General features: G+C 39.5%; 51 protein-coding genes (2 of these 51 running past the window's edge). 22 read left to right on the plus strand and 29 right to left on the minus strand.

Annotation, left to right across the window (positions count from 1 at the left end):
• A protein-coding gene (locus PUND_RS07070) for a sugar porter family MFS transporter (protein ID WP_010388211.1) crosses the window boundary here: on the minus strand, positions 1-452 show its 5' portion. It extends 973 nt beyond the left edge of the window; only the first 452 of its 1425 coding nucleotides appear in the window; it begins with the start codon at positions 450-452; the stop codon falls past the left edge of the window.
• A gap of 194 nt (positions 453-646) precedes the next feature.
• On the opposite strand from PUND_RS07070, the gene PUND_RS07075 reads away from it, so the two are divergent.
• Positions 647-2803, plus strand: a complete 2157-nt coding sequence (locus tag PUND_RS07075; RefSeq protein ID WP_010388214.1) for an exonuclease domain-containing protein — start codon at positions 647-649, stop codon at positions 2801-2803.
• A 237-nt stretch (positions 2804-3040) separates the two neighbouring features.
• Positions 3041-3568, plus strand: a complete 528-nt coding sequence (locus tag PUND_RS07080; RefSeq protein ID WP_010388217.1) for an SEL1-like repeat protein — start codon at positions 3041-3043, stop codon at positions 3566-3568.
• Positions 3569-3570: 2 nt separating this feature from the next.
• Here PUND_RS07080 and PUND_RS07085 read toward each other — a convergent pair whose 3' ends face one another.
• From PUND_RS07085 to dinG, 6 genes are read right to left on the minus strand one after another with little or no spacing between them, the layout of a single operon-like run.
• Positions 3571-3723, minus strand: coding sequence for a YbaM family protein (locus PUND_RS07085; protein WP_010388219.1), 153 nt, complete (start codon positions 3721-3723; stop codon positions 3571-3573).
• The gene (locus PUND_RS07090; RefSeq protein WP_010388221.1) at positions 3716-3988 is read right to left on the minus strand and encodes a late competence development ComFB family protein; all 273 of its coding nucleotides are present in this window, start codon (positions 3986-3988) and stop codon (positions 3716-3718) included. Before PUND_RS07090 ends, PUND_RS07085 begins: the two co-directional genes overlap by 8 nt.
• A 50-nt stretch (positions 3989-4038) precedes the next feature.
• Complete coding sequence (locus PUND_RS07095; RefSeq protein WP_010388223.1) at positions 4039-4926, minus strand: histone deacetylase family protein; 888 nt, start codon at positions 4924-4926, stop codon at positions 4039-4041.
• Positions 4926-5534: a primosomal replication protein gene (locus PUND_RS07100; RefSeq protein WP_010388225.1), complete on the minus strand. Its 609-nt coding sequence runs from the start codon at positions 5532-5534 to the stop codon at positions 4926-4928. The genes PUND_RS07095 and PUND_RS07100 overlap by 1 nt, the downstream gene beginning before the upstream one ends.
• A 1-nt stretch (position 5535) precedes the next feature.
• Positions 5536-6312 carry a TSUP family transporter gene (locus PUND_RS07105; RefSeq protein WP_010388226.1) on the minus strand — a complete coding sequence of 259 codons (777 nt, stop codon included), beginning with the start codon at positions 6310-6312 and terminating at the stop codon, positions 5536-5538.
• The gene (gene dinG, locus PUND_RS07110) at positions 6312-8387 is read right to left on the minus strand and encodes an ATP-dependent DNA helicase DinG (RefSeq protein WP_010388228.1); all 2076 of its coding nucleotides are present in this window, start codon (positions 8385-8387) and stop codon (positions 6312-6314) included. The genes PUND_RS07105 and dinG overlap by 1 nt, the downstream gene beginning before the upstream one ends.
• 60 nt (positions 8388-8447) lie before the next feature.
• Here dinG and PUND_RS07115 point away from each other — a divergent pair, with 60 nt between their 5' ends.
• The 4 genes from PUND_RS07115 to radD all read left to right on the plus strand — a co-directional run bounded on the left by PUND_RS07115 (position 8448) and on the right by radD (position 19153).
• The gene (locus PUND_RS07115; RefSeq protein WP_010388229.1) at positions 8448-10796 is read left to right on the plus strand and encodes a DNA polymerase II; all 2349 of its coding nucleotides are present in this window, start codon (positions 8448-8450) and stop codon (positions 10794-10796) included.
• Between the two features lie 307 nt (positions 10797-11103).
• Positions 11104-13971, plus strand: a complete 2868-nt coding sequence (locus PUND_RS07120) for a TonB-dependent receptor domain-containing protein (RefSeq protein WP_010388230.1) — start codon at positions 11104-11106, stop codon at positions 13969-13971.
• 371 nt (positions 13972-14342) lie between these two features.
• Complete coding sequence (locus tag PUND_RS07125) at positions 14343-17234, plus strand: TonB-dependent receptor plug domain-containing protein (RefSeq protein ID WP_010388231.1); 2892 nt, start codon at positions 14343-14345, stop codon at positions 17232-17234.
• 167 nt (positions 17235-17401) lie between these two features.
• A complete protein-coding gene (gene radD / locus PUND_RS07130; RefSeq protein ID WP_010388232.1) occupies positions 17402-19153 on the plus strand; it encodes a DNA repair helicase RadD in 1752 nt (583 codons plus the stop codon).
• Between the two features lie 36 nt (positions 19154-19189).
• Here radD and PUND_RS07135 read toward each other — a convergent pair whose 3' ends face one another.
• On the minus strand, positions 19190-19522 hold the full coding sequence (locus PUND_RS07135) for a ribonuclease E inhibitor RraB (protein ID WP_010388233.1): 333 nt from the start codon (positions 19520-19522) through the stop codon (positions 19190-19192).
• A gap of 229 nt (positions 19523-19751) precedes the next feature.
• Here PUND_RS07135 and PUND_RS07140 point away from each other — a divergent pair, with 229 nt between their 5' ends.
• The 3 genes from PUND_RS07140 to PUND_RS07150 are packed head-to-tail and all read left to right on the plus strand — an operon-like array spanning position 19752 to position 26067.
• A complete protein-coding gene (locus tag PUND_RS07140; protein ID WP_010388234.1) occupies positions 19752-21476 on the plus strand; it encodes an autotransporter assembly complex protein TamA in 1725 nt (574 codons plus the stop codon).
• Positions 21476-25147, plus strand: a complete 3672-nt coding sequence (gene tamB / locus PUND_RS07145; protein ID WP_010388237.1) for an autotransporter assembly complex protein TamB — start codon at positions 21476-21478, stop codon at positions 25145-25147. Before PUND_RS07140 ends, tamB begins: the two co-directional genes overlap by 1 nt.
• A gap of 38 nt (positions 25148-25185) precedes the next feature.
• Positions 25186-26067 carry a peptidylprolyl isomerase gene (locus PUND_RS07150; protein WP_010388239.1) on the plus strand — a complete coding sequence of 294 codons (882 nt, stop codon included), beginning with the start codon at positions 25186-25188 and terminating at the stop codon, positions 26065-26067.
• A gap of 33 nt (positions 26068-26100) precedes the next feature.
• On the opposite strand, the gene queF is transcribed toward PUND_RS07150, so the two are convergent.
• On the minus strand, positions 26101-26946 hold the full coding sequence (queF, locus tag PUND_RS07155) for an NADPH-dependent 7-cyano-7-deazaguanine reductase QueF (RefSeq protein WP_010388241.1): 846 nt from the start codon (positions 26944-26946) through the stop codon (positions 26101-26103).
• A 59-nt stretch (positions 26947-27005) separates the two neighbouring features.
• On the opposite strand from queF, the gene syd reads away from it, so the two are divergent.
• A complete protein-coding gene (syd, locus tag PUND_RS07160) occupies positions 27006-27545 on the plus strand; it encodes a SecY-interacting protein (RefSeq protein ID WP_010388242.1) in 540 nt (179 codons plus the stop codon).
• A gap of 55 nt (positions 27546-27600) precedes the next feature.
• On the opposite strand, the gene PUND_RS07165 is transcribed toward syd, so the two are convergent.
• The 3 genes from PUND_RS07165 to PUND_RS07175 form a co-directional block, all read right to left on the minus strand.
• A complete protein-coding gene (locus PUND_RS07165) occupies positions 27601-28374 on the minus strand; it encodes a Zn-ribbon-containing protein (RefSeq protein ID WP_010388244.1) in 774 nt (257 codons plus the stop codon).
• Between the two features lie 13 nt (positions 28375-28387).
• A complete protein-coding gene (locus PUND_RS07170) occupies positions 28388-28657 on the minus strand; it encodes a hypothetical protein (protein WP_010388245.1) in 270 nt (89 codons plus the stop codon).
• 104 nt (positions 28658-28761) lie between these two features.
• A complete protein-coding gene (locus PUND_RS07175; RefSeq protein ID WP_010388246.1) occupies positions 28762-28995 on the minus strand; it encodes a DUF2789 domain-containing protein in 234 nt (77 codons plus the stop codon).
• Positions 28996-29283: 288 nt separating this feature from the next.
• Here PUND_RS07175 and PUND_RS07180 point away from each other — a divergent pair, with 288 nt between their 5' ends.
• Positions 29284-29934: a GNAT family N-acetyltransferase gene (locus tag PUND_RS07180; RefSeq protein WP_008109415.1), complete on the plus strand. Its 651-nt coding sequence runs from the start codon at positions 29284-29286 to the stop codon at positions 29932-29934.
• A gap of 604 nt (positions 29935-30538) precedes the next feature.
• On the opposite strand, the gene PUND_RS07185 is transcribed toward PUND_RS07180, so the two are convergent.
• Together PUND_RS07185 and PUND_RS07190 are read right to left on the minus strand one after the other, a co-directional pair.
• Entirely contained in the window at positions 30539-30838 is a 300-nt protein-coding gene (locus PUND_RS07185) for a DUF3301 domain-containing protein (protein ID WP_008109417.1), read from the minus strand.
• Positions 30839-31867 carry a DUF3549 family protein gene (locus tag PUND_RS07190; protein ID WP_010388256.1) on the minus strand — a complete coding sequence of 343 codons (1029 nt, stop codon included), beginning with the start codon at positions 31865-31867 and terminating at the stop codon, positions 30839-30841.
• Positions 31868-31970: 103 nt separating this feature from the next.
• On the opposite strand from PUND_RS07190, the gene PUND_RS07195 reads away from it, so the two are divergent.
• From PUND_RS07195 to PUND_RS07215, 5 genes are all read left to right on the plus strand, one after another.
• Positions 31971-32291 carry a YqcC family protein gene (locus tag PUND_RS07195; RefSeq protein ID WP_010388258.1) on the plus strand — a complete coding sequence of 107 codons (321 nt, stop codon included), beginning with the start codon at positions 31971-31973 and terminating at the stop codon, positions 32289-32291.
• A complete protein-coding gene (truC, locus tag PUND_RS07200; RefSeq protein WP_010388260.1) occupies positions 32284-33048 on the plus strand; it encodes a tRNA pseudouridine(65) synthase TruC in 765 nt (254 codons plus the stop codon). Before PUND_RS07195 ends, truC begins: the two co-directional genes overlap by 8 nt.
• On the plus strand, positions 33048-33497 hold the full coding sequence (locus tag PUND_RS07205; protein ID WP_010388263.1) for a flavodoxin: 450 nt from the start codon (positions 33048-33050) through the stop codon (positions 33495-33497). Before truC ends, PUND_RS07205 begins: the two co-directional genes overlap by 1 nt.
• 15 nt (positions 33498-33512) lie before the next feature.
• Positions 33513-34388, plus strand: a complete 876-nt coding sequence (locus PUND_RS07210; RefSeq protein WP_010388266.1) for a nucleotidyltransferase family protein — start codon at positions 33513-33515, stop codon at positions 34386-34388.
• 109 nt (positions 34389-34497) lie between these two features.
• Complete coding sequence (locus PUND_RS07215) at positions 34498-35571, plus strand: phosphotransferase enzyme family protein (protein WP_010388268.1); 1074 nt, start codon at positions 34498-34500, stop codon at positions 35569-35571.
• A gap of 111 nt (positions 35572-35682) precedes the next feature.
• On the opposite strand, the gene PUND_RS07220 is transcribed toward PUND_RS07215, so the two are convergent.
• Positions 35683-35922 carry an RNA recognition motif domain-containing protein gene (locus PUND_RS07220; protein WP_008109433.1) on the minus strand — a complete coding sequence of 80 codons (240 nt, stop codon included), beginning with the start codon at positions 35920-35922 and terminating at the stop codon, positions 35683-35685.
• 297 nt (positions 35923-36219) lie between these two features.
• Here PUND_RS07220 and PUND_RS07225 point away from each other — a divergent pair, with 297 nt between their 5' ends.
• Complete coding sequence (locus PUND_RS07225; protein ID WP_010388273.1) at positions 36220-39204, plus strand: ligand-binding sensor domain-containing diguanylate cyclase; 2985 nt, start codon at positions 36220-36222, stop codon at positions 39202-39204.
• A 274-nt stretch (positions 39205-39478) separates the two neighbouring features.
• On the opposite strand, the gene lipA is transcribed toward PUND_RS07225, so the two are convergent.
• The 13 genes from lipA to leuS all read right to left on the minus strand — a co-directional run bounded on the left by lipA (position 39479) and on the right by leuS (position 52222).
• Positions 39479-40444: a lipoyl synthase gene (lipA, locus tag PUND_RS07230; RefSeq protein WP_010388275.1), complete on the minus strand. Its 966-nt coding sequence runs from the start codon at positions 40442-40444 to the stop codon at positions 39479-39481.
• Positions 40441-41094, minus strand: coding sequence for a lipoyl(octanoyl) transferase LipB (gene lipB, locus PUND_RS07235; protein ID WP_010388277.1), 654 nt, complete (start codon positions 41092-41094; stop codon positions 40441-40443). The genes lipA and lipB overlap by 4 nt, the downstream gene beginning before the upstream one ends.
• A gap of 19 nt (positions 41095-41113) precedes the next feature.
• Positions 41114-41392, minus strand: coding sequence for a DUF493 family protein YbeD (ybeD, locus tag PUND_RS07240; RefSeq protein ID WP_008109437.1), 279 nt, complete (start codon positions 41390-41392; stop codon positions 41114-41116).
• 209 nt (positions 41393-41601) lie between these two features.
• Positions 41602-42762 carry a serine hydrolase gene (locus tag PUND_RS07245; protein WP_010388279.1) on the minus strand — a complete coding sequence of 387 codons (1161 nt, stop codon included), beginning with the start codon at positions 42760-42762 and terminating at the stop codon, positions 41602-41604.
• 54 nt (positions 42763-42816) lie between these two features.
• Positions 42817-43578, minus strand: coding sequence for a septal ring lytic transglycosylase RlpA family protein (locus tag PUND_RS07250; RefSeq protein ID WP_010388281.1), 762 nt, complete (start codon positions 43576-43578; stop codon positions 42817-42819).
• Complete coding sequence (rodA, locus tag PUND_RS07255) at positions 43578-44684, minus strand: rod shape-determining protein RodA (protein ID WP_010388283.1); 1107 nt, start codon at positions 44682-44684, stop codon at positions 43578-43580. Before rodA ends, PUND_RS07250 begins: the two co-directional genes overlap by 1 nt.
• A complete protein-coding gene (gene mrdA, locus PUND_RS07260; protein WP_010388286.1) occupies positions 44681-46561 on the minus strand; it encodes a penicillin-binding protein 2 in 1881 nt (626 codons plus the stop codon). Before mrdA ends, rodA begins: the two co-directional genes overlap by 4 nt.
• 9 nt (positions 46562-46570) lie before the next feature.
• Positions 46571-47041, minus strand: coding sequence for a 23S rRNA (pseudouridine(1915)-N(3))-methyltransferase RlmH (rlmH, locus tag PUND_RS07265; RefSeq protein WP_002958522.1), 471 nt, complete (start codon positions 47039-47041; stop codon positions 46571-46573).
• A gap of 37 nt (positions 47042-47078) precedes the next feature.
• Complete coding sequence (gene rsfS, locus PUND_RS07270; protein WP_010388304.1) at positions 47079-47396, minus strand: ribosome silencing factor; 318 nt, start codon at positions 47394-47396, stop codon at positions 47079-47081.
• Between the two features lie 62 nt (positions 47397-47458).
• Positions 47459-48088, minus strand: a complete 630-nt coding sequence (nadD, locus tag PUND_RS07275) for a nicotinate-nucleotide adenylyltransferase (protein ID WP_010388305.1) — start codon at positions 48086-48088, stop codon at positions 47459-47461.
• A 12-nt stretch (positions 48089-48100) separates the two neighbouring features.
• On the minus strand, positions 48101-49141 hold the full coding sequence (holA, locus tag PUND_RS07280) for a DNA polymerase III subunit delta (protein ID WP_010388308.1): 1041 nt from the start codon (positions 49139-49141) through the stop codon (positions 48101-48103).
• Complete coding sequence (locus PUND_RS07285) at positions 49141-49632, minus strand: LPS-assembly lipoprotein LptE (RefSeq protein WP_010388311.1); 492 nt, start codon at positions 49630-49632, stop codon at positions 49141-49143. Before PUND_RS07285 ends, holA begins: the two co-directional genes overlap by 1 nt.
• Position 49633: 1 nt before the next feature.
• The gene (gene leuS / locus PUND_RS07290) at positions 49634-52222 is read right to left on the minus strand and encodes a leucine--tRNA ligase (protein ID WP_010388314.1); all 2589 of its coding nucleotides are present in this window, start codon (positions 52220-52222) and stop codon (positions 49634-49636) included.
• A 185-nt stretch (positions 52223-52407) separates the two neighbouring features.
• Here leuS and PUND_RS07295 point away from each other — a divergent pair, with 185 nt between their 5' ends.
• The 4 genes from PUND_RS07295 (at position 52408) to PUND_RS07310 (ending at position 56497) form a co-directional block, all read left to right on the plus strand.
• Entirely contained in the window at positions 52408-52866 is a 459-nt protein-coding gene (locus PUND_RS07295) for a zinc ribbon-containing protein (protein WP_010388317.1), read from the plus strand.
• A gap of 76 nt (positions 52867-52942) precedes the next feature.
• Entirely contained in the window at positions 52943-55372 is a 2430-nt protein-coding gene (locus tag PUND_RS07300) for a Lon protease family protein (RefSeq protein WP_041709705.1), read from the plus strand.
• On the plus strand, positions 55369-55845 hold the full coding sequence (locus tag PUND_RS07305; RefSeq protein ID WP_010388321.1) for a BamJ family beta-barrel-assembly machinery protein: 477 nt from the start codon (positions 55369-55371) through the stop codon (positions 55843-55845). Before PUND_RS07300 ends, PUND_RS07305 begins: the two co-directional genes overlap by 4 nt.
• Positions 55846-55984: 139 nt before the next feature.
• Complete coding sequence (locus PUND_RS07310; RefSeq protein WP_010388322.1) at positions 55985-56497, plus strand: hypothetical protein; 513 nt, start codon at positions 55985-55987, stop codon at positions 56495-56497.
• A gap of 22 nt (positions 56498-56519) precedes the next feature.
• On the opposite strand, the gene PUND_RS07315 is transcribed toward PUND_RS07310, so the two are convergent.
• Complete coding sequence (locus PUND_RS07315; RefSeq protein WP_010388323.1) at positions 56520-57044, minus strand: CIA30 family protein; 525 nt, start codon at positions 57042-57044, stop codon at positions 56520-56522.
• Positions 57045-57229: 185 nt separating this feature from the next.
• Here PUND_RS07315 and PUND_RS07320 point away from each other — a divergent pair, with 185 nt between their 5' ends.
• A protein-coding gene (locus PUND_RS07320; protein WP_010388325.1) for an RDD family protein crosses the window boundary here: on the plus strand, positions 57230-57671 show its start. It continues 569 nt past the right edge of the window; 442 of the gene's 1011 nt are visible here — the first part of the coding sequence; the start codon lies at positions 57230-57232; its stop codon lies off the right edge, out of view.

Below are 57671 nucleotides of genomic sequence, written 5' to 3' on the forward strand. Positions count from 1 at the left end.
GTAGCTAAGCGACCACGTAGACTCGCAGGAGCAACTTCTGCTATATAAGCAGGCGCTAAAACCGAGGCTGCACCTATACCTAACCCACCAAACAAGCGGTAAAAAATAAACTCAGCAGAACTATCTGCAATGCCAGAGCCAAAAGCGCTGACTGCAAATATAATGGCAGTGACAATCATAATAGCGCGACGGCCAAACTTGTCAGCTAATGGGCCAGCGGCGAATGCCCCTAATGCACAGCCTAATAATACAGATGCAACATTAAAACCAGTTGCAACACTGCTTGAATTAAATGTATTACCCAATGCCGATACGGTGCCATTTATAACGCCTGAATCAAAACCAAATAAAAAGCCACCAATAGCGGCAACGGCCGATATAAAAATAACATAAAAAAGCGAGCACTTAGTCTGTGCGCTATGCTCACCTTTAGTTGCATGCTGTGTCGTCATGTTGTTCAATCCTAATTTTTATTATGTGTAATGTAGTTAAAGTGCCACTAATAATTTGCGGGCAACCTTAGCACAGAGTAATCACGCTAAAAAAGATATTTCAATAGTAATACGTATGCATAAAAAAATTTTATTGGGTTGATAAAAATAATGAGATGCTGGATACTGTTTTTATATACAGTGTGGGCGGTTTTATGAAAAAAGAGTTACCAGCGAAATATTATTTGGCACATTTTAGAGAGCTATTAACTTTTGTGAGCGAGAAATGCATGCATTTACTCGAGCAAAAGCATATTTCATTTATTAGTAAAATAAACACGCTCGACGAGCAGAGCCAGTGTATGTTGGCGCGCATTTATTCTCGTAAGCCTTATTTAGTTCAAACCCAATCATTAAACTACAAAGAAATTAGCTCGCCATACCAAGCACTTTTTAAATTAAAAGCGGCAAAGTTAATTGTAGAACCCTCTGATAAAGATCATAAGCAACTACTAAGTCACCTAACAAAACCGGCCTTAATAGAGCTGCTAGAAAAGCAAGAACAAACGCCATTATTTAAAAAAAGCGCTGCTAAAAGTAACTTAGTTGAAATAGCTATTTCATTCTTTGAATCTAAGCCAGAGTGTCTTGCACACTTATATAATCAGTACGTGATAAATAATAGAGAAGAGTATTACGAGTATTTTGAATTTTTATACATTGGCAGGCTCAGTGCAGGCGATATTAATCATCAAAATCGATTTGTACTAAGAGATTTAGGCGTAACACCTGTTAGGCAAGAGCATAATGAAAGCTTATCGCGCTTTGATTCAATAAAAGAAGCGCAGTCTAACTATGCATTAAACCGTTTGCGACTAACGCTTAAAAATACAAAAGATGACAATGAAAGAGAGGAACTAGCAAAGCAGCTAATAAATAAAGTAGCAGTAGGGGTTATTGCACAAGAGTTAAAAAACAAGTTACTGGTTATACTTTTTAAGCAACTAAAAACAACTAACCCAACACTTGCGTTTGATTTACTTAACGCCTGCGAAGACGATGCACAAGCCCTCGAGATTCAAATAAGGGAGCAATATCGACAGGGCAATAAGCAATGGGTAAAAGCGCAGCTTGAGCAAATTATAGAAAATCCGCTTAGTGATGAGTTACTGTATTTCGCAGATGACTTTTTAATGCGTAAATTTAACAAGCAAACCCGTTCGCGGCTCAGTGAAATGTTAGCCAGTACACGCTGCATTATAGAAGTTGATGAACTTTACCGAGGCGATGTTGAGTTAGGTGTAAGCGATCACTACACTCGTCAAGGTAAACAGGTTTTTTATACTGAGAATACCTTGTGGCAAAGCTTATTTACACTGGTTTTTTGGCAAGAGCTGTTTATTGAAACTCCGACGCCTCCTTGTAATGAATTTGATATTTTCCCGCAAGCGTTAAAAACAGACTCCTTTTACTTAAATCAATCCTCACAAATAGAAGCGCGGCTGGCTGCGTGTAATAGTACCCCCAAATTGCTGCGTTTAGTGTGTAACCATGCCGCGAAGTATTATGAGCAACCAAATGGCTTATTTAGGTGGCACCCAGATGTTTTAAAGCCAGTAGAGATGCTTATATTAAATAGCCCAATAACGGCTTTACTTCAGCATTTAAAAAATATGGCAAAGAACTACCGACAATTAAAAGATGGTTACCCCGATTTAATGGTTGTTGATAACAGCGCTGTTCATTTTGAAGAGGTTAAAGCGCCAGGCGATAAGCTTAAAAGAAACCAGTTAGTGAGTATCGATAATTTAAAAAGCTGTGGCTTTATCGTAAATATTGCAGCGGTAAACTGGTATGTAGATCCTAAGCGAATTTATAGTGTGGTAGATATTGAAACGACGGGGGGACTAAAAGGGGGGAACCGAATTACCGAAATTGGTATTGTTAAAATACAGCAAGGCAACATCATTGATACATGGACTACGCTGATAAACCCAGAGCGGCCTATCCCTCGTTTTATTACTAAACTAACCGGTATTAACGACGCCATGGTAAGTGATGCGCCTATATTTAGCGACATTGTTTCGACTTTATTAGATAAGCTTTCGGGTAGTATTTTTGTCGCTCACAATGTTAATTTTGATTATGGCTTTATTAAAAAAGAGCTTGAGGAGCTGGGAATCAACTTTAAAATGCCAAAACTATGTACCGTTGTTGAATCACGTAAAGCATTTAAGGGATTAAAGTCGTATTCGCTCGGTAATTTATCGACACACTTTAATTTAGACTTAACTAACCATCACCGTGCATTAGACGATGCCAAAGCGGCCGCGCAGTTATTATTACTGGTTCAGCAAACGGACAGTCAGTGATAAATTTGAGCCAGTTAAATGTATTGTACTTAAAGTAGCTTGGGTATAAACACAGGGTATTAAAAAATTAGGTTTATCTATTTTTAAATGGGCGGTTAAAACTGCGCTTATAAAAATAATCGCTGTAAGCTTTGCAATCCCATGATAGTATTAAATTTATGTTAACAACTTTTAAGGCGGGTGTTTTAAAAGTGGTGTATGTTTCTGGGCAAAAACAATAATAAATTAAGGATAATAATGAATCATCGACAATTGAGTGCCACTTTGCTGGTATTGATGGCTTTAATAACTGGCTGTAATTCGTCACCAATAAGTCTTTACAGCGATAATACTATGAAGAAAAAAGAATATAATGGTGTTAAGGCATACAGAAAAGGGGAGTTTGAAGAGGCTTTTAACTATTTAGAAGAGCCAGCTGCATTGGGTTATAAAAGTGCACAATACACCCTAGCGTTTATGTTTTTAAAAGGACAATATTTAGAGCAATCAACTAAGCTTGGTATGGGGTGGTTGGGGGTTGCTGCAGAAGCTGGCGTTGAAAATTGGTCACAACAATATGATACTTTTTATGCCGCTGCGACAACAGAAGAGAAGCAAGAAATAGATGCAATTGTTGCCGTTTATATTGAACAATTTGGTGTTAAAGCTCAAAACATGACCTGCCGTAGGTCAACATCACCTAGGCGCACATTCGGCGAAATTAAAATTGATTGTAATAAACACGATGGTGTTGTCACTGTCCATGAAATACAAACAATAGAGTAAAGCTAGTTACTAACTAGCTTTTTCTCAAAGTCACTTTTTACGATATCGAGCGCTTTTAATACTTCTTCTGGCTCTACATCGTGTTGCTCTAAAATCATAATTAAATCAACAGCCAGTTTCACGTGTGTAGGAGCTTCTTCTAGCGGGTTACTCATGGAGCTCTTTCTTTTTAGCTATTTGATCAATCGCAAAATTAATGGCAACTTCTACGCGTTGCTGCATATCTAAACGATCCGTTTGAGTTAAATAAAACGCCATATCTACATCGTAACGAATATAGCGGGGGGGTAATTGATTGAGTACGGTGCAGCAAAAGTCAGCCATTACATCGTCGCTGTAACGTTCATTAAGTTTACGTTTTTCTATTTCTTCTAAAACGAGTTTTTCGTAAAAATTGTGTATGTCGTCATCTAATCGCATATTCCTGTCACTCTTTTTTATTGTCTGTAATGAGTCTATACCAAGGATTGTTATAAATCGAGAGCCGCTTTAAATAGTTGCTTATGGACACTAACTAAATTGTTGATGTTACGTTGATAACCGCCACCTAAAGCACACATCAGCGGTATGTTTCGCTGCTTACAAAAGTTAAGAACAGCAAAGTCGCGTTTATACACACCAGCTAGAGAAACATCAAATAAGCCGAGTTCGTCTTTGGTATAAATATCGGCGCCCGCATTATATAAAATAATATAGGGCTGGTGGAGACGAACACATAACTCAAGAGCTTGGTCTAGTGTTGTTAAATACTCTGCATCTGTGGTGTTTGCAGGTAAGCCAAAGTCATAGTTTGAGTACTGTTTTTGCCGAGGAAAGTTTTGTTCACAGTGAATTGAGCAACTAATTATCTGCTCGTGCTGTTGGGTTATTTGCGCGGTACCGTCACCTTGGTGTACGTCACAATCAAATATTAATACAGTGTCGGCTTGCTCTGTTGAAATAAGATGCGCTGCCGCAATGGCTAAATCATTAAAAATACAAAAGCCACTGCCGTAATTGCTGTAAGCATGGTGATAGCCGCCACTTAAATTAGCCGCTAAACCACTTTCAAGTGCTGTTTCAGCGGCTTGAATACTGGCACCAACAGAGTAAAGAGTTCGCTCAACAAGTTTATAAGAGTGAGGAAATCCCATTTTTTTAACCGCTTTGTCAGTCAACGACCCGTTTAAAAAGTCAGCAATATAATCTGAGCTATGGCATAAGCTTAACTGCGCTTTAGTTGCTGGCGAAGGCGATATAAACCGCGTATAGCCTAAACGTTCAACTTCATGCTTGAGCTGTTGATACTTTTTAATTGGAAATCGATGGCGCTCAGGGAGCGTTAAAGCAGAGTAGAGAGGGTGATAAAAAAGCTGCATTAGCGTAGCTGTTGTTTTTCTACTTGTTGAATTTTGTCTTCGGTGGCAGAAATTGCTTTTCTACAACGGCCGAGTCGTGCATGAGTAGTTAAAATTTCTTGGTTAAGCTTTTGTGCTTGCGCAGGCGATGCTTTTTCCATTTGCAGTTTACGCTCTTCAATCATCAGTACTAGGCGACGTTCAAATTCATGGTTTTGTTTAAGTTCGTTATATAACTCGTGGGATGATTGCATGATTTTTTGCACCGCTTGTTTATAAACAGGCTGTTTAGCACGAGGCTTATAATGACTTTTATTTTCTTTCACCCAAATAGGGGTCGATTTAATAACATTAAATACCGCTTGTACCTGACTGCCAATACGCTCAAGTGCATAGGTGTAAGCATGGCGGTGTTCGCTCGGTGGTAGGCTAGCTATTTCATCTTCTATTTCTACTACGTAGTCGGCTAAGTTCATACTTTTGGTGCTAAACACGGCTCTGTCAAATAGGCTCGGCTGTGCCTGCATATAACGGTTTTTAGAAAAGAGCTTTGCTTTGTCAAATTGCTCTGCCTGTTGCTTAAGCGTGGCAACTTGTTGGCGTAGTTTGTCTAAAGCAGCAGATTGCATATTAAAAGTATGCCTCGTAAATTAGTTTTAATGCTAAAAGTATAACCATAGTATTAAATACTGGACGAATAAATTTACTGCCAAAACGAATCGCTGAATGTGCGCCAAACCATGCACCAAGCATGATAAAGAAGCCCATTGTAATTCCCAGTAAAAAGTTAACATGGCCAAGTGCAACAAAGGTGATCAGCGAGATAAAGTTAGAAACAAAATTCATTGAACGCGCCAAACCACAATTAAGTAGCAAACTCATTTTATAAAGCATACCGTTTGAGGCAGTCCAAAAAGTTCCCGTTCCAGGCCCCGCCAAACCATCAAAAAAGCCTAGGCTTAACCCTTGTAGCCACTGTTTTAGTTTTATGGTTGGGGTTAACTTAGGCAGGTCGTCACTTTGTGTGGTACTTAAATTACCAAACAAGCTGTAGCAAGCCACTAAAATAATAATAATGGGTAAGAGCTTATTTAAAAATTCAATGCTTAAATGATCAACAATGAGTGTGCCTAACAAAGCACCTATGGCGGTGGCGATTATAGAAGCAAACCAAAATCGTGGGTTAAATAATTGTTTTTTATAATAGGTAATACTGGCAGTTAACGAGCCAAAACTGGCGGCCAATTTATTAGTGCCGAGCGTCAAATGAGGAGGTAATCCCGCCGTTAACAGTGCCGGTACAGTGAGTAAACCACCACCGCCAGCAATAGCATCAATAAAGCCCGCTAAAAGTGCAACGCCACATAAAATAGCCCAAGTTGTTGGGTCGAGTGCAAGTTCAAACATCAGTAATCTATTTGTCTTTTAAAAGGTGGTAAGGTGTCGAGCATGGCTTTGCCATATCGTTTGGTGATTAAGCGTCTATCTAAAATAGTTATTGTGCCAATATCACTTTCTTTGCGCAGCAGTCTACCACAGCTTTGTACCAATTTCTTTGCTGCGTCTGGCACGGTTATCGATAAAAACGGATTACCGCCTTTACTTTGCACAAACTCCGCTTGTGCTTCTTCGATAGGCGAGGTGGGCACCGCAAATGGAATTTTTGTAATAATTAGGTTTTCTAAATATTTACCAGGTAAATCAAGTCCTTCAGAAAGGCTTTGGGTGCCAAATAAAATACTGCCTTTGCCTTCATCAATATTTTTAGTGTGTAATTTGAGTAAAGCTTCTCGTGACATTTCACCTTGTACTAATAAGTTAAATCCTTTTGTTCTAAGGAATTTACTTACATGGTCCATTTGCCAGTAAGAGGCAAATAACACTAAGTTGGCTTTTTTAGTGTTTAGATACTCGGGTAGTGTTTTAGCAATATGATCGCTAAATTCTTTATCTGTTGGCTCTATGCTTGACGTCGGAATTCGCAGAGTGGCTTGTTTTGGGTAGTCAAACGGGGAGGGGACTTTAATAAACTTTACCCCTTCTTCTTTAGCAAGGCCACTTTCATAGGCAAAATGATCAAATGAGCCTAGTGCGCTCAAGGTAGCAGAACATAGCACGGCTCCAGCACATTCGCTCCACAGCTTATCTTTTAAATAGTAACCGACCTCAATGGGGCAGTCGCTAAGCAAGTGATCATGATGGCTTTTATATTCAAGTCGTTTTATCCAACGCGCATGCGGCGTGCCTTCGCCTTTAGTAGCGTAACTAAACCATAATTTATTAAGTTGTTCTAACCGGTTTATGTATTGCCCACTTTCAGCCAGAATGGGGTCGGCAACATAAGGTTTAATATCACCGTCGCTTACATCTTGTGTGAGGGTATCGTGCATTTTATTCAAACAGCGTAAAGCATCAAGCGTGGCTTCGCTAATGTCTTTTGCCTTCGCATGTAGCGATTTAGGAATTTCACCATGTTCAAAGCGATAGGTATCGTCTTTTGAATATTCAAAATCGGCGTTGTCGAGAATATCGCGGACTACTTTTAAATCTTTGTTTGCATCGTTAACGCTATCGCATAATTTAAAGTTTTGCCCAATACCTTTTTGCCCCACTAACACTTTGGCCATTTTGCCACTAAATTTAGTGAGTTTGTCGAGCCAATCTATCGTGCCTTTTATTGTAGCTGCAGCAGATGAAAAGTCGCGGGTAATATGCGCAAGGTGATGCGCTTCATCGATTACATAAATGGTATTGTCGGGTTCGGGTAAAATTTTTCCGCCCCCTAAATCTAAATCGGCTAATAGTAACGAATGGTTTATAACTAATACATCCATTTGCATTAACTGCTGGCGGGCGAGTTGAAAAGGACATGTTTGGTGTGCTTTCATTTGGCGTTGGCAGGCATGTTTATCGCAAGCAATTAGTCCCCATACTCTATCAGGAATGGTATCAGCCCAGCTGTCTCTATCACCTTGCCATTTTTTATTGATATAGGCATCGTAAAGTTGCTTTAAGCATTTAGTTTCCATATCACTTAGTGGCGATGTAAGGGTAGGCATAAACTCCATTTGAGTTTGGCTATCGCTGTTCAGCGCATTATGAAGTTTGTGTGCACAAATATATCGTTGGCGGCCTTTTACTAAATCAAATTTAAAATCGAGCCCTGAGTGCTTTTTAAAAAACGGTAGCTCTTTAGCGATTAACTGCTCTTGCAAAGCGACCGTAGCTGTAGAAATAACCAGTTTCTTTTTTTGTGCTAATGCCAGCGGCAGAGCGCCTAGGCAGTATGCTAATGACTTGCCGGTACCGGTGCCTGCTTCAATAACACAAATACGTTGTTTTTTATGGTATTCACCGGCTAATGTTTTGGCGATTTCAGCAACTAAATAGTTTTGACTACTACGAGGGCGGTAATCGGTTAGGTTATTTGCAACATGCTGGTGTACTTGTCTAATTGTTTTTTTAAGTGAGCTCGATAGCATGTGATGATTAACCTAAAATATGTATATAATTACAGTGTATATATTAAGTGGGATCGAACATTGACACAAGCAATCTATCAGGGCTTTATTTTATCAAGGCAACAATACGGGGCTAAAAATGCACAAGGTATTACTTTGTGTTACTGGCTAAGCTCTGATCAGGGCCCGATAAAAGTGACGATTGAAAACCAGCAAGCGGTATTCTTCATCCCATTAGCACAGCAGCAGGCAGCGAATACCTTGTTGACTAAGGCGAGTGTTAACGTCCAGTTTAATAATGTTGAGCTTTGTCACTTTAGTGGTAGCGAGTGTGTTGCCTGTTACTTTAACGATATAAAAAGCCTATACACTGCAAGAGCTCTTTTAGATCAAGTAATGCCAATTTACGAAGCCGATGTGCGCCACAGTGATCGCTTTTTAATGGAGCGCTTTATTAAAGGAGGTGTATGGGTAACCGGTAACACCAAAGCTCAAAACGGCTTTATTGAAATTAGTGATGCAAAGCTAAAAGCAAACACCGAGTATACGCCAACGCTTAAGTCTGTTTCTTTGGATATAGAATGCAATGGCGACGGGGTGTTATTTAGTGTTGCACTGGTGGGAAATGGTTTAGATTGTGTATTGATGATAGGTGAGCAGCAGCTGCAGAGCGACTCGACATTTGAAATAGACTGGTGCTATGACGAAATTAACCTACTCACCAAGCTGCAGCAGTACATTATAAATAATGACCCCGATGTTATTGTTGGTTGGAATGTTATTGATTTTGATTTTAGTTTATTGCAAGAACGCGCTGAGGCGTTAGGGCTTACCCTGAGTTTTGGCCGAGATAATCAACCTCTATATATTAATAAGGGTCATTACACCCGATTAACACTCCCAGGACGATGCGTCATTGATGGCATTGATACTTTAAAAAATGCAACTTATCGATTTGATAGCTTTTCGTTAGCTAATGTTGCAGAGCGTGTGCTTAACGAGTCTAAATTAATAAAAGCTGATAACCGATTATCTGAAATTGTACGCCAATTTAATGAAGACAAGCTCGCTCTTGCTGCCTACAACCGCCAAGATTGTATTTTAGTTAATCAAATTTTCGAAAAACTAAAGCTGTTTGAATTTGCCATAGTCAGAACTCAAATTACCGGCCTCGAACTTGAGCGCATGGGTGGCTCCGTTGCCGCATTTACAAACTTATATTTACCGCTGTTACATCGCAGTGGTTATGTTGCTCCCAACTTAGGCGATCATGGGCTATCTTTTGAAAGCCCTGGTGGCTATGTGATGGAGTCGACTCCAGGGCTGTATAAAAACGTTTTGGTACTTGATTTTAAAAGCTTATATCCTTCAATTATGCGTACGTTTTGTATTGACCCGCTAGGTTTAATTGCAGGGCTAAATAAGCCAGAGCAAGCAGTTGAAGGATTCAATCAGGCATTATTTTCAAGAACGCAGCACCACCTGCCTAAATTAATTGAGCACCTGACACAAACTCGCCAAGAAGCCAAAGACACTAATCAACCCATGCTCTCGCAAGCGATCAAAATTATTATGAATAGTTTATATGGTGTACTCGGCTCTAAAGGCTGTCGGTTTTACGACCCGCGCTTGTCGAGCTCTATCACTTTACGTGGCCATGAGATAATGCAAACAACCCGTAAATGGATAGAAGCGCAAGGCTTTGAGGTGATATATGGTGATACCGACTCTACGTTTGTAAAACTTAGTGAAGATACAAGTCCTGAGCAATGCAACGAAATTGGCTGCCAACTTGTTCGACATATCAACAAAAAGTGGCAGGTCGATTTAAGGCAGCGTTATGACTTGCAAAGCTATTTGGAAATTGAATTTGAAACCCATTACAGTCCGTTTTTTATGCCAACTATACGAGGTAAAAAAACAGGTTCTAAAAAACGTTATGTTGGTCAAGTAACCAAAAATAATGAAAAAAAATTAGTCTTTAAAGGTATGGAAACCGTTCGCAGTGATTGGACTGAGTTTGCGCAGGAGTTTCAAACACAGTTGTTTGAAACACTTTTCTCTAGTCACTTCGAAATACAGCAACTGCACGATATTATAAATAGCTACACTCAAAAACTTTATAATGGTGAGTTTGACCGTAAATTAGTATATAGAAAGCGTTTAGGGCAGCACCTTAACGATTATATTAAAAATATCCCACCTCACGTTCAAGCAGTTAAAAAACACAAAGCGAGCCATCCTGAGTTTGAAATAAAACGCGGGCAAGTAATCGAATATGTTTACGCAGTATCCGGCGCTGAGCTTTATACCGGTAAAAACACTCTGAACTACCCGCTGTACATCCAAAGACAACTCGACCCTGTTGCGCAAATGATATTAAGCGCATTAAACACACCAACTGAATCTACTCAAGCTTCGTTGTTTTAGTATAAAAATAGGAAAGCTTTAATTGAATAGTAATCAACGATAAATTTATTGCGATTTATGAAATAGTTATTTTTGTGGGGTTTAGGTGTGAATTTAATTAGTGTCTTTATATATAAAATCACCACCATGTTAATTTTTTATCGGTAAGTGTGTCTTATTTATTTCATCTGGTTTATTTATTGTTAATTATATGTTGACCGCTCCTCGTTGTAAGCATTATCATAAGGCTATGATCATCAAATTAACGCAACTTGTGTTGGTGATTTGTTAAATATAAAAAACATAATGGTATTCTAGGGAGAATCAAATGTTAAATAATAAAGTTTCAAAAGCAGTTCGCTTAGCGATTGCTTTTGGTGCAGTATCAACAGCTGCATTTTCTGCAAGCACAACAGCTGCAGAGGAAGGTCTTGAAAAAGTTGAACGTATTCAAGTTACAGGTTCTCGTATTAAGCGTACAGACCTAGAAACTTCTAGTCCAGTCACTGTAATGACTGCTGAAGAGATTAAATTAAGCGGTTTCACTCGTGTGGAAGATATCTTGAATCAGTTGCCACAAATTGAAGCTGCTGAAAGTTCATTTTTAGCCAATGGCGCCACAGGTACTGCGACTGTAGATCTACGTGGTTTAGGTTCAAATAGAACATTAGTACTAATTAACGGCCGAAGAATGCAAGCGGGTAGTATTACCTCTCAGGTTGCAGATATAAACCAAATCCCTTCATCGTTGATTAAGCGAGTAGATGTTCTTACTGGTGGTGCTGCGGCTATATATGGTGCTGATGCTGTTGCTGGTGTTGTTAACTTTGTGATGGACGACCAGTTTGAAGGTATTTCACTCAACGTAGGTACTTCAGGTTATCAACATAATAATGATAACAAATACATCCAAGGCTTGATGGATGAAAAAGACTTCAACTATGATACAGGTAGCACTGGTATCGATGGCAAATCTTACAGCATAGATTTCACTGTTGGTGGTGCATTTGATGGAAGCAAAGGCCATGCCGTTGGTTATGTAACTTACAACCGTCAAACTGAATTATTACAAGGCTCTCGAGATTACTCATCGTGTGCATTAGATAAAGCAGGTCAAGCTTGTGGTGGTTCTGGTACCACTCCAAATCCATTTTTCGATATCTACCCAGTAGTTGACGGCGAAGTTGATTACAAGCAAAACTTTTATGGATACTTAGATCCAAATGGTTCTGGGTTTAGAGAAGATGATGGTTATCGTTACAACTATGCCCCAGTTAATCACTTTTTAAGACCAAACGAACGTTTCACTCTGGGTACTTTTATCGATTATGAAATCAACGATACTTTTCGCCCTTATTTAGAATTCTCTTTTATGCATAACAGAACTGCAGGTCAAATTGCAGAATCTGGTACGTTCTATAATGATGAAATTTTATTTGACTACAATAACCCTTTATTGTCTGATACTCAAAAGCAACAGCTACAAGGTTTGTTTAACCAAGATGGAAGTGACCAGTTTGTTGCATACATTGGTAAACGTAACATTGAAGGTGGTCCACGTTCTGATAATCTAGAACATTCTTCATACAGAATTTTAACGGGTATGGAAGGTGAACTAAACGATAATTGGTCATATGATGTTAGTTATAATTATTCTGCAACGACGTCTAGCTCAGTATATAAAAATGATTTACTTGCACCAAAAATAGCTCCTCGTGTTGGTGCTGTAGATACTGAATGTGCTCAAGATGATGGTTGTTTATATTACAACGTATTTGAACTTGGTGGAGTAACACCTGAACAAGCAGCTCAACTTGCTGGTGTTGGTACTCAAACTGGTTTAGTTACTCAAGTTATATACAGTGGTTATGTTAGTGGTGAGTTCGATTGGACATTACCTACGGCTTCATTACCTGTAGGTGCGGTATTTGGTGTTGAACGTCGTGAACAAGACTATGAGCGTGTATCAGATACTGTTTATGAAGAAGGTCAATTATTAGGTCAGGGTGGTCCTTCACCAAGTCTATATGGCGTAATTGATGTAAACGAAGTTTATGGTGAGTTACAAATTCCAGTATTAGACAATTTAAATGTATCAACTGCAGCACGTTGGTCAGATTATTCAACAACTGGTTCGGACACAACCTACTCAATTGGTGTTGATTACACTCTTGCAGATACTTATAAGTTCAGAACTAGTTTTGCGAAGGTTGTGCGTGCTCCTAATATTGGTGAACTATTCGCAGCTCAAAGTCTTGGTTTGTGGAGTGGTGCAGATGGTTGTGCTGGTGATCCAGCAGCAGCAGATGCAGCTGACAGACCAACTTACTCTGCTAGTCAATGTGCCAATGCTAGTGTAAGTGCTGATCAATACGGTAACATTGGTGAATCACCTGCTGGACAATACAATGAGTTAGCTGGTGGTAATCCTGCGCTTCAACCAGAAGAGGGTGAAACGCTTACCATTGGTTTAGTAGCTTCTCCTTTTGAAAACTTTAACTTCTCTGTAGATTACTTCAAAATTGAGATTGAACAAGTTATAGGTGAAGTTGGTGCTGAGCGTATACTTAACAACTGTGCTGAAACTGGCGATGCATTTTTCTGTAACAACATTACTCGTAGCCCATCAGGAAGCCTTTGGTTAGGTCAAGCAGGTTTTGTAACTAACCTTAGCGATAACATTGGTGGTAGAACATGGGAAGGTATTGATGCTACAGCTGCATATTCAATGGATCTAGAAAATGCAACTTTGAAGTTTGACATCAACGGTTATTACAGCATGAAGAAAGAGGTTGAGCCTATCCTAGGTGATTCATCTTTAGCATATGACTGTGCTGGTAATATTAATTCAGACTGTTTTGCTTCACCAAAATGGCGTCATACTTCTAATATTAACTACATCCGTGACGATTGGCGTATAGGCGCTAAATGGCGCTATTACGGTGGTATCGATTATGATGGTGTTGATGATAAATCTTTAGTTGAAAATGGCGGGATTGGTTCTTATAGTTTCATCGATTTATCTGGTACTTACTCATACAATGAGCATGTTACATTTACAGGTGGTATTAATAATATCTTCGATAAAGAGCCTCCAATGGTGGGTAACACAATTGCTAGTAATGCAAATACTGTTGCTGGTTTTTATGATACCTTAGGCCGATTTGTACATGTTAGCTTTAACTTAAAGTTCTAACAAAATAGCTACAAAAATAAATGAAAGCCCATACTTGGTATGGGCTTTTTTTTTGAAAAATTTTAAAAATTGGCTAAAGAGCAGGGTGATTTTAATTTCTTGTTAATTAACTTCTAGAGAAAAAGATATTTATTAGTAATGATATTTTGCGGTTGTAGCTGTATTTGATTAGTTTAAAAATACGGTCTAATCATAAATGCTTGGTTTTTCTTGTGTGAATGTAAACTAAAGACTTAAATTTGGTTACTTTTGTTTTTATTGTTAATGCTGTGTTGACCTTTAACTTCATCTAGGATTATTATAGGAACTTAGCAAGTTTATAAACTTCTTGTTAAATAATAAAAATATAATAGTGTTCTAGGGAGAATCACATGTTAAACAATAAAGTTTCAAAAGCAGTTCGTTTAGCGATCGCTTTTGGTGCAGCATCTACAGCTGCTTTCTCAGCAAGTACATTTGCTGCAGAAGAAGAAAATGCAGAAAAAGTAGAAAGAATTGAGGTTACGGGTTCACGTATTAAGCGCTTCTCTGAAGTTTCTCCAACACCAGTTACAACTATAACAGGTGTTGAACTTACGAATGCCGGTATTACAAACGTAGCTGATCTATTACAGAAACTTCCATCTTCAGGTGTTGGCTCTGCCCCAACAACTACAACAAACACAATTTTTGGTGCAGGTATTAATACAACTGACTTGCGTCAATTAGGTGAAGGTCGTACCCTTGTTCTTGTTAATGGTCGTCGTTACGTAGGTGCATCGGTTGATAATCCAGCTGTTGACTTAAATGGTATTCCGACTGAAATGATTGAACGTATGGATATCGTTCACGGTGGTGCATCAGCAGCTTATGGTTCTGATGCCGTTGCTGGTGTTGTAAATATTATTTTGAAGAAGTCTCAAGATACTATCGATTTTAATTACAAAAAATCTATGCCTGAGCAAAATGGCGGTGGTTCTGAATTTTTCTCATTCACTTTTGGTGGTGAAGGCGAAAAAACTAGCTTCATTACAAGCTTATCTTACTCTGAAACAGAGCAATTAGAAGCACAAGATCGAGACTTCCTCAGAAACCCTATCAACACAATGCTAAACCCTGATAATGTTGATGATAAAGACGGTATTCCAGCAAGAACTTATGCTGAAAACCCTGGGCTTCAGACGTTAGGTATATATGATCGTGCTGGTGATGCATTTTTACCAGGTGGTCAATATGTTTTTGGGGACAATGGTGAGCTAATACCATTTGAGATTGGTGGAAAGACACAGCCCGCTCCAAATTCTCAACTTCGCTATTTTGGTGATGAGTTCTCAAATGGTTACAAATTTATTGAACACCAAGATTTGGCAACGCCACTTAACCGTTTCAATGTTTTTACAAACGTGGTAAATCAGTACCATGACGACCATTCAATGAATTTTGAGGTTTCATTCTCTAAAGCAAGTGCTTACGCAGAGAGTAGCCCAATATTTCTTGCTGAAAGTCTTCGTGCAGATAACGCATATTGGCACCCAGATGCTAAAGCCCAGTTTGCTGATGCAGGCTATGCTGATGATAGAAATATCACTGTATATAAGTTAGCTTCAGGCTTCGGTAATCGTACTTATGAAGATGATCGTACTTCATTTAATACAACTCTTTCATTCCAAGGTTTATTATTGGAAGAGTATGACTATGAAGTATATTTTAGCTATGGTCGTAATAAAAATGACACAACTTGGAATGGTGAGTTTTTAGAAGAAAACTTTAATAAAGCTATTGATGCTGTAATGGTAGATGGTGAAATTCGTTGTGCTAACAGAGACGCTGATGGAACCCTTCTTGGTGCACTAGATGGCTGTCAACCATTAAGCCTATTTGGCTTAAACGGTGCGTCGCAAGAGGCACTAGACTATGTAACAACATCAGCTTCAATTTCAAAAGTTAAACAGCAACAAGTAATTGGTGGTGTTATCTCTGGTTATGCTTTTGATATGCCTGCGGGTGGAGTTTCTTTTGCACTTAGTGCTGAGCATCGTAAAGAAACAGGTTCTAATGAGCCTGGTGCTGCTATGCAAAATAACCTAGTGTTTGGTAACTTTGTAAAAGCTTGGGATGGTGAATTTACAGTTGATGAAATCGGTATTGAAACTTCTATTCCTTTATTAGTGGATGCGCCGTTTGTTGACTCTCTAAGCTTAGAGCTTGCTGCACGTTACATGGATTATTCTTCAGTAGGTGATAATGTTGCTTGGAAAGTTGGTTTCAACTATGCAATGAACGATCAGCTTCGTTTCCGTGGTACAAAATCAAAATCAGTTCGTGCTCCATCATTATCTCAGTTATACGCTGCAGGTACTCAATCATTCGCTTCTTATGGCGACCCTTGTGATCAAACACGCATAGCAACGGCTAATGACTCTAAAAAAGCTAATTTAATTGCTAACTGTAAAGCTGCTGGTATCCCTAACCCAGGGATTCTTGACGGTGATTGGAGACCTTCACAGGATTGGCGTCAAGTTACACCGCCAAGTGTTAACTCGGGTAACCCTGAATTACAAGAAGAGACTTCAGATGATACTTTATTTGGTGTGATTTATACGCCAACAGAAAATATCACTTTGATTGCTGATTATTGGAGTTTTGATGTTGAAGACGCAATAAACTCGCTAGGTGCGCAGCGTGTAGTAAATGACTGTTATGAAGCTTCAAGCCTTGATAACAGCGCATGTGCTCTAGTTGACCGTGATCCTGCAACACTAGATATTACTCTTGTTCGTAACGGTCCATACAACTTAGCATCTTATGCGTTGAAAGGTGTTGATTTAGAGGGTAACTATAAGTATGAAACAGAGTTTGGTTTATTTGATGTTCGCTTACTTGCAAGTTACTTAGAACACAGAGAGTTCAATACTGATGTTTCAAGCGAAAGCTATGAAATGACACCGACAGTTGGTGAAGTTAGATACCCACGTTGGCAAGGTAATTTAACAATTGGCTACAGCTATGAAGACTTATATGTTGGTATGGTTGGTAAATACCGCCATGCTACTGTTCTTGATAGAGAGTGGACAATAGAAAATAATGATTATAACGATGTACCTTCTTATACTGAGTGGGATCTAAATGCACGTTATAACGTTAATGATATGGTTGAGTTACGTGCTGGTGTTGCTAACTTATTCGACGTTACACCACCAAGAAATCCTGGAACTTATGATGATGGTGAGTTCTTTGATGTGTATGGTCGTCGTATCAACATTGGATTAAACATCCGTTTCTAATATATTTAGATAATGAAAAGGGCTGATATTTATCAGCCCTTTTTTATTTTCTAAAAAATAATCAGGCAATCTATAATTTTTTATGTTCTCAAACATCATTAATGCGTCTTCGTAATGTAATAAACTTTTTGTTAGTATTACACTTATTAAATCTTCTGTATCCTTAAATGACCTACACCCTCAGACCCTACCAAAAAGAGGCGGTTGAACGCACCGTTTTACACTTTAGAAAAACTAACGCACCTGCTGTTATTGTGTTGCCTACGGGGGCGGGTAAAAGTTTAGTGATAGCTGAGCTTGCGCGTATTGCTAAACAAAAAATATTGGTATTGGCGCACGTAAAAGAATTAGTGGAGCAAAATGCTCAAAAATATAAAAGCTTTGGCTTGCAAGCGAGTATATTTTCCGCAGGACTCAAAGAGAAGTCGTTAACTCACCAAGTTACCTTTGCCAGTGTGCAGTCGTTATCGCGCAATCTAGATAAACTTAATGAGCACTACTCATTACTTATTATTGATGAGTGTCACAGAGTAAATGGCGAAAAGAAAAGCCAGTACGGAAAAGTTATTAATGCGCTTAAATTTCACAACCCTGAATTAAAAGTATTAGGTTTAACCGCGACGCCTTACCGACTAGGGTTAGGCTGGATTTATCAGCATCATTACCATGGCTTTGTGCGTGGCAATAAGGAAAGCCTATTCAAACGATGTATTTTTGAATTACCTTTGCGCTATATGATTAAAAATAACTACTTAACTCCCCCTAAAGAGGTTGATGCAGCGATTAGCCATTATGACTTTTCATCTTTAACTAGCAATGCATTTGGGCAGTATAGTAATGAGGATATGAATGCGCTGTTAAAAAAATCGACCCGTGCAACTCAAACAATTTTACAGCAAGTTATTCAATATAGTGAGAACCGCCATGGCGTGATGATATTTTCAGCTACGGTTATGCATGCACAAGAGGTAATGACTTATTTACCCGAGGATCAAAGTGCGCTGATCACCGGAGATACTCCCAATAGCGAACGCGATAAAATAATTAAACAATTCAAAGCTAAAAAATTAAAGTATTTAGTGAATATATCTGTTCTTACTACCGGATTTGATGCTCCCCATGTTGATTTTATAGCTATTTTACGCCCCACTGAGTCGGTAAGTTTATACCAGCAAATTGTCGGTAGAGGTTTAAGGTTGGCTGAGGGTAAAGATGATTGTTTAGTAATTGACTATGCGGGCAATGGCTTTGATTTATTTTACCCAGAGGTAGGTGATAAAAAAGGCGATAGTGATAATGAACCCGTACAAGTGCTGTGTCCCGGGTGTGGCTTTGCCAATATATTTTGGGGTAAAACAGACGCTGATGGCAAAGTAGTTGAGCACTTTGGTAGGCGTTGCCAAGGCTTATTAGAAGACGATAATGGGGTAAGCGAGCAATGCGATTATCGTTTTCGTTTTAAAGAGTGTGAGCAGTGCGGCGCACAAAATGATATTGCTGCTCGAAAATGTCATGACTGTGGTGCTGTGATGGCCGATCCTGATGATAAGCTTCGTAATGCGTTAAACCTTAAAGATGCATTAGTCCTTCGTTGTAGTGGCTTGAGTGTGACTAAACTTAAAGAGCAATTGTTAAAAGTTACTTATTTTGATGAAGACGGAGCCAGTTGTGATGAAGTTTTTGATTTAGCAAACAAAGGATCACAGTATTATTTTAATAAGCAATTTGGTAAGCGTGTAGGGCAGGGACAGTCACCAATTGAATTTATCAGTGCAGATCAAGTTATAAAAGCCCAGTTTGATTTAATACCACCGGATTTTGTGATTGCTCGAAAAAGTAAAAAGTATGGCTGGAAAGTAGCAGATAAACTTTTTGATTATAAAGGCAGCTTTAGAAAAGCAAACCAGCTAAGCCGATAGGCTAAGCTGGATATCTCATTCATCATGAAATTAGGGTTATACTTCTTCTGCGTCTAATCCCCAACCATCGCCATAACCATTTAAGCTATTAGCGATACTTTCAATATATTGTTCTGCTTGGCCTAAAAGTGCGTGCTCTGGAACCATTTGTACATGGGCAATTACTTCCCAAACACCGGTATCTTTACATTTCTCAACATCAGCAGTTTGCACTAATGCATCGTTTACAATCTCAGTTGCAAATTTTTCGGCATCAGCCTGTTGTTCAAATAAAATGTAAAAATCAATTTGTTGCATTTTACTTAAATCTACACCGGCGGCGGAAATTTCAGCAAGAAGCTGGCCATTATCATCATCAGGAAATTGCATTTAAAACTCATAAAATTAGTGTTTACTCATTAGCGCTATTGTAACCAAAATAAATCATTAAAGCGCAAGAATTTTTAGTTAAGCACACAGCGGTTTAAAAGATTCGCATAGAGCCAGCTAATATTTTAGACGCTGATAATGATTAAGTTAATGTTAGGCTCATTATCGCTATGCTATTATTGTGTCGTTAATTTGTTGTTTTTTATGGGTACATAGTAAGGATGATTACTTGTTCAATCAGTTTTTAAAATCCGTTATTTGTTTTTGCTTATTTTTGAGCTTTTTCGCTATTGCAGCTGACAATAAAATTGAAGATTATGAAATAAAAGGAATTAGTGGAGAGTTAGAAAACAACGTTGCTCTTTATTTAAAACCCTTAGTGGGTGAAAAACCAACGCGCTCACTGCGTCGTTACGCTAAATCGCAAGTTGAAGATAGCTTAAAGGCATTAGGTTATTACAGTTCAAATGTGACTATCGATTTTAATAAAGAGCATGAGCTTGTTGCGACTATTGAGCGCGGCTCCGCAACCCGTATTGAGACGCTTAATATTAGCGTTAACGGGGAAGCTAAACATGACCCATTAATTCAGCAAGTTATTGAAAGTTTAGAGTTAAAGCAAGGCGACATTTTAAATCATGGAATGTATAGCGCAGCCTATAAAAAAATTGAATCCGTTTTGTTGGAGCATGGTTACTTTGACGCAAAATGGCCTGCCCGAAAATTTGAAGTGTCATTAAAAAAACACAGCGCTATTATTACCTTTACCATTGAAAGTGGTGTGCGTTATCGCTTTGGTGATGTGTTAATTACCAATCAAAGCCCAGCAGAAAAATACATTCGCTCTTTAGCCCCGTTTGAAATGGGTGAGCACTATAAAGCATCTAAGATTGCTGACTACAACCTAGATTTATCGAGCACTCCTTATTTTACAAGCGTGCGTGTTTACGCTGATATTTCAGCTAGAAAAAACAGCCAAGTGCCTATTAAAGTGGACGTATTACATAAGCCCGCGAATAGCTACGAAATTGGTGGCGGGTTCAATACCGAATTGGGTCCAAAGGTACGGTTTAAGTGGAGTAAACCATGGATCACGGAGCAAGGACACTACCTAGAAAGCAATCTTAATATTGCAAAAAAACAACAAGATATTTCTATGGCGTATACCATCCCTGTTAATAATCCGAATGATGATTTATGGCGTTTATCAGCAGGCTATAAGCTCGAAGATGAATTAGCCGACAATATTTACAGTGAAATTTTAACCGCGCAGTTGCAAAGGCAATGGCTCACCGAGCAAAAATGGATAAGAACTGCATTTATCAGGCGCGAGCAAGAAACCTATCGGATTGGCGACGGGCTAGAACGCACCACAGAAATGTTATTACCAGGTGTCAGTTATGCCCGAAAGCAATCGAAGGGAGGTACCACCCCTTATTCGGGAGAGCAGTGGTCTATATCGGCAGAGTTTGGTCTCGATAGTGTACTCTCTAGTACCAATATTGTTAGGGTGCAATTACAGCATGCATGGTTGCGCACTTATCTTAATAAGCACCTTGTGTTTTTAAAAGCAAACTTAGGGGCCATGTTAGTTGACGATATTAACAATGTTCCATATTCATTAAGGTTTTATGCTGGTGGCGATCAAAGTGTGCGCGGCTTTGCTTATCAATCAATCTCACCAGAAAATGACAATGGGGATCGCATCGGCGGTAAATATTTAATCGCGACGACTGCTGAATATAATTACCAATTTGCCAAAAACTGGCGAGCAGCGTTGTTTGTTGATGGAGGGACGGCGACCAATGATTTTTCTGAGCAATTTGAAATAGGTGCAGGGTTTGGTTTTCGTTATTTAACGCCTATAGGACCAATAAGAATAGATCATGCGTGGGGACTCACTAAAGAAAGCAAAAGCACTCGTTTAAGTATTACCATAGGGCCGGAAATTTAATGTCTGTATTTAAAAAAGTCACTGCAGCACTTAGCACCTTAGTTGTTGCTGTATTAGTGACATTGTTTTGCGTTGTTTTTACAGCTCCAGGTAACCAGCTAATTGCTTATAGCGCCAATAAGTTAGTTGACGGCTTAAAAATTGAAATAAAAAGCGGGCGTTTTTTATATAATGATGCGTTTAATTTTCGCTTTGAGCGTGACGGTTTATTACTTGATGCTCAGCAGCTTAAACTAGATTTATTTTGGTGGCACTGTGATGGTATGTGTATTGATAACTTAAGTGCCCGGTCTATAAAACTAAACTTACCAGCATCGTCATCTAATTCTCCTGATACATCTAACGAACCGTTGGAACAAATCAGTTTGCCATTTAATATTGCACTTAAGCGTTTAGCGGTCAGTGAGTTTGTGTTAAATCACACAAGTGCAAACGTAGTTGTTAATAATATGGAGATTGCTGCAAAGGCACAAGGTGCTGATATTCAAATTAAAAACGTGAATATTCCGAGTGTTTTAATCGCGTTAAAAGAGCAGCCTGGAGAAAATACAGCCAGTTCTACCCCAATTACTGAGTTACCAGCATTACCTAATATCGCATTTATGTCGCCACTCAATATTTACCTAGAACAGTTTAATATTGCGCAGTTCACGGTGGAGCAGAATGCACAGCAAAATGTGGTAAATAATATTGCGCTACAAATGAAGCTAATAGGTTCTGAGATTAACGTTGCTTCATTGTCTGCAAATTATCAGCAGTGGCAGCTTAATACTGCACTTAACGCAAAGCTTAAAGGCCGCTTACCAATTAATGGCGATATCAGTCTAAAAGGGCATGGTTATGATGCCAATATGCAAATAGGCGGAGACTTAGAAAAGCTCAATGTAGATATAAAAAGCAGTGAATCATTTCCTTTTGAACTAGCTGCTACGGCTAATCTTAAACAACCAAATTATCCATTTAGTGTTAATGGCGATGTAGAGCAGTGGATTATCGAAACAGCAAGTAAAGAGTTAAAGATAACCGACGTAAAATTAACCGCACAAGGCAATGCTAACGATTATCAGTTATCGTTATTTGGTAATAGTCAGTTAGGTGCTTATCCAACTGTGAATATTAACAGTCAAATTAATGGCTCACTGAGCGAAGCAAACTTAAAAAAGTTAGCCCTTAAAGCGAATGAGAGCCAAGCTACTATCCAAGCGAATATCGACTGGCAAAATGGGGTTAGTGCTAACTTTAGCGGCGCGCTATCGAGTTTAAAAGCGCAATACCTCACTGACACACTTACCAGTGATATTTCAGGGCAGTTTAAAGGGGCATTTGTTACCAGTTTAAATAGCTGGCAATTAAGTATGGATGACACCCAATTAAGCGGGTTACTAAATGATGTACCGCTTAATTTTGCTGCTCAATTTAACTTAAATGATGAACTTAAAGCCACTGTAAATAAATTTAACCTTAGCAGCGGTACAAACAGGTTAACCTTAACAGGCGAAGTTGATCAGCAATGGCAGATTAATGGGGCTATTACGCTGCAAAGTAATGATGAGGCAAAGCTTCCGTTTATTGCTAACGGTAAAGCCGATTTAAGTATAAGAGGCGAGCGGTTGAAGCCTGCAGTTGATTTAGCGTTAAAGCTAGAGCAGTTTATTTATGACGAAATTAATATTAATAAGTTGGCGTTAAAAGCACAGTTAGACACCGCTACCGATTGGCAAACAGATATCAGCGTTAGTCTTGATTCAGCGCGTGTTATGAATCATCAAATTAATAAAGTGGAAATAGTCGGCAGTGGTGATAAAACCGATCATCAATTGAGTGCATCTATTGATGCTGATGCTGGGGCTGCCTCGTTTGAACTAAATGGCAAACTTGCTAACGCGATTTGGCAAGGTGAACTCAGTAATATTAGTGTAAGTGATAAAACGCTTAGCTTTGAAAATGCTAAAGATATAGCCGTAATTATAGATTCGAAAACGGGCGACTTTGATGTGAGTGCGCATTGTTGGCAATCGAGTAATAGTAAGTTATGTATTGATAGATTGAATCAAACCCGCGAATTAGGCCAGCTTAACGTAAAACTGGCCAATCTTGCATTGCGAGAGCTAAAACATTGGTTACCAGAGAATGTAATAACACGTGGTGATATAGCGGGAGACTTTGCTGCTAATTGGCAAGCAGGCACACTTAAAACTCTACGCGCTAATTTAAATTCATCAGGGCTTAACGCGGTACTTATTAACGAAGAAGATCGATTTAAGCTACCTATAGAAACGCTAAACATAAGCGCTTTTTCTGATGCTAAGGTTGGTCAAATAGAAGCTAACATAGAATCGAGTGTTTTGGGTAAAGTAACGACTAAAGTTAATATTGATGATATTCAAAATAAGCAAACGCTTAACGGTAATATTCAAATTGATAAAATTTTATTGTCTGATATACAGCCATTTTTAAATACGTTCGAGCAGCTTAATGGCGCCATTCGTGGGCAAGTTGCATTAGCAGGCACACTTAAAGACCCTTTGTTAGAGGGAAATTTAAACATAGAGAATATCAACCTAGAAGGTGAACAACTACCTGTCGCCCTTAAAAATTCCAGTATTAATGTGGCGTTTAATAAGTCCACCGCCACCATTGAGGGAGATTTAAATGACCCTCAAGGCGGACAGGTAAAATTAACGGGGAATGTTGATTGGCAAGGTGAACAACCAGCTGTAAATATGAATGTAGTCGGCAGTGAGTTTTTTGTAAGAGCGCAACAAGGCGTGGTGTTTAAGGTATCACCAGAGTTAAAAATAAGTTTAGCTGACAATGCACTTAAGCTGGCAGGTGATGTTGTAGTGCCTTATGGTCGAATAGAAATTGAAGAGCTGCCAGAGGGGGCTGTACAGGTTAGTGATGATGAAATAATTTTGGATCAAACTACGCAAAATACTAAAAAAGCCCCATTTAACTACGATATTGATTTAAAAGTAACGGTTAAAAATGATGTCAGAGTAGCCTCATTTGGACTTGAGTCTAAGGTAGTGGGTGATATGGATATAAAAATGAGTCAAGACTCACCCATCATTGCCATTGGTGAGCTCAATTTAATTGAAGGAACCTACTTGGCATTTGGTCAAGACTTAATAATTAGAACCGGGCAAATTGGTTTTAGTGGCGCAATAGATAAACCTCATTTAAATATTAAAGCCATTCGCAACCCAAATAATACCGCCGATGGTGTTATTGCAGGTGTTACTTTAACTGGCAGTGTTGAGCAGCCAAATTTAAAAGTATTTTCAGAGCCGGGCATGGACCAAGCACAAGCCCTAGCGTGTTTGCTGAATGGTCAACCATTAGGGGAGGGCGACAGTTCAACGGATGCAATGTTAACTCAATTACTACTTTCTCAAGGAGTGAGCCGAAGCGAAAGCTTAGTGTCTAAAGTCGGTGAATCGTTTGGCTTGTCAGATGTCAGTTTAAGTTCTAAAGGTAGTGGCGAGCAAACAAAGGTAGAAATATCAGGTTATTTAGCACCGAGTTTGCAGGTTAAATATAGCGTGGGGGTATTTGAGTCGCTCAGTGAAGTGGCAGTGCGTTATCAGCTAATGTCGAAGTTATATATAGAAATAACCAGTGGCCTGTATCAAAATGTCGACATACTGTATAAATTCAATTGGGATTAACCTTTATCTACCAATACCAATAATAAAAAGGAAAAGGTATGAAAAAATTCGTAATCACTCTTATAGCGTCGGCTTTGCTCGGCGGATGTGTCCAGCAAAGCACTTTGCCATCAACGCCAGTTAAAAGCCTAACCAGTAGTGAGATTATTGCTGCTACAACAGATGAGCAATGGCGATGGGTAGATCCTGAGAATATTTTAAAACTAACCCTACCTACCGGTGCTGCGTATATTGAGCTCAATCCAGCGCTTGCGCCAAAACACAGTGCCAATATTAAAAAATTGGCACGACAGGGCTTTTATCAGGGCACTCATATTTATCGTTTTGTGGAAGGGTTTGTTGCTCAAGGTGGTGATAGCACGGGTAAGAAGTTAACTAAAACCAAAAATAGCACAGTACCTGCCGAGTTTTATTTAACCACCAATAAGCCGCTTATGATCACTGAAATGGGTAGGGATGGTTATGCACCAATAACCGGGTTTTTAAATGGTTTTGCGGTGGCGCAAAATGAAACACGTGATCAAACATGGCAAATTCATTGCCATGGTGTATTTGCAATGGCGCGCGGCAACGATATTAATAGTGCCAGCACGGAATTTTTTGTCACCATAGGGCAAGGTCCACGTTATTTAGACAAAAATATCACCGTATTTGGGCGAGTACTTACAGGTATGGCACATTTTCATCAGCTAGCGCGCACACCTAAAGGTGGTAGCGAGTTTAATCCTATTACAGATTTACAAGTATTAGCCGACGTTAGCAGCGATAGCAGCCGATTTAAAGTAATGAAAACAGACTCAGATGCATTTAAACAGTTAATTTCAGCACGAGGTAGTCGTAGTGAGGAATGGTTTGCGTATAGCCATAATTACATTGATGTGTGTGGAATGCCAGTGCCAACTAAGCAACTTAACGATTAAAAAAAGGAGCCTCGGGCTCCTTTTTTGCTTAGCTTATTGACGGTTTATTTTTACCGCAAAAGGGGTATCGTTATGATGCGTTGAGCGATATGGATTAATATCAAGGCCGCCACGACGCGTATAGCGCGCATACACTTCAAGCTCTTTAATATTCAATTGAGTGGTTAAGTCGCTATAAATACGCTCCACACATTGCTCATGGAACTCATTATGGGTCCTAAACGAAATTAAATAGCGTAATAATGACTCACGACACACTTGCTCACCAGTATAACGAATAATAATGCTGGCCCAATCCGGCTGTGAAGTAATTAAACAGTTCGATTTAAGCAGGTGACTATGCAAGGTTTCGCTAACCACTTTATCGCTTTGTGACTTTAAAGAATGTGCATCAATATGGTAGTTATCTATTTCAATATCTAACTCATCAATACACTCACCTGGAAGCGGTGTGCAAGGAATACAATTATAATCATCAGCGCTGTATAAGGTCACCTTTACCGGGCTGTTTACCGCATTTGATAAGTCGTCAATTAAATGTTGCTTAACAATTTCAACACTACCAAAGCGGCTTTGGTTAAAACTGTTTAAATAAAGCTTAAACGACTTTGACTCTATAATGTGACTACTTTGACATTCGAAAGTAAATATCGCCACCGCAACTTGTGGTTTGCCTTTGGTATTTAACCAAGATAGTTCGTAACCGGTCCAAATATCTTGGCCTTTGAATGGTAATGCGGCTTCATCAATACTCAACGCGTCGCGATTAAGCTTGCGAGCAATAGGAAAAAGCAAGCTGGGCGTGTATTGATCTACATACTCAGTAGATTGACCAAGTACGCTGCCTTTAAGATCGGGAGAATTGCTGTAATCTGTCATGTTTGCTCTTAAATAGTTACAATAGGGACATTATATCTAAATTAAATGAGTTTCACAGTATGTCTGTTGCAATGCAATTAGCCCAACTTCACCAACGCTTTAGTGAAAAAACCATCAAAAATACACAAAAGCAGCCACTCATCGCCCACGATGAGCAATGGCCAAGCCCTTGTGAAATAGGCACAGCCGATGAGCACGGTATGATTCAATGGCAAGCGATAGTGAGAGAGCCTGCAGGTTCTTTGGCTGATCTCGCTAACGCATTAGAGCTTGAATTTCCTGATGAACTTAGCCAGTTTTATGGCCACATGTTTGCTGGCAGTATTTTAGCCAGCGTTGATGGCCATCAAGTAGAATTATTACAAGCGTGGAATGAGGATGACTTTGACTTACTGCAACAAAATATCACGGGTCATGTTTTAATGAAGCGAAAGCTAAAGCAAGCGCCAAGTGTTTTTATTGGTTTAACTGATCAAGATGATTTACTTGTTACGGTATTAGTGGAAACAGGTGAGGTGTGCCTAGAGTATGTAGGTAAAAAGCCACATCATGTACTCGCCAAAAACCTCAGTGAATTTATAGCGTCGTTGGCAGTATAATTATAAGGTAATTTTAAGGTGTGATGTTTTAGACATAGCACCTTAAGTATGGGACTTATTGAAAATCCCATGAAATATTAGACACTAAACCACACGGCTCACACCTAAAATCAAATAAACCAAACCATGGCTCAGGTAATTTCCATTCACCTTGGCAACTTGGGCATTTACGCTTAAGCTCCGAGGTTTTATCAACCCCACCTACACGGTATAAGTAATAGTAAACTGGCTTTTTAGTTAAAAAGCTGATGCGTTTGCTAATATCTTTACCTCGGCGATACAAATCACTTTGTGTGCTGGCTATTTCCTCTAGTGCAGGAAATTCACAGCGAGTTGCGCCATTAATTTGAATTTGATCGCATGCTTGCCAATCTTCTTGCCATTTAATCAGGGTTTTATAATCGCCATTGGCAATTGCCGGAATATTAAATAGCGGAACGGGTAAAAAGTCATCGCCACAATACAGTGGGCTACAGGTGTGCACATACGTAGTATATAAAATATAGCTTGAGGGCTCTTTACAACCATCGGCACCGTTTGAGTGAATGTCTTGACCTATTATTTTCACCTTTGGTGCTAACAAGCCTGCATCATGAAGCTTTTCAACACTGTGCTTTACAAATGCACTGTTGTTAAGAGGGTGCATAGCGTCTTCGGTCGGACACATAACGCGAGTGATAAAATAGCCATCTTTTAACACCGTTGGAAATTCTTCTCCAATGATTTGGCCATTAAAACGTAATGCATTTACCAAGCGGTTTATTGCTTGCTCGGCTTGCTCTAAGGTGGTGTCTTGGTAGCAATCAAATGTTAAATCAACAACAAACATTTATAGTCTCAAATTATTTTGGCGCGAGCAGTGTAAGTAATTGATCTAACTTTTGCTCAATTCTATCTAATTGAGAGCTGTTTTGACCTTCATTACTGGTACTTTGCTTTGGGGGTTTCATTAAATTATAAATTGAATCAGGATTATTCTTATATTGACTCACCGCAGCAATAATAACCGGCATTGGGGTCGGTGTTGTTAAACGACTTTTAGTTAGTGCAACAGTGGGAACTTTGCCTTCATCAAGAAGGACTTTTATAGCTTCAAATACAGCAGCGTTCATTCAATTATAACTCTTTTATAAAGTAAGCTCGCAACATAGACGCTGCGAGCGGGTATGGTATCAATAAAGTGGCTAAGGCACATTAAAATGCGCCATAAAATTAATTATTTTTGACGAAGACGTACGTCTAATTCATCTATTACTTCACTCCAATCGCCATCAACCGCTAGTGATTCGGCAATGAAATGTTGTTGGGCTTCATCCCAAAAGGGAGCATCTTGCAACAAGGTTGTATCGGCAATGGAGTGCGAGGCAATAAATGCATCTATTTGCGCATCCGAATCCGGCAGTCCTAGTTGGGCGAACAAGGTATTAATTGTATGTTTTGTTGTATCCATAATAATGCTCCTAAATGAATTAATATGTATTAACTCTAGGGGGGAATGGTATATCTAGCCAGTTTAACCCTTACTGAATTTACGCTTTATTTATTCAGTAGTAAGTCGCTAAAGCATGATCTGACTCAATGCAGTGGATGAGCGTACTAACTAAAATGTAAATTCGCTTATTTGTCTCACTTAGGTATATAGTTATATAAGCATTTGGTCATCGTTGTAGTTCAAAATTAATCCCAAACAAGTTACGCGGCGTAATGACAACGGGTATAAAATAATAAAGGAAATAAAATGACAGCCACAGCAGAATCGACAGACGCCTTTAGTGTTCAGCATATTGCACCAGAGGATATAAGCACAGCAGCCAGCCTAATTTATCAGGCATACCAAAACGATCCTATTTTACAAACTCTGCTAGGGTATAACGAAGACAACCCGCTCGATTATGAAAAAAAACTACGTGCACTTATTCGTGAAGAGCTCAGTAGCTTTTGGCAAGAGAAGCAGCCTTTAATTGGCCTTTACCGTAATGATAAATTAAAAGCGGTTGCCTGTGTGTTTGAGTCAAATAGCCAATTACAAGCTGAGCGTTATTGGCATTGGCGATTAAAGCTGATGCTAAGTGCAGGTTATTTACAAACGAATCAATTAATTGAAAAAGAAAAAACCATTCGTGACGCCTTAAAGCCGCAAGGGAATTATTACTTTTTAGCGTTTATTGCGGTTGATCCACACTTTCACGGGCAAGGGTTTGGTCGCACTTTACTTAAAGGTTTAGATGGCTTAATACACGATAATCCTGAGTCTTCTGGTATAGCGGTATTTGTGACTCGTGACGAGCATACGAAATTTTTTAAATCGCAAGGCTTTGAGCACTTTAAACAACTTTCATTTAACCAAGTTAAGGGTGAATTACTATTTAAAGTTGCTAATGCTCAATAAAGGTAGTTGTTCATAATGGCGCATCTGTAAGCCTATGTTCCAAATCGGGCACACCAGTGTGAGATATATCCTACATTAGTGTGCTCTTTGTCAGTTTAAATCCATTATTTATCTGTTTATAAGCATCAAGCTTCTGTTATTTATAGCTATTTTAGTTTTTTCAATTTTGTGACATTAAATTTTTTAGTTTTCCTCACTATTATACCCAGCCGTTTGGTTTAAACTTTACTTTGTCAAGACGACATAGCTCAATGATTGAGCTAATGCCATGGATATGGAATCAGGCAGCATAGTAGTGACTAGCAGGAAGCGTAAAGGACAAGTTAACACGGATGCAAGGATGAAACAGGAAGTACATGAAGTACTAAAATAGCTAGGAGCTATTTAAAGGATACCAAGGATGATGCGATAGGACATTGCAGGAGCGTTAGTTTACGCAGGACGGCCAAGGCGGCAAGAGGATATTGCAGGATGCAATGGAGGGCTAACACGGTAGTTTGCTCGTTCAGTGGATGATAAACAAGGATCAGGTAAAGGATACCTTACAGGATGTTGGCAATTAGGGCGTAACTGAGGTTACGCCTTGGTTTTTTGTTTACAAAAATTATATCTTATGCGGTGGCACAACCACACTTTTTAGCTTTTCATCTTCCATGATTAACACTCCCTGATAAGCATTTTCACCATCGCTTGAAAATTCAAAAATAAATTCGCTTTTCATGCCCGGTTTACCACTTTTTAAAATGCCAAACCGACGCTTGCTACAAGCCACACTCATTAGTTGTACCTGCAATTGCTCACTTTGGCGTTTGGCATGAACGTTCGCTGCTTCGGCTATTTTACGATTTAGCCAAAAAAAATAAATTACAGCCCCAATAAGTATGAACGTCCATAAACTAGCCATTTAAGAGAATAACCTTCCAATTGCGCGAGCTAACGTCTCGCTTCTGTTTTCTTTACGTAGTAATGCTAATAAATGTGGGCGAATAGTTGGAATTGCAACTAAATCTGCAAAAATGCTGGGAAATAACTCAGCTATTTTCTCATGGTGCGCACAGTTATCCATAAATACATGCAAACGCTGTGGCTCTTCTAATTGTTTAAAGCAGCGACCTGCAATAGTTAATAAAATGTCTGAGTCTTGCCCAAGCGTAGATTCTAAAGCGCAGTCAACCAGTTGTGCGCTAAGCCCTGTTGCTTGCCCTGATGATATGGCGCGAAGCGCGGCAGAAGCCGTAACCACATCATTATTCTTAAGAGCGGTTTGTCCATAACTTAACATTAACTCACTTAACGTGGGTGGTATTTCGATGTGTTCAAGCATTGCGCTTAATGGTTGTAATACTTCAACAGGTAAATTAGGCCACGCAGCGTGTAAGTGTTTTAAGTTATCAGCACTGTTGAGGCGATAAGCAAAATCAGCAATGCCTTGTAGTGCCACACTTTGCCAATTATCAAAACCAATCTGGCCACTAAAATAAAGCTGGGCATGTTCGTAATACTGTGAGGCTGGTTGTTTTAATAACACTTTAACTTGCGCATTAAACGCTGCTAATTTATTTGCGTTAGGGGTAAATACGTACGGGTTATTATCGAGTTTGCCATCGGCTTGTTCGCCGGTAATTTCTGTTCCTAGTGCTTGAATTACCATGTCTGCAAAGTGGTCGCGGCTGGCACTAACGAGTTTACTTTGTTCATCAAGTGGGAATTTTAAAAACCACACATAGGGTTCTTTGCTAGCTTTACTGTCCCAAAATTGAATTGCTAGCCATGCATGGCCTGCTAATGGGTAAGGGTAAGGAACTTGTGCTTGTTCAACAGCTAAAAATTGTTGTTTATCAAGCTTGGTAATATGCCTGCCAATATCAAAAGCACGCCATTGAGTTCCTGCACCGTCTAAAAGCTGGCCTAATGTGGCTATATGTTCACTCATGAATTTCCAACTGTTTTTACTACAAAATTACGCTAATTATACGCCATAGCGACTGTTGAGGGAACAGGGTATAATTGTGCAATATACAAAGTAAAGGGTGATTATGACTGAACAAACCCAACTCTATTTAACACAATTAACTGCGCTACTTAAAAAGCATCAGCTTTGGCGAAATGAGCCGATTGACCCTGCATTGTTGCATTCAAGCGTCCCTTTTTGCCATGATACGCTTGCATTTGAACAGTGGTTACAGTTTGTATTTATAGAAAAAATTCAACAGATTATTACAATGAAACAACCGTTACCGCGTAATTTTGCGATTGCTCCTATGGCGCAAATGACACTCATTGATAAGTCCGGAAGCGAAGAGATTATTTCTTTGCTGACGCAATTAGATTCATTGCTTGGAGAGTCAGATGACTGAACGTCCAGCGCCAGTTGAATACGGCGAACTGAACATTCTCTATCAAGATGAGAACTATGTAGCGATTGATAAACCATCAGGCTTACTTGTTCATCGCTCCTTTTTAGATAAGCATGAAACTCAATTTGCAATGCAAATGCTACGCGATCAACTCGGTCAGCATGTGTTTCCTGTGCACCGTCTTGATAGGCCGACATCGGGTGTGTTGTTGTTTGCTTTAAGCTCAGAAGCCGCGCGTGATATGAATCAGTTGTTTATTGAGGGCACGATCTCAAAGCGTTATTTAGCTCTAGTACGCGGATTTGCGCCTGAATCTGTTTTTTTAGATAAACCGTTAAAAGAAGAACTAGACAAAATCGCTGATAAATTTGCCGATCAGGATAAAGATGCTCAAGAAGCACAAACTCAGTTTAACTGTTTGCACCAAGCTGCGTTGCCTATTCCCATAGGAAAATACCCAACGGTTAGGTATTCTTTGGTAGAGTGTTTTCCTAAAACAGGGCGTAAACATCAAATTCGTCGCCATTTAAAACATTTGTCGTTGCCAATAATTGGCGACGTTAACCATGGTGATAACCAGCATAATCAGTTTTTTAGAGAACACTTCTCTCTTAGGCGATTAATGTTATTTGCTACAGAGCTTAGCTTTGTACATCCTTATAGTAACGAATCGATAATAATTAAAGCGCCACTAGGTGATGCAATGTTGAGTATTTGCAAACAGTTAGGGTGGCCAAGTGAAGAAAAGGATTATTAATGGCACATATTAGTATTTTTGTAGGCAGCGTGTATGGTGGTGCTGAACGTTTAAGTGAGCAAATAAGCGATACTATAGAGCAAACTGGCCATCAGGTAAGCGTATTTGCAGAGCCAAGTTTAGAAGATCTAAAAAATGCATCGCATATTTTAATTGTCACCTCAACAACAGGACAAGGCGATATACCCGCTAACTTGGCAGAGCTTTATAATCAGCTTAACAGCACCTTTCCAATGTTAACTAATAAGCCATTTGGCATTGTGGCTATGGGTGATAGAAGTTATGGTGATACGTTTTGCGCAGCAGGGCGTAGCTTTGATGAACTATTACGTGACTTACAAGCAAAACCTGTGGGTAATCGATTAGAAATTGATGCCTGTGAAGACTTTGAGCCGTGGCCTGTCACCGAGCCGTGGTTACAAACTTGGCTTGATAAATTACCCTCTTAAATGCGCAGACTCTAAATGAAAAAATATAAACTGAGTTTAATTGTGCTTGCAGGTGGCTTAGGTAGTCGCTTTGGTGGCAATAAACAAATTGCAGAGATTCCAGGGCTAAATTGCACTATTATGGAGCTGAGTATTATTGATGCGCATGCTGCAGGGGTGACGCAGGTGGTGCTGATCATAAACCAAGCGGTACGCAGTGAAATAGAGCGTACTATTTTGCCACGCTTGCCTAGTGATCTTGATGTGGTACTGGTGGAGCAACACATTGAGCAGGTTCCCGAACAGTTTAAAGCAACACTTGCCCAACGGAAAAAACCCTGGGGAACAGGTCACGCTCTGCTATGTGCCAAAGCCCACATTAATAACCCCGCTATTGTGATCACTGCCGATGACTATTATGGCAAATCTTCGTTTGTATTACTGAGTGAGCACTTTAAAAGAAGCGCTGAATGGGCAATGGTAGGGTATCCGATTATTGATACTCTTTCTGAGCACGGTGGTGTTAATCGTGGGGTATGTAATATTGCGGATGGAAAGCTTGTTGCCGTAACCGAGTATTTGAATATTCAACAACAGTCTGAGCATATTTTTGGCGATAACCCACAGGGTTTACGTGAGAAAATTAGCCCAAACTCCCTAGGCTCGATGAGTTTTTGGGGGATCACCCCTTGCTTTTTTGACTATTTGCAACAAGGTTTTGAAACGTTTTTACAGCAATATAACGTGAATACTCAGCAAGAGTACTACTTACCCGATCAAATCCAGAAAGCTATTAATGTAAAAGCACAGCCTGTATTTGTATACACTGCAAAAGAGCCTTGGTTTGGTGTTACCTATAAATCAGAACTGACAAGCATTGCGGCTACTTTGTGCGCATTACGTCAAGCATAAAGATGGTAGTACCAATTTTATTATAAATATGATCAATCTAGCATGTTAAATAACCCGCTACCTGCGTTAAAAATTATTATCGCCTTGAGCGAAAAGAGTGAAGTAGAAAATGAATACAGTTCCTATAGAAGTTTATTTATCTGAGAGTTTTGGCCTTGACGAGAAGCATGCGAGCATAAAACCCATAGGCAGTGGGCATATAAATACTACTATGTTATTAAGTACTTCGAAGCGGTCACTGGTTGTACAAAAGCTTAATACGGTGGTGTTTCCAAAACCACAGTTACTTGTTGATAATGCGCGATTAATAGAGCAACACTTAAGTGAAAAACAACAAGCAGGTGAATTCAATCTAGCAATAGTACGCCATGTAGCGACGACTCAGAATGACTATTTAGTTAATAATGATGATGATACTTGGCGAGCACTTGAGTTTATTGGTGGCAGTTATAGTGAAGATGTGGTTAATACTGCTAGCCAGGCACAAACAGCGGCCAATGCATTTGGCCAATTTGCGCAAGCGCTACAAGACTTTGACGCGAACAATTTACATGCGGTTATTCCTAATTTTCATAACTTGGCCATGCGTGCAGAAGTCTTCAAGCAAGTGGTTAGCACCGATCCTCATAAACGTTTGGCTCATTGTCAGGAAGAGGTTGATTTTTGCCTGTCGCAGCTTTCACTTATCGATGAGCTTAATGCCCTTGAGGGAAAAGTGCCTATTCGTGTGTGCCATAACGATACTAAAATAAACAACATGCTATTTTGCTTAGACTCTAATAATGCAAAAGCGGTGATAGATTTAGATACCTGTATGCCTGGTTATTGGCTTAATGATTTTGGTGATATGGTCAGAACATTTTGCTCTGCAGAGCAAGAAGATTCAACGGCGCTTGAAAAGGTAGGTGTTCGTGAAGATATTTTTGCAGCGATTGTTAAAGGCTATGTTGAGCCACTAAAGGGGGTATTAACACCCGCCGAGAAACAAAGCTTTTGGTTAGGTGCTAAAGTAATGCCCTTTATGATTGGCTTACGCTTTTTAACTGATTATATAGATGGTGATAATTACTTTAGCGTTAAGCATAAGAGACACAACTTAGATCGCGCAAAAAACCAATTTGCCTTATACAAGGATATAGTAAGTAAGCAGCAGGTCTTAAAGGAGATTTTGACTCAGGTATAAACCCAATTATTTATATTGCTCAAAGCGTTATAACTAAAACTTTGAGCAATATAAATTGAGGTTAAACATTGAAAGTATGTGTTAACTTCCAACATCTCAATTTTTTACTTATTAAGCATCCGCTAGTTTTACACGGATTTTGCTTTTGTCTACTGTGGTTTGATTAAGCGCTTTTATTGCGCCTTTAACTTCAATGTCGTTTGGCATTTCTACAAAAGCAAAACCTTTTGATTGGCCAGTTTCTTTATCGAGTACTAAGTTACAGGTGGTCACTTTACCGTGCGCTGTAAATAAAGTACGAAGCTCATGCTCTGTTGTAGCACGAGAGAGGTTACGAACTAATAATTTCATGTTTAGCCTAAATGAGGGTATCAAATAAGATTATCTCAAGTAATTTGGCTTTAACCTAATGTTATTTTGTATCTTATACTAAATAAAATTTTTACGAACTGCTTTGGATATATCTGTAAACTGCTATTGTCAGTGTTTTGATTGATAATTATACAGATTCAAATTGAGTTATTTTAATAATCAAAAATCATTTTTAGCATTCTACTCATAAGTAATTATAATAAAACCATTATCTATATAATCATTTTATTACTGATTATCAAAACTGTGTGAGCCTTAAAGGAACATTTTTTACTAATGAAAAAAACATGGGAAGTGTTTTGTTGCTTTGTTATTTGGTTTTCTTCTCAGGATGTATTATCAAAAGCGTCGCATCAGTTTCCGCAAAGTCGATTTTATTCAACGCAACATGGATTATCACAAGCCTCGATTTATGATATTGAGGAAGACAGCAATGGGTATATTTGGTTTGCAACGCAATTAGGTATTAACCGATTTGATGGTTATGAGTTTGTTTCTTTTGGGCAAAAAACAGAGGATGGCAATGGACTTTCTGGTTCATATGTGTTTGATTTAGAAATTGATCCCAATAAAGGTGATTTATACGTTGGTAACATAAACGGGCTTGATGTATTAGAGCAGCAATCAGGTCAATTCAGACACATTTATTTAGATAGCTCAAAAAGTGGGAACGAGCAGTATATTGTTAGAAAAATTAAATTTGATGCTGAAAATAATTTATGGATTGGCTCTAGTAAGGGGCTTTTTTATCGTCCGGTAGGAAGTAGTGAGTTTAAAAAAATTACTAATGAGCAAACACCTTACAATGTATATGATCTAGGTTTTGATAAAAAAGGCAATGTATGGGCAACGACTAAATCGGGCTTGTTAAAGTTCGATAAACAAAATTTTAATAAGCCTCCTACTGTATTGTTAGCAAATAAAAATGTCAGTACCCTGTTCATTGATAGTGAGCAAAAGCTATGGGTGGGGACCAATGGTTACGGTTTATTTAAATATAATATAAACGATCAGCAGCCAATATTAATTGAAAATATTAGTACCCACAACGGTTTAGTTGATTCTATTGTTAATGATATTCACCAGATGTCAGATGGCTCTATTTGGATTGCTACTGCTGATGGTGCATCTATATTCACTGATCCTAATGATCTTTTAGATTCAACGGTATTTAAGAGTAATGAGAATATCGAAGTGGATGAAGGTATCAATCATCACAATATTAGAAGTTTACTTGAATCTAAAAATGGCGTTATATTTTTTGGCACAATCGATAGTGGCGTTGGTGTTATTGACCCAGGTAAAACATTGATTAAATCATTAGAGTTTAAAAATAGAGATTCAATTTATTTTGTTACTTCGGGGAATAATGGCGAAATATGGGCATCGGGTACATCTGGAGTTTGGAAAGTAAATAGTGATTTATCAATAGAGGGGCCATTTCAATACGCAAATAATGGTGGTAACAATTTAGCGCAAAATAAGCTTACTGCAGTTTATTACTCTAAATTAGATGGTACTTTATGGGTGGCTTCAAAGCTTGGTTTGAGTAAGCTTAATGAAGAGACTCAGCTGCTAGAAACTCTACCTTTTAAAAGTGTGCCCATTTATACATTAACTGAAGATGAGCTGGGCATGCTGTGGATCGGTAGTTATGATAATGGTTTATTTTATTACGATCCAAAAAATAATGATGTTATTTTAAATATTGATACACCACTAGTTACAGAAATTTTAAGTTTAGATAAAGAGCAAACATGGGTTGCAACTATTGGTGGTTTATATTTGGTTAATAGCGTGACCAAGCATTTTGAACACTTCTCCCACGATCCGGACGATCCAAGCAGTTTACCCCATAATGTAATTACATGGATTTCTGAAATCTCTCCTGGAAATTACTTTTTAGGCACTCAAGGTAAAGGTCTGTGGCACATGCGATATGATGAATCGATGAAAGCGCCAATATTTGAGCAATTATTTGCTGATTCAGCTATTTCAAAGAGTTCTATAGGTGGTGTAATAAAAGGGAGTGATAATGGTTATTGGGTTGCAAGCTCGCGTGGTTTGTCTCGGATTAACGAGTCTTTTACGCTCATAGATCATTACTCGCAAAACGATGGTGTTAGTATAGGCGGCTATTATATTGCTAGACCAGCTGAAAATGAAGCTGGCTTATTATTTTTTGCAGGCGTTAATAGCTTTAATTATTTCGATCCTATGACTATAAACACATCAACTGATTTTCCAGCCCTTGAGCTTACAAAAATAAAAACATTAAGCTTAGAGAGTGAAGATGATATTTATGATGCTAAAAAAGCTCCTCTGAAAGAATTACCAAATGATTACGAGTTAGTGCTTGAACCTAATAATTTGATGGTTACTATTGAATTTACATCTCTTGAATATGGAAGTCCAAAGAGTATTCAATATGCCTATAAACTAAAGGGTTTTGATAATCGCTGGCAGTATGTTGATAGTATTAGCCGCAGCGTTTTGTTTACAAACTTGTTACCCGGTCACTACGAACTTGAAATTAAAAATACAAATCGTCATGGTGTATGGGCCACTAAAGCAAACGTATTGAGTATTGTAGTAAAAACGCCATGGTGGAAAACGACTGAATTTATATTTTTGAGTGTCATACTATTTTTTGTTTTTACATACCTTATTTATCGCTGGCGTACATATAACTTGCACCAACAAGCAATCGCTTTGAATAGTCTTGTTGATAGCAAAACAAAAGATCTAAAACATGCAAATGAGCAGCTTAGAATATTAACGGTAAAAGATTCGCTAACGCAATTAATGAATAGACGAGGTTTTACTGAGCGCTCGAATCAAGAGTTTGAAAAGTATCAACGTGATAAAAATGCATTTTGCATATGCTTATTTGATATCGATAAGTTCAAGAATATTAACGACACTTATGGTCACTCTATAGGTGACAATGTGCTTGTAGAGGTTGCCAACACCGTTAAAAGTAGCGTGAGAGGATGTGATGTTGTTGCGCGTTGGGGCGGCGAAGAATTTATTGTTTTATTCCCAAACGTTGATTTAAGCAAGGCAAATGATATTGCAGAAAGAGTTAGATTGTCGGTTTCCTCGTTAGAGTTGGTAGTTAAGGGAATTAAAATATCACCTACTATATCTGGTGGTATTGCTAGTATTGAAAAATTTAATTCACTAGATGAATGCATAAATTGCGCTGATGATTTGCTTTATAAAGCTAAAGATTTAGGGCGAAATAGGGTGTGTTTATAAAAATTTAAATTATAGGGGGGTAGTTAAAATATTAAGCATTTGAAATAAAGTAAATTAAATCAACCCTTAGTTTAGATTTTGCTGCCTTAACAGGAACCCCTGTTGAACCTTGCAACGACGCGGCTGAAGTTGACTTGCGATAGGCCTAAGTTAAGGGTGTAGGGTCTATTGGATTAACAGGGCGTCAGAGATGATCTATAGTGCATAAACAAAAAAGCCGTTAGCTGTGAATAATTCATTGCTAACGGCTTTTATAATATAGGTTAAAAAGTAACTATTTTACTTCTTTACCCGCAGCTTGCTGATCAGCGTGGTAGCTTGAACGAACAAATGGGCCTGAAGCCGCGTGTGTAAAGCCAATTTCATCAGCATATTCTTTTAATGCGTCAAATTCAGCTGGTGGCACGTAACGCTTAACGGGTAAGTGATGCTTAGACGGTTGTAGGTATTGCCCTACAGTAAGCATATCAACGTTATGAGCACGTAAATCGCGAAGTACTTCCTCGATTTCGCTAATTTCTTCACCAAGGCCAACCATTAAGCCTGATTTTGTTTTAACCTCAGGATGGGCTTCTTTAAAGCGACGTAATAATTCAAGAGACCATTTATAGTCAGCACCTGGGCGCGCAAGTTTGTATAAACGTGGCGCCGTTTCTAGGTTGTGATTAAATACATCTGGCGGCGTTTCAATTAAAATTTCTAACGCTCTGTCCATACGGCCACGAAAATCGGGCACTAAAATCTCAATGGTAATTTCTGGGTTATGCTTACGAATTTCGCGGATACAATCAGCAAAGTGCTGAGCACCACCGTCACGTAAATCATCACGGTCTACAGAAGTAATAACCACATAGCGTAACTTCATGTCTTTAATGGTCAGTGCCAGCTTTTCAGGCTCAGCGGCATCAGGTTTTAATGGACGACCATGTGCAACGTCACAAAATGGACAACGACGTGTACAAATAGCCCCTAAAATCATAAAGGTCGCTGTACCGTGGTTAAAACACTCTGATAAGTTAGGACACGAAGCTTCTTCACATACAGAGTGAAGGCCATGCTTACGCATTGCTTGTTTTATGCCGTCAATTCGCTCGGTTGACTTGGGTAAGCGAATTTTAAGCCACTCTGGCTTACGGAGCATTTCGGTTTTTTCTGTTGGTAAAACTTTAACGGGGATCAACGCCATTTTTTCTGCGTCGCGTAGTTTTACACCTGGTTCCATTTTGACTGGTTTATTCATTCGTTTTCAAACCCTTCAGTATGCTTAACCTGTGTTGCATTAAGCTTCTTGATCATGTGTTTTACCAGCCCTTCACCTGCAGCTTCAAGGTTTTGAGGGCCATTTAGTTCTTTAGTTTGCACCATATTCATGCCCGCATAACCACATGGGTTAATGCGTAAAAATGGACTTAGATCCATATTAACATTTAATGCCAAGCCATGAAATGAGCAGCCACGACGAACTCGTAAACCTAAAGATGCAATTTTACTGTCGTTAACGTAAACACCAGGGGCATCCGCTTTCGCGTATGCATCTATGGCGAACTCTGAAAGGGACTCAATGATGCACTCTTCAAGCCAAGTAACTAGCTCTCGCACCCCAATTTTTAAACGACGTAAATTAAATAATACATACATCATTTGCTGACCAGGGCCGTGGTAAGTAACCTGTCCACCGCGGTCAACTTTAATCACTTCAATGTCACCTGGGGCGAGTAAATGCTCATCTTTACCGGCTTGGCCTTGGGTAAATACACTTTCATGCTCTACTAACCAAATTTCATCTGGCGTATTTTCATCACGGGTGTCGGTAAAGTCTTGCATTTTTTGCCAAATCGGCATGTAACGCTGACGACCCAGTTGGCGTACGATTAGGGTGTTTTCGCTCACAACAAATCTCAACTATAGCTTAAAGCATATGGCGCACGTCATCGATATTGCTGATCACGTTGTAAATTTCTTCAATGTGTTTGCCGCTTGTTACTGTGGCTACTAAAGTGACTGACTCATAGTTACCTTTACTGCTCGGTTTTACTTTTGGCGCATAATCACCCGGAGCGATAGGTTGTAACTTTTCTAAAATTTGATCAGTTAAGTTTACGTTTGCTAGACCCATAATTTTAAATGTAAACGGGCAAGGGTACTCTAGGTACTCATCAAATTTAGTGTTTTTAACAGGTTCAACCACGACGGGAACTCCTCAAACAAAAGTGTTGGCTCAACTTATACGTTAAGCTTAAAACTGACAGGCTAATGACAATCTTGAAATGATGTTACTTTTGACCTAAGCCAACGATAGTCATTCAATACGATTGGTATATATGGGGCGCATTCTAGCACTTTTCAAGCAAAAAAAAACGCCTCACAGAAGAGGCGTTCATATTACTTTACTCGTGCTTACATTATTTGTAAGCGTAAGTAGTCATATATTTTGCTGAAGAAGCTACCTTCTTGTATTTCTTCAAGCGTAACTAGCGGATATTGTGCAATATCTTCGCCTTCAAGTTGTAAAAACAGCGTGCCTACTTTAGTGCCTTTAGCTAAAGGTGCTTCAAGCGTATCGTCAAGCTCAAAGTTTGCTTTCAGGTTTTTATGTTGGCCACGAGGGATTGTAATAGGGGTGTCTTCTAAAATACCTAAAGAGACATTCTCTTTGTTACCCATCCAGATGCGTTGCTCTGCAAAACTATCGCCAGCTTTGTAAGGCGTAATTGTTTCAAAAAAGCGGAAACCGTAGTTAAGCAGTTTTTTACTTTCAACTTTACGCGCACGCTCACTTGAAGTACCCATAACTACCGCAATTAAACGCATGTCGTTTTTCGTTGCCGAGGTGACTAAGCTGTAACCCGCATCAGATGTATGGCCTGTTTTAATACCATCAACATCTAAGCTTTCATCCCATAACAACGAGTTACGGTTATATTGCTTTATACCATTGTATGTAAATGACTTTTCTTTATATAGTGCATATTCGTCCGGCACGTCTCTGATTAAGGCTGCACCAAGTGTGGCCATATCGCGTGGCGTTGTGTAGTGCTCGTCTGTATCAAGACCGTGACTATTAATAAAGTGAGTATTTGTCATGCCTATCTTTTCAGCATGGGCATTCATTAAATCTGCAAAGGCACTTTCGCTGCCTGCAATATGCTCAGCCATGGCAACACAGGCATCATTACCTGATTGCACAATAATACCGTGATTAAGTTCATCTACACTTACTTGCTTACCCACTTCAATGAACATTTTAGATGATTCAGGAAAGTTTTTTGCCCACGCTTTTTCACTGATAGTTACCATATCGGTGGGGGCGATATTACCTGCATTTATTTCTGTACCAATTACATAACTAGTCATCATTTTAGTTAAGCTAGCAGGAGCAAGTCTTGTATCAGCTTCACCTTCTGCAATCACTTTACCTGTGGTGAAGTCCACCAAAAAGTAACCTTTAGCATTAACTTGAGGAGGGGCTGGAATAATTTGTGCGGTGGCTGAAAAGACGGCGGCAGAACAGACTAAGCCGCAAACACCAGTAAGAATTTTATGTTTAATAGATTTCATCATACTCATTAATGGTTAAAGTTAAAAATATGCATTCTCCCTATTCTAAAGGGCTTACTGAGTGTAAAGCAAGAACGCGTTTTGAAATTGATTTTGTTTTAATGTTTCTAGTACTCGTTGCGCGTGTTGGGCATCTTTTATCGGCCCTAAGTGCAATCTATAAATACCGTCTTTTTCGACGATATTTGTTGGTAATTTATATTGCTCTCGTAGTGTGTGTGCCAATGCTTCTATGTTGGCTAACGTACTACCTGCAGCTACTTGAACATAGGTTTTTCGTGCATGGGTATCTGCAAGGGTAATCGCTTCAAGCTTAACCTGTGCTGTACCGTATTTATGGTAGCCAAGTTTATAGGCTGCAGCATAGGAAAGATCAATGATTCTATCGTCATGAAAAGGCCCGCGATCGTTAACCCGTACTATAACAGATTGGCCATTGGCTGTATTTGTTACGCGCACAAAACTCGGTAAGGGCAAGGTTTTGTGAGCTGCCGTCATAGCGAACATATCGTAAATTTCGCCGTTAGAGGTGTGATAACCATGAAATTTTCGGCCATACCATGAGGCAATGCCCGTTTCTGAATAACCTGTTTCATCGAGCATAGGGGTATAACGTTTGCCCAACACTTCGTAAGGGCGTGTGGTGCTCGCGCTTTTTATAACTTTAGTGACAATAGCATCTTGCATTTCTAATTCAGTTGGTGCTCGAAGAGGCGCTGCATCATGGCGCATGCTGTAACGGCTATTTGAACTGCTACATGCACTTAAAAAGAGGCTAACGAGTGTAATAATTATAAGTTGTTTATAAAGGCGCATTATTTTAAGAGCATCCTTTTATCTGTGGCAATCGACATAATAATGCCAAATGCAGCCATCAAGGTCACCATTGAGGTGCCGCCATAACTAATTAATGGTAAGGGAACACCTACAACAGGTAATAAACCCGAGACCATACCAATGTTTACAAAAATATAAACGAAAAATGTGAGTGTCAGAGAGCCTGCGAGTAACTTGCCAAAAGCTTCTTGTGCATTAACTGCAATAAATAATCCACGGCCAATGATGAATAAGTACAGGCTAAGTAAAATACACACACCAAATAAACCAAACTCTTCACTCAGTACAGAAAAAATAAAATCGGTATGTCGTTCAGGTAAAAATTCCAGTTGTGATTGTGTGCCTTGCAACCAGCCTTTGCCTTCGATACCGCCTGAGCCAATAGCAATTTTTGATTGAATAATATGATAGCCAGAACCAAGCGGATCGCTCTCAGGATCTAAAAAGGTCAGTACTCTTTGCTTTTGATAATCGTGCATACCATAGTGCCAAAATGGCCACGCTGCCAAAGCAACAACTGAGCTTAAAAAGCCAATTAAACGCCAACTCAAGCCAGATAAAAACAATACAAACACCCCCGAACTGGCAATCAAAATTGAGGTGCCTAAATCGGGCTGTTCCTTAATAAGTAAGGTGGGCAACATTACAATGGCAAAGCCAATAATTAAATGAAGTGGACGCGGTGGTAAGTGGTTACGACCAATGTACCAAGCCACCATCATAGGAACCGCTAATTTCATCAGCTCTGAGGGTTGAAAGCGGGTAATACCTAAATCTAACCAGCGTTGAGCGCCTTTAGAGCTTACACCAAATAGTAGTACTCCAACTAGCATGAGTAACCCTAGGCAATACATGGGAATGACTAAGCGTTTTAACGTAGCGGGGGGGATTTGCGCTAAAACAAACATTCCAATAATTGCACCTGCCATGCGGGTTACATGGCGGATCATCATAGCCGAGTCTTGGCCAGAGGCACTATAAACGATAGTGATGCTGCCAGCCATCATCAGTAATAAAGCAATTAAAAGTGGCAAGTCGATATGCAGGCGTAGCCAAATAGAGCGCTTATTATGTAAAGCCGTCATGGTACTTTACTCCCTGAGGATTGAATTGGGTTAGCTGCAAAATAATAATCCATTAATTGACGGGCAATCGGCGCACCTACTGAGCTTCCGCCACCGGTATTTTCTACCACAATAGAGACCACTATTTGTGGGTTGTTGTAGGGGGCAAAACCGACGTAAATGGCGTTATCACGTTGGCGCTCTTTAAGTGCATCGGCGTCGTAACGCTCGCCTTGAGCAATACTGACTACTTGGGCTGTACCGGTTTTACCTGCTGGATCGTAGGTAGCGCCTTTAAACGCACGATGGGCAGTTCCGGTGGTTTTTTTAACGGTGTTATGCATGGCATCAATCGCGATGCGCCAGTTATCTTCATTATTGAGTACAACAGGTGGCTTTTCTTCATTATTGAGCTGAGTAATTTGATCTTCTTTTTTAGCAACTTGCACTAAATGAGGAGGGTGATTTATCCCTCTGTTAACTAAAATATTAGTGGCATTCGCTATTTGAATGGGGGTGGCAGTCCAATAACCTTGGCCAATTCCTACAGAAATAGTATCGCCACGCCACCACGACTCTTTAAAACGATCTTCTTTCCACTCTTTTGAGGGTAAAATAGCGGTTGTTTCTTCATGAATATCAATACCGGATAACTCACCAAAGCCAAAGCGAGCCATAAAGTTACTTATTTTGGTGATCCCCATACGATAGGCTGCGTCATAAAAGTAGGTATCGCATGACTCTTCTATTGCCTTGTAAACATCAACATGGCCATGGCCCCAACGTCGCCAATCTCGCCATCTATGCTCTACGTTTGGTATTTGAAAAAAGCCTGGATCCCACATGGTGGTGGTTTCTTGCACTATGTTTTCTTCTAATGCCAAAATAGCCATGTGCGGCTTAATAGTCGATGCTGGTGCATAGCGTCCTTGAGTGGTACGGTTTATAAGTGGGCGATCTGGATTAAGTAGGGCTTTGTAGTCTTTACTGCTAATACCGTGCACAAATAAATTGGGGTCATAACTTGGGTTTGAATAAAGCGCTAGAACACCGCCATCTTTTGCATCCATTACCACAATAGCGCCGCGCATATCTTTAAGTGCATGTTGGGCTATTTGTTGTAAACCAATGTCGAGAGTAAGTACTAAGTCGTCACCCGGCTGCGGTGGATCCATGTTTAAGGTGCGAATAATACGGCCACGGTTGTTTACTTCAACCCGCTGTGAGCCGACTTGTCCATGTAGTAATGGCTCGTAATACTTTTCGATACCCAGTTTACCAATATCATGCGTGGCTCGGTAGTTTGTGGCTTCATCTTGTTGTTCAAGCTTATTTAATTCTTTTCTATTGAGCTTTGCAACATAGCCTAATGCATGGGTTAAAGTATCGCCAAAGGGATAATATCTCGCTAGGCGCGCTTCAATGCTAAACCCTGGAAATTTATGTTGGTTTACTGAAAACATCGCTACTTCGTTTTCATTTAAACGGGCTTTGAGGACTTGGCTTTTAAAACGTCGAGTATGTTTTATATCATCAAGAAAATCAGCTTGTTGTTGCTCGGTTATTTCAATGATTTTGCTGATAGACTTCAAAGAGGCGGTTAAATCATCAACTTCTTCGGGGATCACTTCAAGGTTATAGACGGGCTTATTTTCGGCCAGTAAAACACCGTTGCGGTCATAAATAAGTCCGCGATTAGGTGCAATAGGGATTACTTTTATGCGGTTGTCATTAGAGCGAGTTTGGTAATCTTGGTGGTCGTCAACTTGAATGGTGTACAAGTTAGACAATAATATGGCTACTAAGGCTAAGATAAAAATAAAACCCACAAATGCACGCCGAGCAAATAAATTAGCTTCTGCTGAGTGGTCGCGAATAGTGGGTCTTCGTTTTAGCATGGCAAGAAACTACTCGCGATGATAAGGGTGGTTGTTATTTAAGCTCCAGCCTCTGTAAAGGCTTTCAGCAACAATAATGCGTACTAAAGGGTGTGGGAGCGTTAAATTTGATAACGACCATTTTTGCTCAGAGGCCGCAATACACTCGGGAGCTAAGCCTTCTGGTCCGCCAATCAGTAAACTGACATCGCGACCATCAAGTTGCCACTTTTCCATGTTTTTCGCTAGCTGGTGAGTATCCAGTGCTTTACCGGTTACTTCTAGTGTGACAATACGATTGCCTTTAGGTATAGCGGCTAAGGTTTTTTCACCTTCAATGTGCAAAATACGCTTTATATCTGCGTTTTTGCCACGTTTACCTGCAGGTATTTCGATTAGTTCCAGTGCCATATCTTTGGGAAAGCGGCGCTGATATTCTGCAAAACCTGTTTCTACCCATGCTGGCATTTTTGTACCAACAGCAATCATTTGTATTTTCACGACGTTACTTCCAAGCGTTGTCTAAAATAGGGAGCTATTAGCCCCAAAGCTTTTCTAGATCGTAATAGCTACGTGCTTGATCTTGCATAACGTGAACAATCACATCACCTAAATCAACTAATGCCCATTCGCCATCGCTTTGGCCTTCATAGCCTAATGGCTCTTCACCAGCGTGACGAGCTTCTTTTGCTAAGTTATCAGCAATTGACAATACATGGCGTCTTGATGTGCCTGAACATACAATCATGTAATCGGTTACGTCTGAAGTGCCAGTTACGTCAAGTTGAATTACATCACGTGCTTTCATATCGTCAATTTTGTCTAGTGCAAAAGCGAGTAGTTGTTTCGAATCCAAGGTTTTGTCTCAATTTAAAATTTAATAGCGGTTATTTTAACACGCTGAGGGGTTTATACCAATCACTCTTGATAAAGCTGGTGCTGCTGAATATAGTGACTCACGGTGTCGGGTAATAGTTCACTCTTTTTAATACTTTTTTTAAGAGCTTGACGGATATTACTGGATGCGGCATCCAGTTGCTTACCTTCTAAAAAGTAAAGGTGTCCGCCATTTTTTTCGTTCAGTAGTGAAATATCGTTGCTCATAGCCTGCTGTTTGTAGTTTTTAAGTTCACCTTGTACATCACAGTTTTGACCTGGGCGTTGATACACCACTATATGGCATAGACTCGTTATTGTTTGCCACTGATACCATTTATCAAGGTTGTTGAATGAGTCCATACCAATTAAAAATAAAATAGGGGTATCGGGATTTTCTGCTCTTAGCTCTTGCAAGCTTAATAAAGAATACGACGGGCCGCTACGTTTTAGCTCCCGTAAATCAAGCTTAAACTGCGAATATGGTTTAATTGCGGTTTTAAGCATTGCAATACGATGCTCGGTGCTGATCCCCGGTGCCGCTTTGTGTGCGGGTATTGCACAGGGCATAAAATAGAGTGAGTGTAATTTAAAGGTCGCAACGCATTGCTGCGCCATATTAAGGTGCCCAAAATGAACAGGGTCAAAAGTGCCACCAAAAATTGCAATCATGATATTTTTCCTTTACTGACGGTTAGTATGGCACGGCAGTGGAATATCGAGTGGTTGGCAAAATTTAATACAAATATGTGCTAATGCTTGATAGGGCGCAATCAATACACCTTGTTTGTAGCTTGCATCAAATAATGCCAGTTCACTGCTAATACTTTCAAGGGTGTGAATATTTAGTCTGTTTATCGCTGTTTGTACCGGCACTTGCTGATTTTTCCAAATCGCTTTTTGCTTAAACAGGGTCGCTAATGACTCACCCTGCAGTAACCCTTGTTGTACACCTATTAAGGTATTTAAATCTTTATTGATGGCCCATAAAATACTCACTACTTCAGTGTTATCACTGGCAAGCTTATTTAATACTTTTATTGCTTGTGTAGTATGGCCGTTTAACAGGGCATCACTTAAATCAAAAATATCGAATTTAGATTGGTTTAGTAGCCCTTGCATTACCAGTTGTTGGGTAATGAGAGCGTCACCATGTATTAGTGACAGCTTTTCAAGCTCTTGGAAACAAGCCAGTAAATTGCCTTCAGTGGCATTAATTAAACTGAGCTTAGCCTCGTTTTGTAAATTAAGTGACAAACGTTGGCATTGTTCATCAAGCCAACGTTTTAAGTGATTACCACTAAGCGGATAGCAGGGTACAAATAACCCTTGCTTATCGAGTGCTTTAAACCACGCACCGCGTTGCACATCTTGGCTTGCTTTGGCGCCTTTAACAATTAAAATGGTGTCAGGATTTTCAAGTTCAACAACCTTTTTAAAGGTGTTAGCACCGGGTGTACCAGGTTTTTGCTGGTTTAAGTCAAGCTCAATAATTGTACGCGCACTAAATAACGACATACTTTGGTATTGCGCTATGATTTCCTGCCAATCAAAGCCTTGGGCTAAAGTGAATTTAATTACTTCATCAAAACCTTGCGCTTTTGCGCTATCGCGTATGAGCTGTACACATTGCGCTTCTTGAAAAGGCTCTTCACCAAAAACCAAATAAAAAGGTTTTAACCCCTTTTTTAATTCGCTAGGCAGCTGATTTGCATAACAACGCATTATAGTTGCGACAACTCTCTAACAATTCGACGACTCGCTTGCTGGCGAATTTCGCTGATCAGCAGTTCAAGCTCTTTTGCTTTAGCTAGTGCGTTGTCAGGATCATCTTGGTAATTACGGTAAAGCTCAAAACGTTTTTCAATGGCTTCTTGTTTTGGGCGTTTTACAACATAACTCACACTGTATGCCAGTTCATATTCAGCTACTTGTCCGTTTTGAAACAACGACAAGGTTTGGCGCTCTAGCTGCTCTTTAAATAAATAAAGTTGCGCAGACTGTTTACTCGCAGGGACTAAAGTGACATCGCTCATAGCCAGTTCTGTTTGCAAATAGCTAAACAACGCTGATTTTTGATCATCACCCACCAAGGTTAGCTGTTTTAAATCATTGGGTAGGCTTGATGCTTTTTTAAGGTGAAAGCCACAGCTCGATAACAAAAAACAGACTAGCACTAAGGCTAGTCCGTTTTTAATGGCATTTAAAGTAGCCATATTAGTTAGCTACCACGTTAAGCAATTTACCTGGTACATAAATTACCTTGCGGATTGTTGCACCATCAGTAAATTTAGTGACGTTAGATTCTGCAAACGCGAGTGCTTCTACTTGCTCTTGCGTTGCATCAGCTGCAACCGTTAGTTTTGCACGTAATTTACCGTTTACTTGTACGATGATTAGTTTTTCATCTTCAACTAGGGCAGATTCGTCAACTTTTGGCCATGCTGCATCTAAAATATCACCTTCTTTACCTAGATCTTGCCATAACTGATGCGATAAATGCGGTGTTATTGGTGCTAGCATAATAAGCAATGCTTCTAATGCCTCGTTAGCAATGGCAACATCTTGAGTATCGTTTAATGGCGCTTTTAATAACTTATTAGACAGCTCCATGATTGCGGCAATCGCAGTGTTGAATGTTTGACGACGTTCAACATCATCGCTCACTTTTGCAATGGCTTTATGTAGCTCACGGCGAAGTACTTTTTGTGGGTTAGTAAGCGACGATTTATCAAGTGCTTGGAAGCCAACCGTTTTAACATCTACCGCGTATTTCCATACACGTTTTAAGAAACGGTGTGCGCCTTCAACCCCTGAATCTGACCATTCAAGCGTTTGCTCTGGTGGTGCAGTAAACATCATAAATAAACGCACGGTATCTGCACCGTATTGAGCAATTACTTCTTGTGGGTCTATGCCGTTATTTTTCGACTTAGACATTTTGCTCATGCCAGATGAGAACACAGGTTCACCATCTTCTTTGTGCCATGCCTTGGTTACACGGCCTTTGTCGTCGGTTTCGGTATTTACATCACTTGGCGAAATCCATACATCGCCGCCTTTTTCATCTTTACGATAAAATGTTTCGGCAAGTACCATACCTTGACAAAGTAAGCGGTCGAATGGCTCGTCTGAATTTACTAAACCAAAGTCACGTAGTAATTTATGGAAAAAGCGCGAGTACAATAAGTGTAAAATTGCGTGCTCAATACCACCAATGTATTGGTTTACTGGTAACCAGTAGTTAGCGGCTGCTGGGTCTAACATACCCTCGTCATGGCGCGGGCTACAGTAGCGAGCGTAATACCATGATGACTCCATAAAGGTGTCAAAAGTATCAGTTTCATGAGTAGCGGGTACACCGTTTACAGTCGCTTTAGCCCATTCTGGATCGGCTTTAATTGGTGAGGTAACACCATTCATTACCACATCTTCTGGTAAACGCACCGGTAGCATATCTTCAGTGGCAGCAAGTTCGTTGCCGTTTTCATCACTCAGCATTGGAATTGGCGAACCCCAATAACGCTGACGGCTAACACCCCAATCGCGAAGACGGAAGTTTACTTTACGCTCACCTACACCTAATGCTTCTAGTTTGTCGGCAACAGCGTTAAAGGCGTTTTCAAAATCAAGGCCATCAAATTCACCTGAGTTTACTAATTCCCCTTTTTCGGTGAATGCTTCTTGTGCTAGGTTTACTTCAAGCTCAGAGCCTTCAACTGGCGCAATAACTTGTTTAATATCTAGGCCGTAAGCTGTTGCAAATTCAAAGTCACGTTGGTCGTGCGCAGGTACTGCCATTACCGCACCTGAGCCGTAATGCATTAATACAAAGTTAGCAACCCAAATTGGTAGTTGCTCGCCCGTTAATGGGTGAGTGGCGTAAAAGCCTGTTGCTATACCTTTTTTCTCCATGGTTGCCATGTCTGCTTCAGCAACTTTGGTGTTTTTGCATTCTTCAACAAACATTGCAATCGCGTCGCTATTTTTAGCCGCTTCTTGTGCAATAGGGTGGCCACCAGCAACGGCTAGGTATGTTACGCCCATAAATGTATCTGGGCGTGTAGTGTATACGCTAAATTTTTCGTTGTTATCGGTACGCGTAAATTCTATGTCTAAGCCTTCAGAACGACCAATCCAGTTGCGCTGCATGGTTTTAACTTGTTCAGGCCAGTCTTCTAATTTGTCTAAATCGTCTAATAGCTCTTGTGCGTAGTCGGTAATTTTAATAAACCACTGTGGAATTTCTTTTTGTTCCACTACCGCACCTGAGCGCCAACCGCGGCCGTCAATTACTTGCTCGTTAGCTAATACAGTTTGATCGACCGGATCCCAGTTAACCGTTGACATTTTTTTGTACACTAGGCCTTTTTCGTAAAGCTTAGTGAAAAACCACTGTTCCCATTTGTAATATTCTGGGTGGCAAGTCGCAATCTCGCGATCCCAATCGTAACCAAAACCTAATTGCTTAAGTTGGTTACGCATGTAGTCAATATTTTCGTAAGTCCACTTTGCAGGGGCTGTTTTATTTTTAATAGCCGCGTTTTCTGCAGGTAAACCAAACGCATCCCAACCCATAGGTTGCATTACGTTTTTGCCTTGCAAGCGTTGGAAGCGAGAAACCACGTCACCAATGGTATAGTTACGCACATGACCCATATGCAGTCGACCACTTGGGTAAGGAAACATTGAGAGGCAATAGTACTTTTCTTTGCTCTCATCTTCTGTGGCTTTAAATACTTGGTTTTCTTCCCAGTAGCGTTGGACTTTTGACTCTATGTCTTGTGGGTTATATTGCTCTTGCATTTACGTTTCCAAACTTCTTGCATACTAATAAAAAATTGTCGATAGGATACCCCAAATAAAGCGCTATTCACAGCGCCAAAGCGGCGCTTTTTGTAAATTTGCGAGTAAATTAGTTTTCAGTACAGGTTAACCTATACTTATCTATGATATAGAGTAAATCAGTAGACGTTTTGAAGGAGTATAAAATGGCAGATTACAGAACATGGCTTAGTGATTTAACCGATTGGTTAAAAGATGTGAAAGAGCATGAAGTTAAAGCCGCAGTAAAGCGATTTATTGAATCTGAGCAGGCACTTAAAGATTTAGGTGAAGAAAAATACCAGCTTTATCGTAATTACTTAATGCGTGACATTTCTCACCTACAAGAAAATAATAGCTACTATAATTCGCTTGCATGGCAGGAGCTTAAAGAGTCATTGTGGTTTGAGCTTTCTCACATTGAAGACAAAACACAGCTTGAATGGCAGTCATTAAGTGAAGATTTTAAGCATAATGGTGTTTATCACGCAGGTGAATGGATAGCCATGGGCACATTAGTATGTAAGAATTGCAACCATAGTTATGATGTTTACCATGCAACGCAAATTATTCCTTGCACGCAGTGTGATGGCATCTATTTTAGCCGCCAGGCTTTACAACCCTAAATATAAGTATTGAGTGGCTGTAGGCCACTCAATATGCCCAAATCTAGCAATTAAGCTGGTAAAAAAAGAAGTTAGAATGACGAAAAAACTGCTGCCACTACCCGTATCAAATCTTGCACCGAGTATTTCTTCGAGCCATGTAAACACTTGCATGAGCAATCCATACCCTGAGCAACTTACCTTTATAGGCCAACAACGCGCGCAAAGTGCATTGGACTTCTCTTTAGGAATGGACCTACCCGGTTATAATGTTTACGTAATGGGAGAGGCGGCACACGGGCGTTTTACCTTAGTAAAAGACAAATTAAAACAACACGCTAAAGATCGCACAACACCGCATGAATGGCTGTATGTTAATAACTACGACGATCACCGTGAGCCTATTGCGTTATTTATGCATGCAGGGCAAAGCAAACAATTAGCCGATGACATTGACTCATTTATTGATGAAGTACTCGACACCTTTCCTGCTGCATTTGATAACCCAGCTTATCAGCGCAAGAAAAAATCGATAGACCGTGAGTTTAACGATGCTTACGACGGCGCCATTACCGCAGTAGAAATAGCCGCGCTTGAGCAAAGTGTGGCACTAATTGAAGAAAAAGGCGTAGTCGGCTTTGCCCCGCTGATTGATGGCAAGCAACTTACCGATAATGAATTTTCTGATTTGGAAGATGATTTACGCGAAATGTTTTTTGAGCGTATAGAAAAATTAGAAGATGCCCTTATTGAAGCGCTTATTGAGTTACCGCGCTGGAAACGTGAATCCAAAGAAAAGCTCCGTAATCTTAAAAAGTCTACCGCTGAGCAAGCCACTAAACCGTTATTAAAAGACTTAGAACATAAATATGCCAGCCATATTGGTGTACTGCGTTATTTAAAAGATATACGTGTAGAAATTATTGATGCCGTGCTTGAATGGCTTGATGATGAAGGTGAAAGCGAAGAAAACAAAGAAGACTTTGACCGTAAAGGCATGCTTACCGACTTTTTTGCGCCAAATATTTTGGTTGAATATAAAGAAGGCGATGCGGCACCGGTTGTTTACGAGCCAAACCCAACCTTTGGTAATATTTTTGGCAAAATTGAATATGCCACATCGCAAGGGTCGTTAATTACCAGCTATCGCTCAATTCAACCTGGTGCATTGCACCGCGCGAATGGCGGCTATTTAATTATGGATGCTGAAAAAGTAATGGCTCAACCCCAAGTGTGGGATGGACTAAAGCTGTCGCTAAAAACGCATCAAATTAAAAATGACTTACCTTATCAAGACAGTGTAGTTGGAAGTAGCTTTACGCTTCGCCCGCAGTTAATACCGCTTGATGTAAAAATTATTTTACTTGGCTCACGTGAGCTTTATTACACCATCGGTGAATATGACGAGGAATTTGCTGAGTTATTTAGAGTACTTGCCGATTTTGATTATTACTTACCAAGTAGCGATAAGCTGCAGTATCAGTTTATTACTAAAGTAAGTGATTACTGCGAGCAAACATTAAAGTGCACGTTAAACGAAGCCGCAATGGTGCGATTACTTAAATTTAGTTATCGCCAAGCAGAGCACCATAATAAGTTATCAGCACGTTTTGCTGATGTGTTAGAGCTTGTGGCTGAGGCCAGTTTTTACGCTAAGCAAGACAAGCTAACGGTGATTGATGCACGCCATATTGACGAAGCCATACAAGGCAAGCAGTACCGTACGGGGCAAATTAGCGAAAACATGCTCAGCGATATAAAGGAAGGGCATACTTTAATAGCTACTGAAGGCCAAGCCGTAGGTAAAGTAAATGGTTTGACTGTACTGCACATTGGTGACACCTCATTTGGCACACCTGCACGTATTACTGCTACCGTTTATGCGGGCGCCGACGGCGTAATTGATGTGGAACGCGAAGCTGAGCTGGGTAAAGCAATTCACTCAAAAGGGGTAATGCTGCTTACTGGTTATTTAGGTAACAAATACGCGCAACACTTTAGCTTAACACTCAGTGCGAATATCGCTATTGAACAAAGTTATGGCTACATAGATGGTGATAGCGCCTCTCTTGCTGAACTTTGTGCGCTAATTTCGGCCATTACGAGCTTACCTATCAGTCAGTCTATTGCTCTAACCGGTTCAATTAACCAACATGGTGATGTACAGGCCATTGGTGGTGTAAATGAGAAAATAGAAGGTTTCTTTAAGCTATGTAAAATGCGCGGCTTAACGGGTGAGCAAGGGGTTATTATTCCTAAATCGAACCAAGTTAATTTGGTGCTTGATGACGAAATACTCAATGCCGTTGAGTTAGGTAAGTTTAATATTTATGCTGTGGAAACCGTTGATCAAGCATTAAACTTATTAATGGATATTGAAGCGGGTGATATGCTTGATGAACACTACCCAGAAGATTCGGTTAATGGCATCGCATTAGCGCGATTAAAAGACATTGCTGATATTGTTAATGGCGATAACAGCGACGAAAAAGACCACGACTCAGAAGATGAAAAAGGGGAGTTATGATCAATATAATTTTACTGATTGTTATCGCTATTTTTTGCGTTTTAATTTTTAAAAACAGTAAAAAAGCCAAGCAGCAAGCAATCGCAAACGCACAGATTGAAAGTGATTATTTAATTGCCAATGTAAAAACTGAAGGCGTACATGAAACGGCTTCTGGCTTGCAATATAAAATAATCCATAAAGGACAGAGCGAAAATACACCTAGCCCAACGAGTATGGTTAAAGTGCATTATCATGGCACTTTAATCGACGGCACTGTATTTGACAGCTCAGTGGAGCGCAAAACTCCGATTAGCTTTGGTTTGCACCAAGTTATAAAAGGTTGGACAGAAGGCCTACAACTGATGAGCCCGGGCGATAAATTTCAGTTTTATATACCGCATCAGCTCGCCTATGGTGAAAAGCGAGTAGGGAGTATTCCTCCTGCATCATTGCTTATTTTTGAAGTGGAATTACTGGCTATTGAGTCGTAATTTTAAAGAAAAAAACACTTTAAGCCTTACTTTAATCAAGTAGGGCTTTTTATTTGCTCTCTTTAGCCAATCCTACTCAAGAATTTAAAATATCAGTCGATACCTAAAATAGTGACAAATTTATTTTAGGGATAAAATAATGAAGATTTCAACCGCCTCAATTCAATATCAAGCATCTAATTATAACAATCAGTCTTTAATAGAAATCGAGCCGCAACCTAAAGATGACGAATCACAAGAAGAACCTGACTATGTTTTATCAGAGTTTTTAGATGCAAAGGTTCAAAAATACAGCGAAGATAACGCAACATTTGCTGAGCAATATCAAAATTTAGAAAAGGCATATAAATATTTCACCCAGCAAATGGTTGCATTACAAGAGCAAGTAAATAAGCTTAAGCAGAGCACGGTACAACGTAGTTTAACCATAGATAATAGCCAATATGGGCCAGCTGAAGAGGGCTATCAGTTGACTATGGATGCTGAGCATATCGGGGCTAAAAAATATAAAACCGAGCAACAACAAGAAGAGATAAATAGATTGCAGCTGCAACTTAGTGAGCTGAAGTCTCAGCAGGCAGCAATAAAACAACAAATTATTGAGCTAGTAATCAACGAAATGAAAAGGCGAGGCGACGACTTCACTGTTTAACCTTGTAATATACGCAGAGAAGTTAGTTTTTAAACTCAATTCTTTCTACTTCAAGCCTAAATTTCCCCGCCTGTTTACCTGCAATCATAAAGCCAAGCTGCTTTATCTCTTTAAAGCTAATTGTAGGCTGTTGTTCAAGTAAGCGGCCGCGATAAGTAAGCTGAAAATCTTCAGGTAAAAACTCAATATTAAGCCACTCACTCTTCGTGGTACTGAACGAGTGTGTATAAGCCGCCCCATCCATGTACTCATTAGTTCTTAAGCGTAATTGGTAGGTTTGACCATCGCCCTTAACACGCAGCACTATTTTTGTAATATTTTGGTTTTTTACATCCAACGGTGTTCTTATTGAAGCAAACCCTCCATTGTTTGCAAGCGATACGTTGCCTGTAAACACTAAATTGCCGTCATTTTGTAAAACCTGACTATTAGAAATGCCACCCATCACCGAATCATTAACCACATACCAGCGAGCATTGGCGTTTGCCTCGGTGGTGGCAAACAGTAAGTTAAACACAAAAAGTGATGAGAGTTGTTTGGTGTTCATGAGCTCTTCCTAGTAGCTTTACATTCAATACGATACAATAGATTAATTGTTCACTCTTTTAAGAATTAATCTACACCTAGCGGCTATTTTTAATGTTAGCTCTCGTTATCCATTTTATTCTCTTGAGCAAAAATTAAAAAGCGCGTAATTTAACCGCGTTACCTATTTTAATAACAAGTATAATAATGAAAGTACAAGAATTAGAACAATTAGCGTTATCTAAAGCCGAAACCCGAGAAGTGATCACGCCGTATGCCTTTAAGGTTGATAATGCTTTACTTGGCTTGCCTTTGGCTTCGCCGACTCGGCGAGCATTAGCTATGATTATCGATGTAGCATTAATATTCTTAGCTGCAAAGATCAGTGCGACAATTATTGCATTCGTTGCTGCTATGGCGTTTTACAAAGGAACGGCGCAGCAATACCTTCCTAAAATGTCGAATGTGTGGCGAAGAATATTAAAAATAGTAGCAGCAAGTATTTTATTTGTAAGTGCTCTTGCTGTGCTTTCAATTGGCATAGATTACTTAGAAGGCGCTGACCCTGATCAAGGCTTAACTGTTCAAGGCTTAAAAATACAAGATGACATTGAGCTTAATTCCACAGAAAAAAAGCAGGTAAATGCTT

Source organism: Pseudoalteromonas undina, from assembly GCF_000238275.3.
Lineage (GTDB): Bacteria > Pseudomonadota > Gammaproteobacteria > Enterobacterales > Alteromonadaceae > Pseudoalteromonas > Pseudoalteromonas undina.

Excerpts from the sequence above, each read along its gene's own strand:
- tamB (WP_010388237.1), top strand. The coding sequence starts at position 21,476 with ATGTCTGTATTTAAAAAAGTCACTGCAGCACTTAGCACCTTAGTTGTT.
- PUND_RS07310 (WP_010388322.1), top strand. The coding sequence starts at position 55,985 with ATGAAGATTTCAACCGCCTCAATTCAATATCAAGCATCTAATTATAAC.
- PUND_RS07285 (WP_010388311.1), bottom strand. The coding sequence starts at position 49,632 with ATGGCTACTTTAAATGCCATTAAAAACGGACTAGCCTTAGTGCTAGTC.
- PUND_RS07225 (WP_010388273.1), top strand. The coding sequence starts at position 36,220 with ATGAAAAAAACATGGGAAGTGTTTTGTTGCTTTGTTATTTGGTTTTCT.
- PUND_RS07300 (WP_041709705.1), top strand. The coding sequence starts at position 52,943 with ATGACGAAAAAACTGCTGCCACTACCCGTATCAAATCTTGCACCGAGT.
- PUND_RS07100 (WP_010388225.1), bottom strand. The coding sequence starts at position 5,534 with ATGCAATCTGCTGCTTTAGACAAACTACGCCAACAAGTTGCCACGCTT.
- PUND_RS07175 (WP_010388246.1), bottom strand. The coding sequence starts at position 28,995 with ATGGATACAACAAAACATACAATTAATACCTTGTTCGCCCAACTAGGA.
- rodA (WP_010388283.1), bottom strand. The coding sequence starts at position 44,684 with ATGACGGCTTTACATAATAAGCGCTCTATTTGGCTACGCCTGCATATC.
- leuS (WP_010388314.1), bottom strand. The coding sequence starts at position 52,222 with ATGCAAGAGCAATATAACCCACAAGACATAGAGTCAAAAGTCCAACGC.
- PUND_RS07250 (WP_010388281.1), bottom strand. The coding sequence starts at position 43,578 with ATGCGCCTTTATAAACAACTTATAATTATTACACTCGTTAGCCTCTTT.
- PUND_RS07245 (WP_010388279.1), bottom strand. The coding sequence starts at position 42,762 with ATGAAATCTATTAAACATAAAATTCTTACTGGTGTTTGCGGCTTAGTC.
- PUND_RS07150 (WP_010388239.1), top strand. The coding sequence starts at position 25,186 with ATGAAAAAATTCGTAATCACTCTTATAGCGTCGGCTTTGCTCGGCGGA.
- radD (WP_010388232.1), top strand. The coding sequence starts at position 17,402 with ATGACCTACACCCTCAGACCCTACCAAAAAGAGGCGGTTGAACGCACC.
- mrdA (WP_010388286.1), bottom strand. The coding sequence starts at position 46,561 with ATGCTAAAACGAAGACCCACTATTCGCGACCACTCAGCAGAAGCTAAT.
- PUND_RS07080 (WP_010388217.1), top strand. The coding sequence starts at position 3,041 with ATGAATCATCGACAATTGAGTGCCACTTTGCTGGTATTGATGGCTTTA.
- PUND_RS07095 (WP_010388223.1), bottom strand. The coding sequence starts at position 4,926 with ATGCAGCTTTTTTATCACCCTCTCTACTCTGCTTTAACGCTCCCTGAG.
- syd (WP_010388242.1), top strand. The coding sequence starts at position 27,006 with ATGTCTGTTGCAATGCAATTAGCCCAACTTCACCAACGCTTTAGTGAA.
- holA (WP_010388308.1), bottom strand. The coding sequence starts at position 49,141 with ATGCGTTGTTATGCAAATCAGCTGCCTAGCGAATTAAAAAAGGGGTTA.
- PUND_RS07120 (WP_010388230.1), top strand. The coding sequence starts at position 11,104 with ATGTTAAATAATAAAGTTTCAAAAGCAGTTCGCTTAGCGATTGCTTTT.
- PUND_RS07180 (WP_008109415.1), top strand. The coding sequence starts at position 29,284 with ATGACAGCCACAGCAGAATCGACAGACGCCTTTAGTGTTCAGCATATT.
- PUND_RS07165 (WP_010388244.1), bottom strand. The coding sequence starts at position 28,374 with ATGTTTGTTGTTGATTTAACATTTGATTGCTACCAAGACACCACCTTA.
- PUND_RS07125 (WP_010388231.1), top strand. The coding sequence starts at position 14,343 with ATGTTAAACAATAAAGTTTCAAAAGCAGTTCGTTTAGCGATCGCTTTT.
- truC (WP_010388260.1), top strand. The coding sequence starts at position 32,284 with ATGACTGAACGTCCAGCGCCAGTTGAATACGGCGAACTGAACATTCTC.
- PUND_RS07170 (WP_010388245.1), bottom strand. The coding sequence starts at position 28,657 with ATGAACGCTGCTGTATTTGAAGCTATAAAAGTCCTTCTTGATGAAGGC.
- PUND_RS07220 (WP_008109433.1), bottom strand. The coding sequence starts at position 35,922 with ATGAAATTATTAGTTCGTAACCTCTCTCGTGCTACAACAGAGCATGAG.
- PUND_RS07305 (WP_010388321.1), top strand. The coding sequence starts at position 55,369 with ATGATCAATATAATTTTACTGATTGTTATCGCTATTTTTTGCGTTTTA.
- PUND_RS07195 (WP_010388258.1), top strand. The coding sequence starts at position 31,971 with ATGACTGAACAAACCCAACTCTATTTAACACAATTAACTGCGCTACTT.
- PUND_RS07215 (WP_010388268.1), top strand. The coding sequence starts at position 34,498 with ATGAATACAGTTCCTATAGAAGTTTATTTATCTGAGAGTTTTGGCCTT.
- PUND_RS07090 (WP_010388221.1), bottom strand. The coding sequence starts at position 3,988 with ATGCGATTAGATGACGACATACACAATTTTTACGAAAAACTCGTTTTA.
- PUND_RS07190 (WP_010388256.1), bottom strand. The coding sequence starts at position 31,867 with ATGAGTGAACATATAGCCACATTAGGCCAGCTTTTAGACGGTGCAGGA.
- PUND_RS07105 (WP_010388226.1), bottom strand. The coding sequence starts at position 6,312 with ATGTTTGAACTTGCACTCGACCCAACAACTTGGGCTATTTTATGTGGC.
- PUND_RS07210 (WP_010388266.1), top strand. The coding sequence starts at position 33,513 with ATGAAAAAATATAAACTGAGTTTAATTGTGCTTGCAGGTGGCTTAGGT.
- lipA (WP_010388275.1), bottom strand. The coding sequence starts at position 40,444 with ATGAATAAACCAGTCAAAATGGAACCAGGTGTAAAACTACGCGACGCA.
- dinG (WP_010388228.1), bottom strand. The coding sequence starts at position 8,387 with ATGCTATCGAGCTCACTTAAAAAAACAATTAGACAAGTACACCAGCAT.
- PUND_RS07075 (WP_010388214.1), top strand. The coding sequence starts at position 647 with ATGAAAAAAGAGTTACCAGCGAAATATTATTTGGCACATTTTAGAGAG.
- PUND_RS07085 (WP_010388219.1), bottom strand. The coding sequence starts at position 3,723 with ATGAGTAACCCGCTAGAAGAAGCTCCTACACACGTGAAACTGGCTGTT.
- PUND_RS07185 (WP_008109417.1), bottom strand. The coding sequence starts at position 30,838 with ATGGCTAGTTTATGGACGTTCATACTTATTGGGGCTGTAATTTATTTT.
- PUND_RS07135 (WP_010388233.1), bottom strand. The coding sequence starts at position 19,522 with ATGCAATTTCCTGATGATGATAATGGCCAGCTTCTTGCTGAAATTTCC.
- PUND_RS07295 (WP_010388317.1), top strand. The coding sequence starts at position 52,408 with ATGGCAGATTACAGAACATGGCTTAGTGATTTAACCGATTGGTTAAAA.
- PUND_RS07315 (WP_010388323.1), bottom strand. The coding sequence starts at position 57,044 with ATGAACACCAAACAACTCTCATCACTTTTTGTGTTTAACTTACTGTTT.
- nadD (WP_010388305.1), bottom strand. The coding sequence starts at position 48,088 with ATGATTGCAATTTTTGGTGGCACTTTTGACCCTGTTCATTTTGGGCAC.
- queF (WP_010388241.1), bottom strand. The coding sequence starts at position 26,946 with ATGACAGATTACAGCAATTCTCCCGATCTTAAAGGCAGCGTACTTGGT.
- PUND_RS07205 (WP_010388263.1), top strand. The coding sequence starts at position 33,048 with ATGGCACATATTAGTATTTTTGTAGGCAGCGTGTATGGTGGTGCTGAA.